Raw genomic sequence first — 57,671 nt, 5'->3', positions numbered from 1 at the left:
CGGCCGCCGACTTCGACCGCAGTGCGCGCGTCAATACTTCGGCGTCTTCTTCCCTGCGGGTGTCGATTTCCGTTCTCGGGGTCGACAATATGGCACTGGCCCGTTCATCCTCGCCGATTGCCGACATAAGGCGTGCCATCTGGGCGTTGGAAAATGCTCCGATCATCAAAGTTCCGTCTGCTGTTTCATAAGTCGCATATCCGGCCAGCGACGGGTCATGGTTGCCATGAGGTCTGGGTGCAACGCCGGTCGCAAGCGTCGTGGAGGTATGAGAGTTCATCAACATCAGCGCGCAATCAGCCATCGCAACGTCAATCCGCCGTCCGAGACCGGTTTGCGCCCGCCCGTACAGAGCGGCGGAAATCGCCAGTGCCGCCTGCGCCCCGGTGCCGTAATCAATGACCGCCGGGCCTATGCGCACCGGATCGCTGTCAACTTCACCATTTGCGGCCATGACACCGGTGAATGCCTGAATGACGACATCATATGCCGGGTGATCCGCCTTTGGACCGGTAGCGCCAAATCCACTGATCAAGCAGTAGATCAAATCCGGTTTCAGCGCGGCCAGCCTGTCATAGTCCAGACCAAGCTCATCCACCGCGTGGGCGGTATAGTTCAGCACCACCACATCTGCCGTTTTGACCAGATGCTCAAACAGGCTTTGACCCTCGTCCGATTTGAGGTCCAGTGCCAGTGTTCGCTTGTTCCCGCCCTGTGCCTGAAACGACAATCCCATGCCCATTGCGTTCAGGGCGGTATCTGCACCTTCTTCGCGTGTCATGTCCGGGCGGCCCACCGGTTCGATCTTGATGACCTCGGCACCCAGTACTCCCAACTGATATGCGCAGAAAGGTCCGGCAAAGACATGTGTCAGGTCCAGAACCCGCAATCCCTCGAATGGCCGCATAAGAAAACCTCCCACTGGCAGGTTACCAGCGGGAGGTTTCCAAAATCGTCTATTCTCGTCAGTCAGAGGTCGTTTTGGCCTCAGATCGCGGTTTTGCGGCCTTCGTCGATATAGATTTCCCGCAACCGCTTGGAAACCGGGCCAGGCGCACCATCTCCCAACTGCACACCGTCAATCTCGACAACGGGCATCACGAAAGCGCTTGCTGAGGTGGTGAATGCCTCATCCGCCTCTTTGGCCTCGTCAATTGTAAACAAACGCTCTTCAATTTCCATCTGCGCTTCGGCGGCCAGCCGCAGCACCGCCTTGCGAGTGATGCCATGCAGAATGTCGTTCGACAACGGGCGGGTAACGATTTTGCCGTTCTTGACGAAGTAGGCGTTGTTCGATGTTCCCTCGGTCACATAGCCATCTTCAACCAGCCACGCATCATCGCATCCGGCCTTCTTGGCCATCATCTTGCCCATCGAAGGATACAGCAACTGGACCGTTTTGATATCGCGGCGGCCCCAGCGGATGTCTTCGATGGAAATGATCTTGGCACCCTTACGGGCAGCAGCGCTGTCAGCCAGCCCCGGCTTGTTTTGCGTAAACAGCACAAGGCTCGGTTTGGTGTCTGCCGAAGGGAACACGAAGTCCCGATCACCGTCCGAGCCACGAGTCACCTGCAGATAGACAAGCCCTTCTTCGATGCCGTTCACCTCGACCAGTTTGCGGTGAATTTCCAGCAACTCTTCGTTGCTGCATGGCTCGGCCATGTCCAGCTCATCCAGCGAACGCTTCAGGCGCACGGCGTGACCTTCGAAATCGATCAGCTTGCCATCCAGAACGCTGGTCACTTCATAGACGGCATCGGCAAACAGAAAGCCTCGGTCGAAGATCGAGATACTGGCCTCGGTCTCGGGCAGGTATTCGCCATTCACGTAAACGGTTCGGGTCATGTATGTCTCCTCAGCCCCAGAGTGCCGCCATGGGCGGGTGCACACCGGCGTCGTCAAAAATCAGCGGGGTGTCGCGGTCTTCGGCCAACAGAAGTGGGCCGTCAAGGTCGGTTACTGTCGCGCCCTGTGCCACCAGAGTTGCAGGGGCCATCGCCAGCGAACTGCCGACCATACAGCCAACCATGATACCGTACCCCTCGGCCAGCGCCGCCTCACGCAGCTTCAGCGCTTCGGTCAGCCCACCGGTTTTATCCAGTTTGATGTTTACCACATCATATTTGCCTTTGAGAGCGGGCAGGCTGGACCGATCATGGCAGGATTCATCGGCACAGACCGGCACTGGGCGCTCCATCCCGATCAGGGCTTCGTCATCGCCGGCGGGCAGGGGTTGTTCGACCAACGCCACGCCCAGCCGCACCAGATGTGGCGCTAGATCGGCATAGACGTCCGCAGACCATCCTTCGTTCGCATCAATGATGATCCGGGCATCGGGAGCACCGGCGCGCACTGCCTCAAGTCGGGGCATGTCATCCGGAGTACCCAGCTTGATTTTGAGCAAAGGCCGGTGCGCATTTTTCGCAGCCTGTTCTCTCATTGCTTCGGGTGTATCCAGCGACAGGGTGTAGGCGGTAATTTCCGGCCCCGGAGCGGCCAGCCCCGCCAGATCCCATGCCCGCTTGCCTGCGCGTTTCGCCTCAAGATCCCAAAGAGCGCAATCCACGGCATTGCGCGCGGCCCCTGCAGGCAACAGATCCATCAACCCTTCACGGGTGAACGCCTCGGGCAATCCGGCAATCTCTGCTTCGACGGATGCCAGCGTTTCGTCGTACCGCGCATAAGGCACACATTCGCCCCAACCCTGATACGCGCCATCGGACACCCGAACCGTCAATACCTTGGCTTCGGTCCGCGACCCGCGCGAAATGGTGAATACCTGCGCCAGTCGAAATACATCGCGGGTGACTTCTATCTGCACACGCGCCATCCTTTTTCTCGTTCAAAATACGGCCGCCGGAGGCAGAAAACCTAGCCACCGGCGCGCCGCTTAGATCACATTGCGGCCAGCGCATCCACCAGCTTGTCCGAACCGAAACGGAACGGATCGGTCGCGGGCAGGTTCATCTCGGCCTCGAGATTCTCAAGATACGCTTTCGCGTCGGCTTCACCCATATGCTGGGTGTTCACCGAGATGCCGACGACCTGACATTTCGGGTTCGCCACCTTCGCTAGCGTCAGTGCCATGTCCCGCAATTCCTGCAGGGTAGGCTGCTGATAGGTTGGCAGACCGCGCATATGCTCGCGTGTCGGCTCATGGCTCAGGATCAGGGCATCCGGCTGGCCACCATGGATCAGCGCCATCGTCACGCCGGAATACGAGACGTGGAACAAGGAACCCTGACCTTCGATCAGGTCCCAGTGGTCGTCGTCATTGTCCGGTGTCAGCCACTCAACCGATCCGGCCATGAAATCGGCGATAACCGCATCCAGTGGCACTCCGTCTCCGGTGATCAGGATGCCGGTCTGGCCAGTGGCACGGAAGGTCGATTTCATTCCACGCGCACGCATTTCCTTGTCCATTGCAAGGGCGGTGTACATTTTACCGACCGAGCAATCGGTTCCAACGGCCAGACAACGCTTGCCCTTGCGCTTGATGCCATTCGCAATCGGGTAATCTACGTCGGGAACCCGTACGTCATGCAGCTTGCGCCCGGTCGCCTCGGCTACGGCCACCAGATCGGGTTCGTCACGCAGCAGGTTATGCAGGCCCGACGCCAGATCGAAGCCCTCCTCCAGTGCCATCACAAGCACTTTTTTCCATTCCTGACTGATCACGCCACCCCGGTTGGCAACGCCAATGACCAGAGTTTTTGCTCCGGCCTCGCGGGCTTCGATCAGGTCCATGTCCTTCAGGCCCAGATCGGCCTTGCATCCGTCCATGCGGAACTGACCAACCGCATTTTCAGGGCGCCAATCCTTGATGCCCTGGGCCACTTTCGCCGCCAGCTGGTCGGGCGCATCGCCCAAAAACAACAGATACGGTGTCTCGATCATTGCAATGCACTCCTTTGATTCCGGCGTAAACTATTGAACCGGCGTGGCGAGCGTTTCGCGTTTTGCCCGGCTGCCGGGGTATCTGACAGGAGATTTTTGCGCAAACTTGGAGAACAGCGCAAAAATCTTTCAAGTTTTCAAACTGATTAAACTTTAGTCACTCAAAACCACTGCTTCGGCAACAGATGCTGCGATGGCAATGCTGCACTTGCACAAAGGTGCTTGCGCATGCATGCGCAATTTAATACCCCATGAGGCAACGAAATCGCAATTTCATTACCCGAAAGAGGTCCAGATGAGCTTTCGCATTCAACCCGCCGCCCCTGCGCGTCCTAACCGCTGTCAGTTGTTCGGGCCTGGTTCGAACACCAAACTGTTCCCAAAGATGGCGGCGTCTGCTGCGGACGTGATCAATCTGGATCTGGAGGACTCGGTCGCCCCGTCCGACAAGGACATCGCACGCGCCAATGTGATTGAGGCGCTTAACACGGTCGACTGGGGCAACAAGTACATGTCTGTGCGGATCAACGGGCTGGACACGCCGTATTGGTACCGTGATGTTGTTGACCTGCTGGAGCAGGCGGGCGACCGGCTGGACCAGATCATGATCCCCAAGGTCGGCTGTGCGGCCGATGTTTACGCGGTCGACGCTCTGGTCACGGCCATCGAACGCGCCAAGGGCCGCAGCAAGCCAATCAGCTTTGAAGTGATCATCGAATCCTCTGCCGGTATTGCGCATGTCGAAGAAATCGCGGCATCCTCGCCCCGCCTGCAGGCGATGAGCCTTGGTGCGGCGGATTTTGCGGCATCGATGGGGATGCAGACCACCGGCATTGGCGGAACGCAGGAAAACTATTACATGTTGCGTGAAGGTCAGAAACACTGGTCTGACCCATGGCATTGGGCGCAGGCCGCAATTGTTGCCGCCTGCCGCACACATGGCGTGTTGCCTGTGGATGGACCTTTTGGTGATTTCTCGGATGACGAAGGCTATATTGCGCAGGCCAAACGGTCGGCTACGCTGGGCATGGTGGGAAAATGGGCCATTCATCCCAAACAGATCGCCCTTGCCAATCAGGTTTTCACCCCATCCGATGAAGCTGTTGCAGAGGCGCGGGAAATCCTTGCCGCGATGGAGCAGGCTAAGGCAAACGGCGAAGGTGCGACCGTTTACAAAGGGCGTCTGGTTGATATCGCCTCAATCAAGCAGGCTGAGGTCATCGTTGCACAGTCCGAGCTTATTGCCGCCAACGGCTGAAGCCCGGCCAAAGGTGTTATATTGAGGGCGCCCAGGGGGCGCCCTTTTTTTGAGGAAGAATGGCTGATCCGACGATAGTCCCCACAGCGCGAAGCGTATAAGTGACCCTGCCTGGATTCAGAAAGATTCAGCCAAGCAGATTAACTGCGATTGTCCCAATCTGCGTTTGAGCCGCGCACGTCAACATGCACAAAACTGTTGTATATACCAATGCCGCCTGAAAACCCTCCGGCATCTCTGACAGCTCTGGCCGCGCTCGCCCATGTGGCAGAATTGCCCGCGCCGCAGATCCAATCTGCCGCCTGGAACCTTGAATGGAAGCTGCTGGGTACGCCTCCAACGCACGCGTTGTAGGGTCCACTGCGGAAGCAGTTTGTGATCTGAACCGAAGTGCCCAATTCCTTCCGGATCAGGTTCATGGCCTTCACAAGCGGCTTCACATTGTTCCACAGGCTTTTCGGCGCCAAACCGTTCTTGCCCTCACAACTTCCGCCGGGGCGGTTGGACGGGCCAAGAACCATGAATTCGTCTGCGGTAAAAAACTCGCTGGGCAGGGTGTCGAAAAATGCACGGAACTCCACCATCTCAGGCGTGTCACTGCGGGAATAGTCCCCCCTTAACGCCTCCTGAAGCAAGTCACCTTCCACAAAATCGTATTCGTTTCCTTCAAACAGATCGTTCATTGTCAAATCTCCTTTGCTAAATTCAAAATTGAGTCCGAGACTTTTGGAATTCCGTTCTCAAGCTCTCGCGCCAATGACCTGACCGTTTCGCCAACTGTTGCATCCAACTGATTGGTGCGTTGCTTGCCGACCTCGGACAACAACTGGGCGACGGTGTAGAGGTCGCTCACGACTTCTCTGCGTCGCCGGATGGACCCGCCATCCAGAAACAACTGCCCAAAGACATCCAGCAACTCGCCTTGGAGTGAAGCATTGTATACGTCCGTCGAGACAAGCTCGAAGAGGCGGGTTTCCGCAATCAGCCGGCGACGTTGGAACTGCGTCTGTTGCGCGTCGGTTTCCTTTATGTCCTGCGCCACGCGATTCACCACCGGCATGAGCTCATCAATGGAGTGACCCAGTTTGCCGTCGGATGCACAAGACAGAAGAAAGTCTGCAAGCGCCCGTCGGATCAGGGGGTATGCTGTGTTGAACTCGGGAAGCTGGAATCCGCAGGTTACGGCAGTGTCATAGGCCCCGCGCGCCCGTTCCAGATAATCAATGGTGGTTGCCTTTGTAGGGGAACCGACAAACGCACAGGCCGTCAGCCGCAGGTATCCGTCACCGATCCGTGTCTGTCGCAGGGCTGCACTGCGTTCTCCTGCGATTTTTTCCTGTTGAACCAGATAGTCGATCGCCGCCCGTATCGTCTCTTCTTCCTTTTTGCGCGCCTTTTCAATTTCCCTTTTCGATGAGCCTTGTTGTTTCTCGATGCGGGTTTGCGTATCCACGCGCACCCGCAAGGACATCAGGTTTTCCAAGGCATTCAGCGACAGGGTCGGGGGCGAACGGCGTACTGCTCTCTCGTAATATTCAATGGCACTTTTGTAATCGCCCAATTCCGCGCAAACATCAGCGATGGCCTCGAACAGCTCGGGATTGCGGCTCCATTCGCTGTGCCCGTTGACGACCCGCAGTGTCTCCATGAACTGTTTGGCAACCTGCGTTGTCTGTTGAGCCGTTGGCGCGAACCGCGCGTCCAGTTTTAACGACCGCAGCGTCAATGTTGCCTGTCGGGGCGAAACAAACTCGGGCTTGACCCAGTCCGGTCGATGCGCGCCCACACCCCTTTGCAATCTGAACTCAGGATCGCCATAGGTTTGATAGGCACTCCAGGTGTTTCCGTCTTGATCTTTCTCATAGACCTTGGCCCGCGCCAGGCGTACTGCCTCGGCAAAACTGTATCCGTTCAGGAAGGCGTCGTAGAAAGTTGTCGCAAACAGCTGCGCCATGCCATCGTTCACAGCCCAACCGGCGGCAATCACGGCCTTACTGCCAGCTTCGATGAACTTCATCGCAATCCCCGAAGCGAGATCGGGACGGTTGGCCAGCGCTGCCTGAGGAGTGTGCGGATCTCTCTCTTCGTCCGAGTTTTCTGCCATGTCCGGCGCGATGCCGATGGCGCCGCCGTAGCAACAGTTGAGGAACACGAACTCTGGCACATAGCGCAGCTTTTCGATGAAGGCGGGTTCCAGCACCCGTTTCTTGCCTGTTATGAGCCCGGTCTGTTTGTTGTCGCCCCACTCGAACACACCATGCCCGGCGAAATGCAGGATTTGGTTCTCCTCTAACGTAAGCGCGCGCTCTACATCGACGTTCTCGCGGATTTGCACGTCCATATCTTGCGTCCAGCCGCTGGCGCCAAGTTTGTCGGCAACAAGCCGGGCTTCGGCCTGTGCGCCTTTCAGTTCACTGAAAAAGCTGACCGGATCACCGATCACCAAGACCCGGCGCGATGCGGCGATGTTTGACCCCAGACCGCTGCGCCGGCGAATCAACTGGCGGGTTACCTGCGCTTCAACCGCAACCGGTTTGCCACCTTCAGCCCAGTTGTCCTGCAACATCTCCCACGGGTAGGCTGCCGCGGCTTCGTCGACCTGCAATGTCATGTTGCGTTTGTCTGAGGTTTTGGCGCGCAACTCTTTGGGGATGACCCATTCATACAGCAGTTTGCCTGTGTCCGGTCCGGTATGGCTGTTTGCAGTGGCCTCGTGGATAAGACTGTCGATACGGCTGCGTTTGACGCGCGTAGTCACTTTCTGGGCCAACGCGCCGCGATCAAACACCACGAAATCCAGACTCTCGGTGTCATTTTCAGGCACTGTTATCTGCATGCGCCGGTTACCGCTTGTATCTGGACCAAAGCGGAACCGCTGCCGTCCTGCCAGGCCGTTGCGAATGTTGCAGTCGATCTTGAAGTCCTGATTCCAGCGCCCTTCACGTTCCATCCGAGACAGGGCCGAGCCGACCTCGATGGCCCGGTCCTCGTAGAGTTCGAGGATGGTCAGATGCGTGATCCTGTGATCGCATGGCAAGCGATTATTCGCGTTCTGTAGCGCCACAAGGATCGATTCCACGCTGTCGGCGATTGAAAGCTGACTGTCGTTGGAACTGATTGGCAAAGTCGTCAGTGTCTTTGCCCCATCTTTCTCAACGGGGCCCGTGCGCAACGCATAAAGAACAAAGGCGTTGGCCAGCGTCACCGACAGGCGCCGCCGCGACAATTCGCTGACCCGGCCCAACCCGGCGACCAGGGCGCCGTCGATCCCCGTGGCGAACTCTCCAACGGGCTGTTTGCGCAGGAAAAGTTCGGCTGTGCCTTCTTGCCCCGGATAAATCCCAAGCGCGCGACGTTGTGTCAATTGTCCGTCCAACTGTTCATCAATGTCGCGCTCGACCCCTTCCATCGGTTCGTGTTCATAGCGCCCAACGGTCACCACACTACTGTGCAGTCGTAGATCTCCATGCGTGACGGACACTTTGCAGGGGGTCCGCTTCTCGGCATCGATTTCCTGATCATCCGCACCCGTGGCCCCGATGATCGCCGCTTCAGCGTCCTCGTTGGACGGGTAGAGCAGTTCGGGTTCCATCACTTCGAACAGCGGAGCACCGCTGCGCTCAACCGGCGGTGTCTGTGGTAAGCCGTTTGTGCGCCCGGTTTGCAATAGATCGAGGATTGGCCCGAACAGATCCCTGTCGCGCGCCAGGTCGCCGTGACTGGTTTCATACGCATACCATGTGGAAACATCTGGCAGCAGGCCGGTGCGCCACAGCACGCGCCCGTCACCGTGTCGCGATCCTGTCATCTTCAATGTCGTGCTGTCCAACGCGGCCGGCGTCATATCGGCATTGCCCGCGATATAGCTCATGGCGGGCGCATCATTGGGTATCAATTTCAGTTCATCATAGGTCTTGGCCGCATTTTTCAGTCGTTTGCTTTCGGGTAACGGCCAGCTCGGGCCCTTTGCGTTGCGCAACTGCTGCCATGTCGACCTTTTGAAATAGGCTCCGTCCCCGTCTGTAGGAAGCAGTTCCAGAATGCCCTGCAATGGGACCATTTTCTCCACCAGTTCGGGCACATCATGCTTCCAGTCGATGCGATCGATCGTGTGGATCATCTTGTCGAGCCCCATCAGGGCCCAGACAATCGACATCGATCCACGATTGGGCGTGCCCAGCATAACAAGCGTGGACCCGCCGCCCGCATCGCTGCGCAGTTTTTCCCACAATTCGCGATGGCGGTTGATCATCAGACGCACCACAAGCCCGCCCATCGAGTGGGCCACAAATCGGATCGGACGCGTTTCCCCGTTGGGGATCTTGCTGAGCTCCATTTCCACGCGCGCGGCAAGCCGGTCCGCCTCTTCCTGCAGCGGCTTGCGCCAATCGAAGTCAAAGACGGCAACCTCGTGGCTGCGGCTCAGATGCTTTACGAGCCCACCATAAAAACGTTTGAGAACGCCAGCAGGTTCAACATCTTCAATAGCTTCGCCGTCCTTGCTTGTGATTTTTCTAAGCTCGCCGGTCAGAATACGAGGGAGATTGAACCAGATCGGCGTGTCTTGCCCCTTGACCCGCAGATGGCTGCCCATGATCCCCGGCAGCACAAACACAAGCGGCTTGTCCGCCCCTGATCCTCGGGTGCCCGAGATTAACTCCATCGCCTCAGGCTCTGGCGCGCGCGACTCAAGGTTGGGGTTCTCAACGCCGGTCAACGCATCGACTATCACTTTCGACGACATTTTGTTGGAGAAGTAGCTGAAGTGATTCACGTCGCTGCCTTGCGCGGGAAACACCTTTAAGTCGGGTTTGCGCGGCACACCTTTGAGCATCGCACGCGTATGGACCACCACGTCGTGATCCTCGCGATAGAACAGATCCGTCGCAAATACGGCGAGCGACTTGAGAATGCCGGATGGCTCGATATCACCGCTGACTACAGTCAAGGGACTTTCGATGGTGCGATTGGCCCGATTGAGGATCGCTACCAGCGCGGACTCGGGGCTCATTGCCGCCAACCCCGGCAACACCGAGACATCCTCGCGCGTTGCGATAAACTCGCGGGCAAATTCGCGGAACGCGTCGGCCAGTACGTTCTGCCCACCCGGTACGATCTTCATGAGGTTGAACAGCAACGAGAAGGTCGTGTCGATACGGTCCGAATTCAGCAACGTGCCCTGCATTGGTGCCGCAACGCGCACGAATTGCTGCACTTGCGGAGCCTTGAATGCCATCAGTTGCTTGAACTTTTCCAGATCGTCACGTGGCAGCCCGGCGTCTGCGTATCGGTCCAGATCATCCTTGTCCAACGTGTCCGGCAGCAAGCACAGCAGTTCACCGACCAACCCACCCCGGGAATGGGAAAGCATGTGTAACTTGGCGTTGCGCGGTATCGCTTCCAAAAGCGCGATGGCATTCTGCACGGGGCTGCGTGTCAGCGTGTGATGCTCGAACCCGTAGATCAGGCAACGCTTTTCTTCATTGTAGTCTTTTGGGTCTTCGAATCTTTTGCAAAGCCTTTCCCATTGCGTGCGCGATGTTGTGCCTGGGGATAGGGTTCCATCGGATTTGCCATGAGCGATTGGCCCAAAAGAACCCAAGGTGCTGGAAGCCGTACCGTGGATCAGCACAAGAATTTCAGCGCCATCACGCGTGGCCAACGAGGCGTCCATCTCTCCGAAACCCCCGTCGCGCAGCAAAGGCAGCAACACGTCTTCGTCGCGATAGGCGGGTTTGCGCGGCCAACCGTCCAGTTCTCGCGGTTTTTGCTCAAGCTTCCGCGCGGTGGCATAAGCGGCCTTTTCACCCAGGCCACTGCCAGAAAAGAATCGGTAAGTGCGCACCGCAAACGCACCTAGCCCGCGCGAGTTGCCACCTTGGTCCAGAGATTGCGGCAGGACTAGCTGTGTCCCCCCGGATCCGCTGCGGTCAGAGCTCACTTCACCAATATCATCCGCGCGCCGAAACAGGATCAATCCGTTTTCAAGCTCGGCTTCGATGATGTGCTGATCGGGGAGGTCGAACTCTTTGACATCGACACCCGAACCGCGGCCGTGTTGCATTGTCACTTCGCCGATCTGAGTCAGCTTCTTGCGCGGGGTCTTTTCCTTGGCTATGCGATTGATCTTGACAATGGTCATTGAAAGTCCCTTCCAGCATTGTTGTCTGCAATCTGAATCTGCCGCGGGCACAGATACACGGTTGCGCTGCGATGATTTGCGTCACTTTCCTGATCCGGCAGACCTGTATCCGCCAGCCATCCTGCTTCACCCAAAGGCAGGGTCATAATTGGTATCCCGCCTACTTTATCAGACAACTCCTCTTTCAGGGCCTCGGCACGGCGCTTTGACAGGTTTAGGTTTGAAACGGCATTGCCTTGCGTGTCGGCCAGCCCCAGGATGTATATCCGCCAGGGTTCATCTGCAGTTGCGCCTTGCGTGTTGGTCCCGGGATTTAGGCGCGCGACAAGCGAAGCAAGGTCGGTATTGCCAGTCACGTTGTGGCCGCTGAACCACTCACCTTTGTTGATATTCGCATCGTTGATATCGAAGCGCATCCCGCCCAACGGTTCACAATGCTCGAACACCCGGTGTATAATTCCTGTGTCGGGTGCCGTATTGATAAAGGCGAGGTCTATGTCGACCCATCGTGCGGATTCAGGAGGTCTCAATCCCTTGGGCGTGACGGGAATGACCACTCCTTCCCGCAACTTATCGAGCACGGCTTTGAGAAGCCCCAGTTCTTGCAGCGCTGACCCGATATCGGCATCCAATGCCAACTTGGAACTCATTGTCATCCGCCGCATAACGCGAGACAACTCGTCGAGTGCAGCAATCGCGGTTTTCGTTTCGGCCCGAGTCGAGATTGTCACGCTGCGGTTGTTTTGAATGTCCTGCAGGGTTTCCAGCACCGTAGAGAGTTCACCGTTGAGCTTGCTCAGATCGGCAAGCACCTCAGGTGTCACCTCGATCCGGTTGACTAGAGGATACTCCGGTATCAACGGCCGCAATTTCGCGACCAAATGGTCATGTGTCTTCTCCAACTCGGTGGAAAGACCATGATAGGTATTTGGTTCGTCTGGTTCATTGAGCTTTGCGGCTTCCATCGCGCTGAAGGGCGCTAGCAGCCCGATCACAGCCACCAAGGCCGCATTTGCTGCCGAGCCCTTGTCGAACCGTGACCGCGCCGCTGTGATTTCAGCTGTCACACGCGTTTTCATCTGCGCAATTGCGTTGCCGATGGCCGAGGCTTTTTCGTCGGTCAACGCTGGCGCCTCGCCCTCAGAAGACGTCATGAGCGACGGCAGCGCCCGACCCGCAGCCCATGTATTTTCGACACCGGCCACCGAATTCAGTTTACGTTGTAGCTGGCCGCGTTGCAGGACCAGATCATACAGCAGCATGTACCCGTGCCGCATCAAACCGATGGCGAGAAGCGGAAGCGCCCAGACACCTTTGTAGAGCGACGCCTGAAACCCTGCGACATCAGATTCTGGTTCAGGTTCGCGGGGTAGAATATTGATTACTTCCCGATCCGGTGCGACCGCTTCAGATGCTGGTTCAGGTTCTGCGGATAGGGTATGGGTCGCGTTTTCATCCGGTTCGACGAAACTGATCACGCTTGGAGCGGATATCCGTTCATGCAGCGAGGTCCATGTCGTTTCACGCCATTGGTATGTAGTCGCAATCAGCAAGCACATGATTGCCGGACCGGTCAGCAGAAACCATCGACGGGCAAAGGCCAACTCGACCACCGCATCCACGGATTTTGAAAGGGCTGACACCAATCGCGACAGCCACCCGTTCAGGTTCGCCGGTGGACGCGGTTCACGTGCCCGGGCCGACAAACCCCAACAGATCAGACAGCGCCAGACACCGATCAGCGAAAACGCCAACGTGGATAGCCATAGCTCGCGCACCGTATAGGCGTTGGTCGCCACCACAGTAGACAACACCATAAACCCCCAAAGGGCACCAAGCAGCAAACAAGTGTATTTGAACCACTGCGTCAGCATATCTAGCGCGTCATTCTCATTTACACCTTCCCGCTCTTCAATGGGGCCCGCGTTGGTTGCGTTCAGCACACGCAGATGCCGTTCCGCAGTAAACGAGAACCGCGCCGCCAGTGCATTCGCCTGAACCGTCGGGTTCCAACCAACCGCCCAGCTTGGTACCTTGTCCGGCTTGAGCGCCCCCGTTTCAAACTTCTCCAGAAGAGTTTCCGCCCGCGTCACCGCCCCGTGCGGATCGACCTGGAGCGGCCAGATACAGAAACTCGGGATGTGCAACCGCTCGCTCGGACCGCATTTTCTTGGGAAGCAGCGGGCACCGTCCGAACCGTTCAGCACGCGCGTCACCAATGTCACGACCAATAGGCTCATCAGTCGCGCACTATTATAATCCTCGCGGAGTTGGATCACCTTGTCGGGTTTGTCGCCGTCTACGATCGTTTTGCTATCGTTCAGCTTGACTACAACGGCCAACAACCCATCAGGACGAAGTGCAACTGAAATCTGCCGCGCGGAATTCTTGCCCAACCAGTCCGCAACCCTCTGCGTGCCCGGAAAGCCCGTGATATGTGGGGGGTAGCGATAACCGTTTTCCTCCAAACCGTGCAGCGCACCAAATACATCGCCCTCGAACTGTGACATGACTTGTTCAACATCGTCGCCACTACGAATGCTGAATGAGGCAACCTCTTTCAAGCTCGCGGAAGTCGTTGCCGGGATCTGCACCTGATCAAGAAATCGCAAGGCAAATGGCAGTTCCCGATCCTCCGGGCCACGAACCTGAGGATCGGGAGCCTTGTGCCGTGCCTGATTTCTGAACTGGGTGCTTTCTTGCATATAGTTCGACTCGAATGAAAACCGACCTCCGGCGTCGCGCTCACGCGCGCGATAGACCAGCGAGCCGTCTTCCTGAACCATCAGGGTCACCGTGTTGATCAGCTGGTCCTGCAGGTGTTGATCGCTTTTCTGATATTCTCGTCCCAGCTTGGCATGAGGCACGCTGTTGCCTTTGATAAGAATTTCCTTGATCCAGTGAGCAGCTGTGCGCTCGCGTACGACCTTTGCGATCAACTTCGGTCGAATTTTTTCGTCAAACTCTGTCAGCTTGTCAGCCAGCGCGGATTGGTAAGACGCTGCGACACGTTCAGCCCAGCCATTCTGCGCAGCGACCAGCAACTTGCGCGCATCATCCCGCTCCGCGTCCACCTGTGTGGCCGCCACCAGAACGTTGCGTTTCTCGAAGATCAGCGCGCGGAGTTCGGGCCGGCGCTGATCTTCGGCCTGATTTTCGATCTCAGTACATTTCCTGTCGAATTGGTGAAGCGCTGCATCGAGTGACTGATCGAGGAGTTCAAACAGATCATTTTCGGCCTGGGCTCGCACAGCGGCTACCCTTGGCTCCTGCAGCGCCTCCAAAGTTGCAGCGTCTGGTTCTAAAAACCATGTGCCCTTTTCTTCGGTGTTTTTGACGACCTGTGATTTCAGATTTTCCAGCCGACGCTCATGGATGGTGCGGTAGGGGTCGCCAAGGTCAATGATGTCACGCCATGTCACCGATAGCGCCTTGGCTTGGCTTTGCAGCGAGCGGATAGCCGTGCTCCCTGAAACATGGTGTTTATAGGCCGCTGCTATTGCCGTTTGGGCTTCATAAAATTGCCGTTCTATAAGCTTGCGGCGACGGGCTTGCCGAATATCGTTGGACACTGCGGCGGCGGCATTTGTAATTTGCGTAATAAAATCGAACATAACAACAATCTCGCTGGCAAAACCTGGATCAACAGCACACTTCAAAGGTGTGGATCTTGAGAAACCGCAGAAACGGTAAACTGGAACCTCGTATCCTTTCTGGTCCAGGACATCTTGATCCCACCGACAAATTCAGCGCCAGAAAGGGCGATGCCTATCGGAGCAGATGTTCTGAACCCTGTGTCAAACCGCGTCAGGCAATTAACTCTGCCAAATCCATCGAGCGTGACAGACATCTGGAAACGACGTCGCCAGCCTCGGCACATTCAATTTTATCTACTTGTGCGTTCTCAGATAGGTGGCGCAGGATTGACGAGTCCTAACCACTTGCAACAAAAATGTTTATTCTAGCGATGAAAGCTACATTCAAAGCCATGAAATTGCAAACCATCCATCGCAACACAACCGCGGGTAGCTGAAAAAATCAGTTTAGAATTAGAGTACCTGAATGTTGATGAAGTGATGCCGCGCGAATTGGTCGTCTAAATGTCAGATCTTTCAGGTCCTTCAAAGCGAGCTGGAAAAACTCTCCAAACCAAAGAAAGGAATACTCGGCGACGTTATAATCTCCTTTGTTCCATATTTCTCAAAAATACTATGAATCTTATTTGTCCTTCGACACTACATATTTGTCAAAATTTCAGCATCCCCCAAATGGGCTATGCTTGCGGTTGAATGCAGGGTTAGAATTACAGAGCCTGTCTAAAATGAATAGGTGGATAGTCCCGTGACCAATTCTGAAGAGCAGCTGATTTTACGGATTTACGATACGGTTGCAGACAGCAATCGTTGGACCGACGTTCTTGACGAGGTTGTAGATCGCGTATCTGCGCAAGGTAGTATCATTTTTGAGTGGTCAGATACTGTCAACGGGCGCACTCTGACGGCACCGATGCACTCAGGGCTGTACTCGCAAGATGTTCTGTCTGTCTATTTGTCAAAATGTCAGGAACTGGAGGCTCGCGATCAGGCAATAATACGACAGCACACGAATGAAGATGACGCAATACAGCTAATTGATGATAGCGCTTTGGCACCCTCATTAAATGAACTCAAATCGCAGGAACACGTCAAAAAACTGATGAAGCTTGGCATTCTTCATCGTGCCGCAGGCGTTATGAACAAGGACAACCAGTGGATATCCCTTTTTTCTGTTCAGCTGAACATCGCGCGCGGTCCCCTGATAGGAGAGGAACGAGCCTTCCTGTCCAAAATCCTGCCGCACCTCGCAAAGGCAATTGATTTGGGAATTCCAACGCGCCAGTTGCAACAGCGATACGAGGCCATTCTGTCTGCAATCGACAAATTATCTATCGGAATTTGTGTGCTGGATGCGCGTGGTTGGGTTGTCGCGCGCAACGACGAATTTCAGCGTCAGCAGGAAAGCTATCGGCTGTTTCGTGTTCTGGCGGACGGGCGTCTGCACATTGCGGATCCCAAGGGACAGAACAGTCTAGAGGCTTTGATGGATAGTCCGCGTCAACATGGCAAGTTCGGCGCAAGACCCCGAAAGGAGTGTATACTCAATCACACGAACGATGTTCTGTGTGTTGAAGTCATTCCGTTGCATAGACTGGACGAGATGGGAACTTCTCCGTTTCGGGGGTTTTTGCTTTGCAGCACTGACACAAGTTTACCCGCCACTTTTAATGTCAATCATGTGCAACAAGCCTTTGGCTTGACGCAGGCAGAAACCTCGATCGTCAATTCAATTGGGCGCGGTTTGACCAACCCGGAAATCGCCGATCGCCGTGGGCGTGCCGTTTCGACGATCAATGCGCAGACGAAATCAATTCTCTCAAAAACCGGCTGCTCTAACCGAACGCAATTCGTTCGAATGATGATGCGCTATGGAGGCAGTTTTTTGACACCCGAAACTTGAGTTAACGGAGATTTTCATGATTTATTTTTATTATCTTGCGCTTGCTGCTGTAATTGGTGGTCATTTTGCATTTGCGTACGCACAGTGGTTTCGCTGGCAGGACGTGTGTGAAAGGGTGACTGACTTCAATGTGGAAGAGGTTAATAGAACACGTTTTTTAGGCCGGAGTATCGCGTCCTACAACGCCTCCATTGGTTTGGGACTCTTTTTTAGTTTTTGGCTGCCGGGCTCTTCTCAGTCTTGGACCCAAGCATTTGTTTTGGGTTTTATCGTTCTGACGGCCATGGTCGGCAGCGCGGGCACGCGCGGAAACTTCATCCTTTACGCCAGACTATCACCTGCAGCGGTTGCGTTGGTTTTCCTGATCCTTGGCACGTGGATTTGACCCCAAAGGGCGTCGTTTCTTGGTCCAAACACGCTAACGTGGAGACCGGATGACTCCTTGTCGGGTCACCAATTTCGGTGTTTGAGCATCCGGCTTGCCAGAGAAGGTTTCAAGGCGAACGCAAGACGGGTTGGAATTGCCCGTGCGTTTGCCATGGCTCCCGAACTTTCCAGTGAGTTTTTTCAGGTCATGCAACAACTGACATCAGAGGATGCGTGTACATTTGTGAGATGCATGTACATATGTGAGATGTGTGTGTAGGAAGCACTGTGTACCAAATTGAATGCAACAATTGCTCGGAGAGACGATATGAGTGAGCTTTCAAGCAGCGTTGACAAAATCTATGATGAAGTGCGCAGAATGGCGACGAATTTTGAATTCAAGCCGGACCAGCGTGTCAACGAAAGTTCGCTCTCCAAATCTCTGGGTGCCAGCCGAACACCACTTCGTGAAGCGCTGAACCGATTGGTCGCCGAAGGGTTTCTGAACTTCGAAAACGGCCGCGGTTTTTTTTGCCGATCGCTTAGCCCGGAGAAAATTCAGGCGCTTTATGAGGCCCGCGTGGCGATTGAAAGCGAGGCATTGCGCCTTGCGGTGCAGCGCGCGTCTGATGCGGAAATCGAGGCGCTTTCCGAACACGTAAAACGTGGTGACGACAACTACATGACAACAGACTCCATCGCCGAAATGGTAGATGTGGACGAAGAATTCCATTTGGGGCTGGTCCGCCTTTCCCGGAACGAGGAACTTGAACGTCAGATTTCCAACATCAATGCCCGTATTCGTTATGTACGTTTTATCGATATGGAAATACGGCGCGCGCGGACCCGGGCGGACCATGTCGCAATATTGGATGCGCTTGCGCAAAGAAATGAAGATGAGGCCGTTTTGGCCCTGCGCAATCATATCGGCCGCCGGATTGAAGAAACTACCGCCGCAGTGCGGCAAGCATTTTCACAGCTTTACGTACCCAACTAAGTACTCGGCTGTGACTACAAAACAAAGGAACTACAGATGACTGTCCTGAAGGGTGGAAAAGGCATATACGGCGCCTCAGTCGGAATTCTGATGCTTGACGCAACATTTCCGCGAATTCCCGGAGATATAGGCAATGCGCTGAGCTGGGATTTTCCGGTTCAGTACCGTCTGGTACGAGGGGCCTCACCTGACAGGGTCGTGCGCGACGGCGCGCGTGGTTTGACCGAAGCTTTTATCGCATCGGCGCGTGAACTGGTCGAAAGCGGCGTTGACGGGATCACCACAAATTGCGGTTTCTTGTCCCTGATACAGGAAGAAGTCGCAGCAGCCGTCGGCGTGCCCGTCGCGACATCGTCCCTGATGCAAGTGCCAATGGTCCAGGTCCTGCTGCCGCCGGAACGGCGAGTCGGAGTGATCACGATTTCCAAGTCGACCCTGACAGAGGCGCACCTGAACGCTGCCAATGTTCCGCTCGACACGCCAATTGTGGGAACCGACAATGGCCGGGAATTCACCCGTGGAATTCTTGACAGCCATTTGGAAATAGATTTCGCAAAGTGTCGGCTCGACATGTTGGATGCAGCGGAAGAGTTGGTGACGAAGAACGAGAATATCGGCGCTATCGTGCTCGAATGCACCAATATGGTTCCCTATGCTGCAGACGTCAGAAAGCTCACCGGGTTGCCGGTCTATTCGATACATTCGTTCGTTTCCTGGTTTCAGGCGGGTTTGATGCCGAAACGTTTCCCTCTGGAGCTGGATGATCCACGCCTCTCTTGAGGATTTAATACATCCGTGTTTCGCAATGACGGATCTGGGGGTGACGCTGTTGCTGCAGCGATCACCCGGTCAGAAGTTCTTCTAAGAAACCCCACTTAAGCAGGCGCGGGTTCACAGATCATCCAGGCAGTATTTCCGAACGCGCAGAAGCATTCACCACGACTGTTCTGCGCAGCATGAGCGCCAAGGAAAAACCGTCCTGGGAATATTTACCGCCTCCACACCACAAGCTGCGCCTGCCAGCGATCGGTTAGTTTGTGCGGACGGTGCATTCATGCATTGACTGAATGGATATCTGTACATTAATAAGTCCACAAACCTGTATACAGATTTCTCTCACACAAAGGAATCCAAGATGAAACCGGCTGAGACCCAAAAAATGAATGGCGCTCAGGTCATTCTGAAAATGCTTGAACTGCACGGTGTAACCCACGTCTTTGGACTGCCCGGTGAGACGACAATCGGCTGGTACAAGGAATGGGGCAAGCAGTCGCCGATCAAGTACGTGCTGACCCGCGACGAAAGAACCGCGTCTTTCGCGGCCGAGGCTTATGCAAAAATTACCGGCCGACCCGCCGTTCTCGAAGCCCCAAGCCCGGGTGTCACGCATTGTTCTCCGGGTATCACCGAGGCATATTTGAGCTCTGTCCCGGTCATATTTTTCAGCTCGGACATCCCGATCAATCAGGACAAGAAACACGGTTTGACCGGGGTCGATCAAACCGCTCTCTATGACAGCATATGTAAAGAGTCCTTCTTGGTGACCAACCCCAAGGAAATCCCGTTTCTCCTCCGCCGGGCGTTTCGCGTCGCTACATCCGGTCGGCCCGCGCCCGTCCACATCCGCGTGCCGATCAATGTTTTCCACGATGAGGCGGAAATTGACGACCTCTATGCAGAACCCGACTACAGCACGTATCCGGCGCATCGCCCTGTCGCTGATCATGGCAAGATAAAGGAAACGATTGACCTATTGCTCAAGGCGGAGCGCCCTGTGATCGTTTCCGGGCAGGGTGGACTGATCTCAAAGGCTTCGGAGATACTTCTGGAGCTTGCCGAGCTTCTGCAAATCCCGGTCGGCACGACCACGGCAGGAAAAGGTACGATTCCAGAAACCCATCCGCTTGCATTGCGCGTGATCGGTGCAAGAGGGGGAATGGAATACTCAAATGACTACGTCAAAAATGCGGACCTGGTGTTCTTTGTCGGGACCAATACGGATTCGAGTTCGACCGATCACTGGCGCCTGTACGGAGATCCCTACAGCAAGACATTCATCCACCTGGACATCGCCGAAGCACATGTCGGCAACAACTTTCCGGTCAAAGTAGGACTGGTCGGGGATGCACGGGCCAGCCTTGAATACATGGTTGAGCTGATTAAAAAGAACCATCCTGACCTTACGAGACCAGAGGTAGACCTGAACCCGGTCAAGCGCACTGCTCTGGATGCGGTTTTCAATTCCAACATCCCAATGCCCGAGGGTGTCATTTCTCCGGTCAAGCTGTCCCAGGCATTGGACAAGATCTTGCCGTCGAATGCAGTTGTTACGTCCGAACCCGGGGTCAGCGCGATCTACCCGTCTGCATTGCTGTCTGTCCGGGAGGCAGGAAGGCGTTACATCACGAACTATTCCATGGGTGCATTGGGGTATTCGATACCTGCCGGTCTGGGCGCGATTTACGCATCAGATGGCCCTGTCATTTCTTTTACCGGCGACGGGTCATTTGGCTTCGTGATTGGCGATTTGGAAACTCTTCGCAGAAGCGGCAAGAACATCACCGTGATCCTGACCAGAAACGATACATTCGGATGGATTCGTGGTGAGGCAATCCTGTTGGATGATGTCGACGAGCCATGGACAACTGATTTTGGCGGGGTCGACTATCGGAAGCTGGCGGAATCCTTTGGGTTCAAAGCCACGCGCATCACATCGGAAGACGAGATCGAAGAAACATTGCGAGACGCGATCGCCAATCCCGGGGCGAATTTCATTGAGATCATGGTGCCGTCACAAGACAAGATCGTGCCATTCGTGCCGAACTGGGTAGAGGTCGCAAAAAAGAAAAACCTGCCGTACTTTTACTGAACTGAATCAATTTTCGAATTGATCTGATACCGCCCCCAATTTTTCAAATTGAATTGGGGGCGGTGGCATTTTTCTTCTTCGACCGGAAACAGCTTTCCTGTCGCATCGGATGCGCACCTTGATTGATTTCGTGGCAAACCATTTCGCCGAAATCAGCCTCGACCAAAGAGTGGTGACGCTGTGCTTTCGGCGACATTGGTCTATTCTCGTTCTTCAGGATGCTGAACAAGATTGGCGTGGGACTTCAATGTCTCAAAAGCGCAATCCATGCGGTGTTTGCCAAAGGTCCGGGAATACTTGTTCCATCCTGCTACTCCTTTTGCCCGGCTATCAGGGCGCGGCTGGCTAGAACTGCAACCCCGGCGACCAACCCGAAAGTTACGAACAACCACACCGCGGAATTGGCTATGGTCGTAAGGTTCCCGGCATCGTTGAATCCGGTGAAGTTGCCAACCAGACCAGCTGCGGCGGTCCCAAACGCAACTGCAAACATCTGAACTGTAGATAGGGCAGATGCGGCCATGTCCCGTTCGTTTTCATCCGTGAATTGAAGGATGAATGTGTTGAGGTGAGGCCAACCGGAGCCGATGCCAACGCCCAAAACAATCAAGGCGACTGCCAACAATACCGTCATTGCCGGTCCTGCGATACCGAACATCGGTGTGACCGTGCCAAGCGCCACACAGGCAACCATCATCAGGATTGGTCCGGCGAGGACCGCCTGGTGCATTTTTCGGCCGGTAAAGCGTGCAGAGTAAACTTCGGACGCTGCCCATCCAATGGAAACCAAAGCCGCCACATAGCCTGCCATCAGTGGGCTTAACCCATGCAGCCGTTGCAGATAAAACGGCATGAAGAACTCGGCATTGATACAGAATATCAAAAGCGCCATGACCGAAATAGCCAGAAAAAGCGGTGTTCCAGGGATGGTGGCACCGCGAGGGAACAGTCGCACGGTCTGAACCTGTTCGCGGCGCATCAGAGTTAGCAAAAGCAAGACAGACAAAAGCACAGCCGCGACCGCCCATGTGATAGTTGGTGCGATACTGCCGAGGGAAACCGCCAAGACTGACCCTGCAAGTAATCCCAATTGCCCGAATGCAATCCGCTCGGTCGGCTTATGATCCTGTTGACTACGAGGAAGTAGCTTTAGGGTCAGAGCGACAAACAAGGCCGTGATCGGAAGCATGATCCCAAAACCCATGCGCCACATGCCAAGCTCGGCGAAGATGCCTCCGATAGCTGGACCAAACAGCATTGTGATCCCCCACGTTCCGGACAAGAGAGCCATCGCCCGCGACCACAGGCGTTCCGGATAGACGACGATGATCATCGAATAGCAGAGCGTGAACAGCATCCCGCCGCCAGCACCCTGAATGACCCGACCGACCAGCAAAATCGGCATGGTCCACGCCAATGCGGCAAGCAGGCTGCCTGTCGCGAAGACAAGCCCGGACAGCCCAAATCCAAGGCGCACACCTGTGCGCCTTAACAGCTTCCCAGTGACGGCTGCACTGAGGATCGCTGCAAGCGTCGCAAGCGTCGCGTTCCAGGCGTAAAGGCTGTGCCCACCAATCTCTGCCACGATGGAAGGCAGCATCGTGGCAGAAAGGGTAATGTTCACCGCATGAAGTGCTATTCCAGCCGCAAGGACGGCGGACGCTGCTGAGAACTCTCCCCTTAGAATTTCCTGCCACCCGGCCTCTGTTTTGTGGTCTACGGCTGTCGTCATTGTTCGCTCCGCGCTCAAAATTGGTGTTCAGTCTTTTTGTATGTAAGCGTGATCCGGGTTTTGCTCGGCCCATTCTTCGGCGTCGAAACCCTCAACTGCAAACGTAAAATTTGGGGGGATCACATCCGTTCTGAGGTGCTTGACGGCCTGATACTCTTCCGAGTGCCAAAAGCCTTGCAGCGCCTCCATCGAGGGGAACCTGAACAACGTGAACCGGGCGTCTTTTTTCCATTCACCCTCGAAATGATCCATAAATTGCTCGGTCTCACCTGCAACGATCAACTCTCCTCCCCACTTTTCCATAATGGGGTGCGTGGCCTGACCGTAGGGGTCAAGCGCCCCGTGGCCCTCAGGCATAAACGAACTGGCCACAAGGTAGGCTGGCTTCTGTTTCGACATTTCAATCTCCGTGTTTTCTGCCCGATGATTCGAGCCCGCTCTTGTGTTGTTACTTCCTCAACTTAAGTTGAGGTCAATAAGTTGAACGCGAGGGTTGCAAGATGAAGCGAAGAGGTGGCCTGACGGTTGGAGACGTGGCTGAACGAAGCGGCATCGCTGTGTCTGCGGTGCACTTCTACGAGCGAAAAGGGCTGATAGCGTCGGTACGTAACGACGCCAACCACCGTCGTTATTCTCCGACTGTTTTGCGAAAGATCGCCATTATCCAGGTGGCACAACGGGCGGGCATACCGCTTCGGGAAATTGCCGAAGCAATGGATTTTCTGCCGCCCGAAGAAAAGGTGACAGTCAAACACTGGGAAAAACTCTCAGTCAGATGGACCGAAGAACTGGACGACCGTATCGCACGTTTGCAGCGGTTGAGAGACGGAATGGCAGGCTGTATCGGATGCGGTTGCTTGTCGATGGATACCTGTAAGCTGGTCAACCCTGACGACAAAATCGGTGCTAACGGTCCCGGGCCGCGATACCTTGAGGAAGATGCGCCAGAGGTAGAAGGTTTTGTTGGCGCATAGCGGACTTGGTTTGGTTAAAGCGGTGTCGGCTTTATTGTCGTTGCTGACCATTCTCCAAACGCTGATATTGCATACGCGGTGAACATGATTGGATTGGCCTGTTTGACTGAGAGTCTGCATTTATTGTTCAGCTGCATTAGTATTCAAACTAGATCACTCAGATGGGACGGATCAGGTTAGCCTGAAAACTGTGCTTCGGTATGACGGCTGGCGTAGCTGCTCAGGTTCACAGGTCAAGGCCTGCCCGGGGTCGAACTATAGGGTTTTCAAACTAACACAGGCTTCGACGCTGCATCAGGCCCGACGGCGGTACAAAGCCCAGTACGTACTCTCGTCAAACCTATGTCGCAGGGTTGACGAACCATCAATTTGCGACGGCAAAGAGGGTCCATTCTCCGCTGGTTCCTCGGAGCTCTCGCCGCCCCAGTTCACAGAAGTCGTGATCTGATCCCAGTGTCAGGTCCTTGACCGTCTGAGATGTCAGAATTTCATCGGGTCCAGCCTCGCCCATAAGTCGCGCCGCCACGTGCACGGCGACGCCGGCCAAATCCTCTCCCCTGATTTCACATTCGCCGGTATGAACTCCCGTTCGGCTTTTAAATCCCAAATTCGACACGTCGTTGCGTAGAATTTTTGCGCAATCCAAAGCACTTGTGGGCCCACGGAAGGATAGAAGGTAGCCATCTCCCGTATGCTTAATTGTGTTTCCCCCAAACGCAGCGACGCGACGATGTACGATCTGGTCAAGTTGATCCAGTACACTATGCCAGCGTTCATCACCCATCATTGTAAGGCGTTCGGTCGAAGCAACGAGATCAAGAAAAACCAAAGTGAGCAGAGTTCGCTCCGCAGATGCAGAGGCTGCTTCGCCGGTCACGAATGCCCTGATTTCAGAAACCACCTGATCTTGGTCTCCGTACCAGGCGATGTGGTCTTCACCTGGCAAAATACGTAACTTTGCACCCTTGATATTGTCAGCTAGATATCTCGCGTGGCCCACGTCGCACCATCGGTCTCCCTCGCGATGCATGACCAAGGTAGGGGTCTGAATCGCCTTGAGAACATGCCGGTAGTCGATGTTGTAATTCATCTGCGACAATTTCATCAAAGCGCGGGGACTAGCGGCATACCGAAAATAGGTATCGAGCCACCGTTGAGCCGCTGGATCATCCGAAATGCTGGGTGCGCCTTCCAGCCCGATGAAGTCGCCGTCTGCGTAACCGCTAAAGTGCTTTATCGCGTCTTCCAATTCATCGGGCTTTAGCCCAAGCGGATAGTCCGGCGCCCATTTGTATCGAGGGCGGCTTCCGTTTAGGATGAGATGGCTCACCCGCTCGGGGTAGGTGGCTGCGAAAACACTGGAGATCGCACCACCTTCTGACATTCCAAAGATCGCAACCCGTTCGGTACCTACAGCGTCCAACACCGCGTTGATGTCCAGCGATCGTTCCTCAAGAGTGGGATATCCGACATCCCGATCAGACATGCCCACACCGCGTTTGTCGAAGAAAATTACCCGCGCAAACCGACTGATTTTCGTCAGAAATCGCGCATAGTCCGGACTCTCCCAAGCGTATTCGATATGGGTTGCCCAACCTTGTGCCCAAAGCAGATCAATCGGTCCGTCCCCGAAAACCTGATAGGCGATGTGAATATCGCCCGCCTTGGCATATTGTGTCCTAGGCCGTTCCATAACCCAAGATTGCCCTCGGCACCCAATGCGTCAATAGGCTAGGTTTTTGTAAACTCACTGCTCGCGAAACTAGTGGTTTTGTCCAGTTTCCATTTATCGGCGAGGCAACCAGATTTCCCAAACCGGGCCAATACTAGGTGATATCTGAGTCAAAGTTGGCTGGCGCGTCCAACGCAATTCTTGAGGTATTGAATGTCAGACGGGTTTGATCTTTGCGTTAAGACTGACCTGAAGGTTCCATCTAGCGTATGCTGACACCGCATTAAGGCTGCCATCTAGCGGAGGTAAAAAATGCAGGTTGACGTAAAACTGCGAAACATCCCCGGCACAGAGGCCGCAGTTGGTTGGGCCGGAGGCCACACAATTGTTGCCGATAGGCCTGAGGGGAAAGCTGGTGGGCAAGGGCTTGGTTTCAACGGCGCCCAGCTTCTTGCCTTGTCACTGGGTGGGTGTTTCTGCAACGATCTGCGCTATGTGGCTGAAGATCTTGGCGTCAACCTTGCAGAAGTGACGGTTGACGTTTCACTTGATCTGAATGGTGATCCTCTTGTGGCTACAGATGCGAGAATGATTGTTCATTGTACGACGGATGACGGATCTGACCCGGCAAGCATCATTAAGCGCGCCAAAGAAAGCTGCATGGTAAGCAACACGTTGACGCGCGGCATGAATATCGCAATCTCAATGGCAGGTTAGTTGTTGTGATTTGCATCCATCCAGCCCGGCTCAATTGAAACGTAGATCAAGTCAACGTGGCCGAAACAGACGTCCCAAAACCTTTAAGATACGAGCTTTTTCTGAACGGCAAAGGGGCTTAGTCCAAGCCATGTCTGCATCGTCGAAGAAATTTCGCTTGAACCCGTAAACTCGAACTTGTCGCGCTCGGCAGACATATCCGTCAATCCCATCCAGATTGCCGTCATGGTTCTGAGGTCTGTCGAAATATAGAGATCGATTTCAAAGCCGGGATCGGCCCAGCAAAGGTCAACTTCACCTGCGGGCTCGATCACCAACCACCAGTCCCGTTTTGTTGATGGCAAGTCGTGGTACAGAAACTGGACTACGGTGCGCCGTTTTGGAAGCGGCTCGGGGTTCAGGTTCCTGCGCATGTCCCACATCAGAAGTGACGGATCGAGATTCTTCAAGGAAAGCGACGACTCGACCCATTTCTGACCCCACATTCCCATGGCGACAACAACCTCGCGCAGATCGCGTCCGGCATCAGTCAGATGATATTCGAATACACCCCGTTCCGAGGGCACCGGCATTCTTTCGACAATTCCCGCTGCTTCTAGGTCTTTCAGCCGTTGCGAAAGCAATGTCGGAGACATTTTGGGCACGCCTCGGCGCAGGTCGTTGAACCGGGTGGAGCCCGCAATGAGTTCACGCATCAATACCATCGTCCACCTTGTGCAGAGCACTTCAGCGGCCATAGCGAGCGGGCAGAACTGCTTGTAACCGGCCTGTGTCATGACGTCTCCCTTGGCTCTTTCATCACACCCTAACGGTACCACTACATGCATCTAGTCCAGAAACTGTATCACCCGCTCCAGTTCCAGGACTAGCTGAGCGCCTGTCGCTTCGGGCAACGTCGAAGCGCTTGGCGTTACCACACCGGTTCGCCACAGAAGAGGAGACAAGATATGAGCGTTTATCTGATTGCAGATATCAAAGTCACGGATGAAAGCTGGATCCCGGAGTATGCCGCGAACGTACACAAGCTGGTCGAGAAACACGGCGGACGCTACCTGTCGCGCAGCGGGAACATCGAAACACTCGAAGGTGAGGCAAAAGACAGTACTCTGATCGCCATTCTTGAATTTCCATCCCGCACCGCACTGGACGGGTTTGCGACCGATCCTGCTTACGCGCCTTACGGTCAGGCCCGGCAGTCAGGAAGCATCTCGAATTTCCGCGTAATCGACGACACGGACATCGCTGGCGCAATCCCTTATCTGAGAGCTGGCTAAAGCAATCCCTTAAATAGGGCTATCTCCGGCCGATCTGTTTTCTACGTTCTCAAGTTCCAGGTTTGAACACGCCCTTGGGGAAATTGGGTTACGACCACCGCAATCATCTTGCCTATTGAGGTGGTCAGGCGATTTTGTGTGAGACTAATAATTTCCAGCAGACTTCAATGCTGAAAAGGCTTGGCGAAACATGGTCGCTCAGCTCGCAGCGCTACTGAGCAAATTGCAGATCTGTGTAACCAATTGCGAAGCAAGCTGTTTTTGGGCTAGCTTGTCTGCAAGGTGAGAGAGATGCTTGCACAGTCTAAACCATCGAAAAAGAAAGATCCGGGGCTCGAGAAGGTCGACCTGGAGACAGTATTAAAGGATCTTTCTACAACTCGTAACGGCCTCAGTTCGGCAGAGGCTTCGGATCGGCTGAGCCAATATGGGCGAAACGAGCTGGCTGAAAAACACGTCAGCGATCTGCAGCGATTGCTCGGATATCTTTGGGGGCCGATTCCCTGGATGATCGAGGCCGCAGCTGTCCTTTCGGCGATGATCGGACATTGGTCTGACTTCATCATCATCATTGTTTTGCTGGCCTATAACGCCGCGTCAGGATTCTGGCAGGAGCGCAAGGCGGCGGATGCGTTGGCGGCGCTGAAGGCGGGGATGGCGCCTAAAGCCATGGCCCTGCGAGACGGAAAGTTCTCACAAATTGATGCAGCGACGGTCGTTCCGGGAGACGTAGTGCGCGTTAAACTTGGCGACGTCATTCCGGCCGACGTTCGGTTCATTGACGGCGACTATGTCAGCATCGACCAAGCAGCGCTGACGGGCGAATCTCTTCCGGTATCCAAGGCGGTGGGCGACGTAGGGTATTCCGGTAGTATCGCGAAGAAGGGCGAAATGAGCGCTGTGGTGATCGCTACGGGTGCCGACACCTTTTTCGGGAGAACTGCGAGCCTTGTGGCGGGCGCGGGTAAAGGCGCCTCGCATTCACAGATCGCCGTCACGCATATCGGTGATTTCCTGATTATCCTGTCAATCGCGTTGGCCTTCCTTCTGGTTGGTACCGAACTTTACCGCGACATTATCGTTGATCATTCTTGGAAATGGTCTTCGGCCGCGGACATCCTTAGAACAGTTCTGGCGCTGCTCGTCGCTTCGATTCCTGTGGCAATGCCGACGGTTATGACAGTAACGAACGCATTGGGCGCGATGAACCTTTCCAAGAAGAAGGCAATCGTTTCGCGATTGGAGGCTATCGAGGAACTTGCCGGTGTTGACGTATTGTGCTCGGACAAGACCGGAACCTTGACGAAGAACCAGCTTAGCTTAGGCGACCCCGTGCTGTTCGGTGCGAATGATCCAAAAGAGCTTGTTCTGGCGGGCGCGCTGGCTTCGCAGTTTGACGGCGACGATCCAATTGATGCGGCCGTGATCGCAGGGCTGTCGGATCCCAGCGCTCTGTCCAAATACAAGCAGGTCAAATTTGTTCCATTCGATCCCGTTTCCAAACGAACCCAGGCGGTCATAACGGACCCGGACGGCAATTCTGCAAGCTATACCAAAGGGGCGCCGCAGGTCATTTTGGACCTGTGCGAGCTAGAGCCGGAAACGCTCAAAAAAGCGCAAAATGACGTTGAAGGCCTTGCGTCAAAAGGGATGCGCGCCCTAGGCGTCGCGCGATCAGATGACAATGGGAAAGCCTGGGCGTTTCTAGGAATTCTGTCGCTTTACGATCCGCCGCGTGATGACTCGAAAGAGACGATTCAGCGAGCCAAGGAACATGGGCTATCCGTAAAAATGGTGACGGGGGATGATGTGGCCATCGGCGACCAGATCGCCGCCCAACTAGGCATGGGCGCGCACCTTCAGGCGGCCTCAGACCTGTTCACATCCAACATGGACATGAGTCAACTGCCAGAGCAAGTTGCGCAAAATGTTGAACGGGCGGATGGGTTTGCCCGGGTCTTTCCCGAACATAAGTACGCCATCGTCAAGGCGTTGCAGGATCGTGGCCATGTCGTGGCAATGACCGGAGATGGTGTGAATGATGCTCCGGCGCTGAAGCAGGCCGATTGTGGGGTTGCGGTCAGCGGGGCAACAGACGCCGCACGTGCCGCTGCTGCCTTGGTTTTAACGGCGCCTGGACTGTCAACCATCATTGATGCCATCGAAGAAGCAAGGCGTATATTCGAGAGAATCCTGAACTATATCGTCTACCGGGTCGCCATGACGCTGGACATTATGTTCGTGGTGGTAATGGCGACGATACTATTCGGTTTTTCTCCGTTGACGCCCATCATGATTATCATGCTGGCGCTGCTTGATGATGTGCCGATCATGACAATCGCCTACGACAACACCTACCTGCCGAAGAAACCCGTCCGATGGGACATGCGGCGCATTCTGCTTGGCGCCAGTCTGATGGGGCTGCTTTCAATCGTTCAGACCTTTGGCCTATTGCTGATTGGGATGCACTGGATCAACAGCACGTCTCTGCAGTCATGGATTTCGCTGACGCAAGAACAAATACAGACGGTCTTGTTTCTGCAACTTGCGGCGGGTGGGCATCTTTTGTTGTTCGTTGTCCGATCAAGGGGAGCTTTCTTTGCCCGACCCTGGCCCGCGCGCCCGCTGCTGATCGCGGTTATCGGTACCCAAGCAATCGCCGTCGCGCTGTGCGGTTTCGGTTGGTTTGTCGAACAAATCCCGTGGACCGTGATCGGTCTGGTCTGGGTGTATATGCTGATCTGGTTAGTTATTCTTGACCTGACAAAGCTGGGTATGATGCGCCGGTTGCAGGACTCTCATAATGCGGCGCACCGTACAGCGTGAAACGCATAGGAAGGCTGATTCATGCATTACTTCAACAAATTTCGAGTAAAGCCGGGCAGCAAGATCAATCTCGACGACATTGATGCCGACTTTAAGGACAAGCACGAAGACCATCAGCACGCTTTGCCCGAGATCGAGGCTTACGCACAAAAGATCAGCGAGCTTCAATATCTTCTATATGCCGAGAAGAAGCGCTCGCTTTTGATCTGTCTGCAGGGGCGCGACGCCGCTGGAAAAGACGGGACCATAAATCACGTTCTCGCAGCAATGAACCCGCAGGGCTGTAACGTCAGCGGCTTCAAGGTTCCCACCAAAGAAGAAGCCGCTCATGATTTTCTGTGGCGCTATCACAAAGCCACACCCGCCAAGGGTCAGGTCGGGATCTTCAACCGCTCGCATTACGAGGATGTTCTTGTCGTCCGGGTACATGATCTGGTGCCCAAAGACGTCTGGGAAAAACGATACGACCATATCAACGCATTCGAGGCGCTGCTGCGCGATAACGAAACGCATGTTCTGAAGTTTTACTTACACATTAGTCCCGAGGAAGAATTGCGCCGGTTTGGTGAACGGCTGGAGGATCCCGCACGGCATTGGAAGATCAGCGAAGGCGACTATGCCGAACGCCCGCTTTGGGACGATTACACCAAGGCCTTTGAGGCGGCTCTTTCAAAGTGCAGCACTGACGCTGCGCCCTGGTTTGTCATTCCGGCCAATCACAAGTGGTTCCGCAATCTGGCTGTATCCCGGATTGTCAGCGAATATCTGGAATCTTTGAATATGGAGTTTCCGAAACCGACTGTTGATCTCGAAGAAATTCGTGAGAAATTTCATGCCGCCGAAAAACGCGCGCGGGAACACGAGAAATAGTTTCCACCACCGAGCAGCGACCCCTCTAATTCGAAGGTGCAGCGTTTGAATGCCTGAAAAAACATCCCGCATTCGCGGATTATCCCTTCCGGTCCTGCAAGGAATCCTGCCGATTGATCCAACGAAGCTTCCGATGGAAGTTCTTGCCGGCGTGACGTTTGCATGTCTCGCAATACCCGAGGTTATGGGGTACACAAAAATTGCCGGAACCCCGGTCATTACCGGGCTCTATACGATCCTGATTCCGATGACATTGTTCGCGGTATTCGGATCCTCGCGCCATCTTGTTGTCGGTGCGGATTCGGCGACCGCTGCCATCACCGCATCGGCCTTGGCCGGAATGGCTGTGAGCGGCACTTCCGAATACATGGCGCTGGCGTCGCTATTGGCGTTGATGGCCGGCATTCTGCTGATTGCGGCCCGGATCATAGGTCTTGGATTTCTGGCAGATTTTCTGTCACGGACTGTGCTCGTCGGATTTCTGACTGGTGTCGGAGTACAGGTCTCGCTGGGCGAATTGCCTGGATTGTTTGGTATTGAAACCAGCGGCCATGGCGTCGTCGAAAAACTCTCAAGCGCTTATCAAAACGTGGGTCAGGTTAATTGGGCAACGTTTTTGATTGCGGCCGCAGTCTTGTTCATTGTCATCGGAACCAAGCGCCTGTCTCCCAAAATCCCGGGGCCTTTGATTGCTGTAATCGGGATCATTGGGCTCAGTTGGAACTTTGATTTCGGAGGGTATGGTATTGCCTTGCTTGGCCCCGTACCCGGTGGTTTGCCATCGCTTTCAATCCCGGATGTCGACTGGACCTGGATGACATTCAAGCAGCTGCTGCCGACAGCGATTGCGATACTGGTTGTCATCCTTGCACAGAGTGCTGCCACTTCCCGCGCCTATGCGATGCGCTACGGGGACAAATTCAACGAGAATACCGATCTTGTCGGGCTGGGCATCGCTAATATCGGCGCCGCCTTCAGCGCAACATTCGTCGTCAACGGTAGCCCGACCAAGACCGAGATGGTTGCCGGTTCCGGAGGCCAAAGCCAAATAGCGCAACTAACCACAGCGCTGGTCGTGCTTTTGGTGCTGCTGTTCTTGACACAGCCGCTCGCGTTCTTACCCAACGCGGTGCTTTCCGCCATCGTATTCCTGATTGGCCTAAAGCTGATCGACCACCGTGGATTGCGGGATATCTTCGTCCAGGCGCCAACCGAATTCTGGATCGCGATGGGCACCGCTGCGGTTGTTGTCGTCGTCGGAGTTGAACAAGGCATCATCTTTGCAATGGTCATTTCGCTGATCGATCACACGCGAAAGGGTTATCGACCCAAGAACTCCGTGATCACCAAAGCGTCAGATGGCGAATGGCTAACGCAATCCTTAGACAAGCCTGGCCAATTTGAACCGGGACTGACTATCTACCGCTTCTCGCACGGAATGTATTATGCAAACGCACAGCGATTTTCGAACGAGGTCACAGATGTCATCGCTGCAATCAAGGACCAGACGCGCTGGTTATGCATCGATGCATCCGCAATCGACGACATCGACTACACGGCCGGGTACGTTTTGAAATCAACTGTTCAAAAGCTCCGTGCACGCGGTACCAAGGTCGTGTTTCTGTTCGCCGAGCCATCGTTAAAGAAGGAACTCAAGCGCTATGGAATAACCGATCTAGTCTCCAAGTCGTCCTTCTTCGCAACCGGTCATGAGATGATCAGCGCTTACGAAGCTGAAGTGGCGAAGAGATAAGAAGGCATCTCGGTCCATGTGCGCTCGCATGGTCGTGTCAGCCAAGTACGCGGAATTTGCATCTATAGCCAACGACTGGTTTGGCATGACGCACCGCAGCACCCGAAGGAGCAGCTAAGTTCGGCAATGGGTCGTCCTGTTCTGAGTCAGGCAGGACTGAAGACAAGATGCTGCGCTTGCTCCAACGACAGCAGTGAGCCCAAAGCGAACCAGGACGGCACCCAATCCGTTTGGTTGACCTGGCCGTCATTGAGGCTTCAAATGCAATGGTGCAGTCGTAGATTGATTGAAAGGTAGTATCCATGTTGCCCGTACCGACACTTGATAACCCTGACGGTGTGGACGCCAAAACCGTTGAATTGCTTGAGAAAATGTCGCAGTTCAACATTTTATGGATGCTGGGAAGAACGGGCTGGCTCAGCGAAATTTCAGCGATCTTGTCCGAGATGTTCGATGATGCACAATTTCCGGCGGTTGACAGAGAAGTCATGGCTTTGCGCATCGCGGCACTTTGCAGCGTCGACTACGTCCTCAAACAACATATCGCATTCGCTAAAAACGCGGGGCTAACCCAGCGCGAAATCGACGCAATTGTTGGAAACGATCTGAGCGCGCTCGATGGATGGACTGCAACTTTGTGCGAAATTTGTGACGAGATCACTAAATCGGTTGTGATAAGTAGAAGCTCATTGGAGAAATTGATTGACCAATATGGGCGAAACGATGCCACCAAAGCAATATGGGTCATGGGGTGGTTCAACATGCTCGTTCGGTTTGCAGGCTCCGTGCGTGTTCCTTTGGAGCCCGACAACCGGGCTTCTGAATTGTCCTCGCCAGTATAGCGACAGAGTTCAGTTTAAACCCTATTCTTGGTTCCTAACTCATTAATTTTGCCACCATTCAACGCTGATCGGATGCAGGCAAATTAGATTGAGGACATTACGGTAAACGGCAGCTTTGTCCCTCGGTCAGTGAATTTGTTCGCCCGCTGATTTTGCGTGTGCAGCGCATGGTAGGTTTGACGGGCGGGGCCGCAGCATAGAGGCTATGCGATGAACGTCCGGAACGGGCCGTCCTTGTCTGAGCTAGACGGATCTGCCGACAAGATGTTGCGCTGGCTCTGAGGTCTGCAAAGAGCCCAAAGCGACTGATGCTGCATGGTGCCCAGATGACCGCAACGCGCACTCAAGTGGACTTTGCAAAGCTCGGCGGTCGGCCCATTGCAGGCATTCATTGACCTACCGCAATAGATCCAAATTCGGAAACTCCTTCTCAGCAGTATCGTTTTGTTAAGCCAAAGCTTTTTGTTCCGTTAGTTTCTCGCTTCATCTATCCCTACTACATCAGGGTTTGCTTTCACCCCTTCCAACATCTTTACCACCTCGGTTTTCCACCCCGCCTTGATCTTCAAAGCCAATTGGGACGGTGGTCGGTGGTCAGGCTCAAGGAGCGCGTATTCGTATCTGAGCGGTTTTTTGAAGGGTAGAAACGCGACCTTTCCGTTGGACAGGTTTAGTTCTCGTTCAGTCGCTACGGTCAATGGATCTACGATCGAACAGCATTGACCTGAGCTCACAAAGGGAATCAACGGCAGAAAGTACTGACAGGTCACTGTTGGATTGTAGTTAGCAGAAACATCCTGAAACTCTTGCCGGATTTTTCTTTGGAATGGATGCGTGGCGTGCAATCCCCCCATTGGAGCCCCGTCAAGATCGGAAATGGATACGATCTTGCGGGAAGCAAGCGGGCTGTCACGGTCAACGGCGCAAAAACAATCTGCCCGGATCAGTTCGGCAGAATACTGAGGCTCTTTGCCGGTCGAATGCTCGAAGTCCGCAAATCCGAAATCTATATTCTGCGTCCCCGCAAGTTCCATAATCTGGGGCGAGCTTCGCGTTGACAATGTGATGCGTATCTCGGGGTTTTCACCGACCGATTGGCTGATGAAACGCGGGAACAAAAAAGCGGACGGGCCCGGCATCGTAGCGATATTGAGGCTGCCGGAATGCCCTTTGATCAGCCCCTCCATTGTGCTGGAAATCGACGCAAGGCGGTCCAGAATACCAGCGGTTTCGGCTAAAAGGTAATGCGCTTCCGGAACAGGTACTAATCGCCGTCCTTTCCGCTCGAACAGTGTCAGGCCAAGATCCTTTTCAAGGTTCTTCAAGGCTAGGCTGATCGCGGGCTGAGTGCGGTTCAGTTTTTTGGCGGTTTGAGAGATAGAGCCGGTCTCCATCACTTCGCGAAAGACGGTGAGTTGTGTCAGGTTCATAGACATTACATAAGCTAAACTTTAGTTTTGTGAAATATAACAAATTTGTATTTATGAAAATTGCCACTACGCTTGCAGGATCGAAATTCGGCCAAACCGAATCTTACGATTCAACAAGGGAGATGATGATGAAATTTGTGAAATGCTTGACCGGACTGGCACTGGCAGGCGCGCTTGCCGCTCCTGCTCTGGCGCAGGACCCAACCTTTTTCCGCATTGGGACCGGTGGTGCAGGCGGAACCTACTTCCCCATCGGCGGCACTATCGCAAACGGTATCTCCGCCCCTCCGGGCTCGCGTCCGTGCGAAGAAGGCGGCCAATGTGGTGTTCCGGGTCTGATCGCGATTGCACAATCTACCACCGCGTCCGTCTTCAACAACGCCGCTGTTCAGAACGGAGAGCTTGAGGCCGGTCTGGCCGCGGCTGACGTCACGCGCTCGATGTATCTGGGCGAGGGCAAATTTGAGGGCAAGCCTCACCCCAAACTACGTATCGTGGCCAACCTCTTCCCTGAGGATCTGCATCTGGTTCTGCCAGCTGGCCAGACGATCAGTGATCTGGGCGATCTGGAAGGCAAACGTGTTGGTATCGCGCAGGCCGGTTCGGGCACGCAGGTTGCGGTTTTGCAGATGTTGGATGCCTGGGGCGTCAACCGTGACAATATGGACGAAGCCGAGCTGAACAACAGCCAGAGCGCTGAGCGTCTGGCCGACGGTCAGCTGGATGCCTATTTCTATGCCGCAGGTTGGCCGGTGGCCGCGATGGTTCAGCTGTCTTCGACCAAGGGCATGAATCTGCATTCCTTCAGCGACGAAGATCTGGCGAAGATCAACGAGATCATCCCGGCCTACATCCCTTCGGCCATTCCGGGTGGTGTTTATGAAGGCATCGACGCTGAAACCAAGACACCTGCGGTCAGCGCGATGTTGGTTGTCTCTTCGGATCTATCCGACGATCTGGTCTATCAGCTGACCAAGGCGCTGTGGAACGATAACACTCGCAAGCTGCTGGATAATGGCCACGCCAAAGGCAAGCAGATCACGCCCGACACGGCGCTGGACGGCGTCGAAGCGTTGGGGGTTCCGCTGCATCCAGGGGCCGAGAAGTTCTACAAAGAAGCTGGTCTTCTCTAATCCACCACTCAGTGAACTGAGCTGCAGAAGCGATGCCCTGAAAAGGGGCATCGCACTCTCAAAGAGCACCAAAAATACAGGGAGGCCATCATGTCCGAGACCCAGCAACTTGATGACCACGAACTGACGGCCGAAGAACTGGCCGCGATCGAGGAACAGTTCGACGAAGGCGCCGCTGTACGACAGGTTACGCCCACAATGGGCAAGGCACTGCGCGTCGTCGCCCTGATCTTTGCGTTCTACGAATTTTTCACAGCCGGGTTCGGCCTGCCAGCTGATCACTGGCATATGGGCATCTATCTGGCCCTGCTGTTCATACTGGTTTACGCCACCATTCCGATTGTCGGAGCCAAGAGCCTCTATGCCCTCAAGGTCAGCCGGTTCCGGATCGGCAATGTTCCTCTCTACGATCTGGTCTTCATGGGGCTGGGAATTCTCGCCGCACTGTACGTCGGGCTTGCGTGGCGCGGGATCCCGTTTCTCGGGATCGAGGAACAGACTTTCCGGATGGGCAATCCCAACGGCTATGACGTCTTTCTAGGCGTGGTCATCATCCTGCTGGTGCTGGACATCGCTCGTCGCACGCTGGGATGGGTGCTGCCTCTGATCATCTGTGTCTTCATCTCCTATGCGTTGCTGGGCCCCTATTTCCCGGGCCTGCTTCAACACCCCGGCGTGAACTTCAAAACCTTCGTGTCGTCGATGTATTTCCCGCAGGAAGGTATCTATGGCGTCACGCTTTGGGTCGTCTCGACTATTGTGTTCCACTTTGTCCTGTTCGGCGTGATCGCTCAACGCACCGGGTTGGGGCAACTCTTCATCGACAACGCAACTATATTGGCGGGGCGCTATACTGGCGGTCCGGCAAAAGTGTCGGTGGTGTCCTCAGCCTTCTTCGGCACGATTTCGGGCTCTTCCGTGGCCAACACCGTTTCGACCGGCGCGCTGACAATTCCCAACATGAAGCGCCTTGGATACCCTGGGCATTTTGCGGGCGGGGTCGAGGCCGCGTCCTCGGCTGGTGGCCAGATCACCCCGCCGATCATGGGAGCCGCCGCCTTCATCATGGCCGAGTTCCTTGAGGTTCCCTATACCACCATTGTCATCGCTGCGATCTTCCCGGCGATCCTGCACTATGTCGGTGTCTTTGCCGTGGTGCACCTGATGGCACGCAAGCTGAACCTGAAAGGCCTGGCCAAGGAGCAGTTGCCGCAACTTAAGGCCGTCTGGGCTGAAGGTTGGGCTAATATCGTGCCCCTGATCGGTCTGCTTGTGGTCCTGTTTACCGGCTACACGCCGTTCATGTCAGCCTTCTGTGGCATCTCGCTTGCTGTTATCGCGGGCATGTCACGCCTGAAACAACCTCCGACACTGATCTACGCAGCGGCGTTTTTGGCCTTTGTGTTATGGAAATTCTCGGATGGTGGATTCGATCTGAACATGACCGTGATCCTGTGCGGATTGTCCGTGATCGCAACGCTGAACCCGCAAAAGCGTATCGAAGTGCCCGAGATGCTGGCTGCAGTGGAACTGGGTGTGAAATACTCGCTGGCCGTTGGTGCTGCTGCTGCGGCCGTGGGCATCGTGGTCGGCGTGATCAACACGACTGGTATCGGGTTCCGCATCGGGTTCATGGTAACACAAGGCGCGGGAAATCTGGCGGCAGATCTCTATAACATGATCTCGTTTGGCAGCTTCCAGCTGTTTGCGATGGAAGACCTACAGTTGTTCATCTCGCTGGTCTTCATTGCCATCGTTTGCATCCTGATGGGCGCAGGCATCCCGACCACAGCGCTTTACATCATGTTGGTCTCTGTGGCGCAGCCCGCGCTGGCGCAGTTGGGCGTTCCTCCAATCGCAAGCCACCTGTTCGTGTTGTACTACGGTGTGGTGTCCGAGATCACACCTCCGGTCTGCACCTCGGCCTATGCGGCGGCGGCGATTGCGAACTCCAATCCGTTCCGAACTGGTTTGTCCGCCTTTACCCTTGGGTTGGGCAAAGTGATCGCACCGATGGCCTTTGTCTATGCTCCGGTTCTGCTGTTTGTGTCCTCAACCGGGTTCAATCTGTGGGAATTCACCTATACTGCAACCAGCTGTATCGCCGGTGTAATAGCCCTGTCCGCAGCTGTGGTCGGATACTGGCTGAAGCCGCTGAGCATCGCGTCGCGTGTTCTGATGGCCATTGCGGGGGTGATCTTTGTCGCGCCCAGCTTGACGGCTGACCTGATCGCTCTGGCCGTGGCGTCGCCGGTCATCGTCACCCAGCTGATCGCGCGCAATCGCAGCCAATCTCCGGCCTGATGCGATGACAGAGCAAGTCACCATCATAGGCGCAGGGATCGTCGGCATCTGTTGCGCACTATCGCTTCAGGAACGAGGCATACCGGTCCGCCTTTTGGACCGGGGCGACCCGGGGCAGGAAACCTCATTCGGCAATGCTGGCGTGGTGTCGCCCTGGTCGATCATTCCGCAAGCAGTACCAGGCATTTGGAAGAAACTCCCCCAAATGCTGCTGGACCCAAAAAGTGCGCTGTCGGTCAGGGCGTCATTCTGGCCTAAGATGATCCCGTGGGGGATGCGCTTTCTGGGCAAGTCCAGCGAAAAGTCTGTGCGCGAAGTTTCGGATGCGATGGAGATTTTGTGTCGTCCGTCCATTGATCTGTACCGTCGGCATCTCCAAGGCACTGGGCACGAACAGCTTATCGCGGACAGCTATTACATCCACGCGTTCCGCAACCCTGACCAGGCTGATATGGACGAGCTTGGTTATCAAATCCGCCGGGAAAAAGGTGGTGAGTTGGAGCGTGTCGACGGCGCTGAACTGCGGCGCATGGAACCTGCGTTGTCAGAGGAGTTCAAGGCGGCGATTGTAATTAAAGGCCAGGCGCGTGCAATTTCTCCGGGGCGTTTGGGTGCTGTTCTGGCCGACAAAGCGCGTGCGCAAGGGGCTGAATTCGTGCGAGCAGAAGTCAGCAACCTGACCCGTGCCGAGGACGGCGCCTGGCAAATTTTCACGTCGCAAGACACGTTGAATGCACACCATGTCGTCCTAGCGGCCGGAGTGTGGTCTGCCGACCTGCTGAAACCCCTTGGGCTACCCGTGCCCCTTGTAGCTGAGCGGGGCTACCATGTTGAGTTCCCAAACCCTTCAGCCGTGCTGAACAATTCGGTCATGGATGTGGATGCAAAGGTCGTCGCAAGTTCGATGCAAGACGGCCTAAGGGTTGCTGGCACGGCCGAATTCGGAAGCGTCGATGCCCCAGCCGATCCCCGAAAAGAACAGATACTGACTGATCAAGCCAAGTCTTTGGTGCCGGACCTCAATACAGGCGAAGCGCAGTTTTGGATGGGCCGGCGTCCTTCCTTTCCCGACAGCTTGCCCGCGATTGGACAGCTCAATGGCAAAGAAGGGCTCTACACCGCGTTTGGGCATTCTCACTACGGCCTGATGATGGCACCGAAAACAGGGGAACTTGTGGCGGACCTCGTGTCTGGTCGCAGCCCAAATATAAACCTGGACCCATTCTCGCTGGCCCGCTTCTAAATCTCTAATTCGAAAGGACTTAAGCGCCATGCCAATTTATGAAGGTGGCCAGAACATCTGCGGGGCCTCAATCGGGGTTTTGTGCCTTGAAAGTTATTTCCCAAAACCGCCGGGTCATATCAAGAACCCGTCCAGCCTTCCGTTTCCTGTACTCTATGAAATGATCGACGGCATCACAGTCCCAACCCTGCTAAACAACCCAACGCCCGAGTTGCTAGCTCCTTTTATTGAGGGCGCAAAACGACTTGAGGCAGAGGGAGTTCGAGCCATCACCGGAAGCTGCGGTTTTCTGGCTTTGTTTCAAAAAGAACTCGCCGCAGCCGTTTCCGTGCCTGTGTTTGCATCCAGCCTGATCCAGGTCCCTTTGGCATTTCACATGACCGGGGCAAACGCGCCGGTGGGTGTATTGACAGCCGATGCGTCTGCGCTGACACCGAGGCATTTCGAAGGTGTCGGAGCGGCTGGTATTCCCGTTGCGGTTCAGGGATTGGAGGACACCAGCGAATTCGCTGAAGTGATCTTGCGGAATACGCGGACCCGCATGGACACAGATTTGATCGAGGCTGAAGTTCTTGAGGCCGCACGGCGACTTAGACATCGATCACCGGGGATGCGGTCGTTGGTATTGGAGTGTACCGACTTGCCGCCATATGCCGCGCGGCTTCAGCAAGAACTGCAACTTCCGGTCTTCGATTTGACGACACTGGCGCAGATGGCGCATGCCGTTGCAACGCGCGAAACCTATGCCGGTATCATGCCTTGGACATAAGGTCTCAGCGGTATTGCACAGGATATGGGGAAACTGAGTGGAATGACCCGCGCGGCCTTTGAGAAAATGCCGCGCACCGAAGGTATCTTCCTTGATCCTGTCTACTCCGCAAAACCTTCGTGGGGTTGTTGAGTTTGGTAAGTGCGAGAGAAATCCAACTGGGCAGAAAGTTTCTATGTCGCACACAGGCGAGTTGCCTGCACTCTTTTGGTGCCAAAACGAGTTGAAACACACCCCATCAAAAAACCGGACCAAACAGCCCCAAAAGCCTAACCACTTGAGCATTTGGGTAGGCGAAAATCCCTCTAAGGTTCCTCAACTGGAAGGAAATAAGACATGACTATCACTCGGATCGAAACCGGCCAGCGCATGAGCCGGATCGTCAAACATAACGGTGTTGCCTATCTATGCGGCCAGACCTCGGACGCGCCTACGGTAAGTGACCAAACACGCGACATTCTAGCCAAGGTTGAAGATCTGTTGGCCAAAGCAGGCAGTGACAAGACCCGTATTTTGAAGTGCGAAATCTGGCTGGCCGACATGGCAGATTTTGCCGAAATGAATGCCGTTTGGGACGCTTGGGTGCCAGAAGGCCACGCTCCAGCCCGTGCGTGTGGAGAGTCCAAGCTTGCTCGCAGCGTATTGAAAGTAGAAATGATTGTGACGGCAGCCTGTGACTGAATCGCGATCTGGGGGAATGAATTGGATAAGTGAAGTGCGATTAGGGGTATCGGAGGTCGTTCCAGATTAAATCGACTTGTTACGCATCGCCACGCCTCGTTCTCTGATTTTCTCCGCGTTGAGAGGTTAGAAACTGCAAAACAAAGTGTTGCGGCGTTCGAAATGAGAAGGCGGCGGGGTGGGGCGACCTATAGCGGTTAATCTAGAATACCAGATGGTCAGATTAATTGCTCTTTCTCAAAATTTTTTGCGCAGTTGTCGGTGCCAAGACGGCCTATATCAAGCCAGGAACCTTGGGAGAACGGAAAAAAGGACAACGGCAGTCCAATGCTGCATCGCTTCCAAGCCGTTTCAACTGGGTCATTGGGTGGGCGAGTGTCCACTTTCTTCATTGAAGCGTCGTATCTGATGGGATCAAGTCGCAGGCTTTGCCCTATTTAATTATACGATGTATAAATATTATTAAACGGAGGATGCCATGCCGACCGGACACATCATGATGGCCATGAGCCTCGACGGTTTCGTTGCCAGAAAAGACCATTCGCTCGATTGGTTGAACAAGCAGCCTGCAGAAAATGAAGACCACGGGTTCTTCGAGTTTATGGACAGTGTTGATGCCCTTGTTATGGGAACAGGATCGTTGCGAACTGTTCTGGGATTTGGTGAATGGCCATATGAGAAACCCGTTGTGGTACTCAGCCGATCCATGACGAAACAGGATTTGCCTCAACATTTGCGTGACAAAGTAGAGTTCTCGATCGCAAGTCCAGAAGAGTTATGGGAGATCTTTCACCAGCGCGGTTACGAGCGCGTTTATGTCGATGGCGGCGCGATCATTCGGTCGTTCCTTCAAGCCGGATTTGTTCAAGACATGAAGATTACCTTGGTGCCCATTCTACTGGGTGATGGCATTCGCATCTTTGGCGAAACAGACGGCGATGTTGATCTTGAACTGATCTCTGCCAAACCCTTTCCATCAGGTATGGTCGATCTGATGTACAAAGTGCAAAGTGCATGACCAATACACCTACCGTCGGACGGCCTAAAAAATCAAAAGAACGTCTGTCTAAACAGCTTATCCTGCAAACTGCGTTACCCATTGTTCAGAAGCAGGGCGCGGGCGCGCTTTCGTTTCGAGCTCTTGCGGATAAGCTCAAGGTCACGCCGATGGCCGTAACTTACCATTCTGGCAGCAAGCGAAAGCTGCTGGCCGACTTGGTTGAACTGGCCTTTGCGAACACGCTTCAAGGCACAGTTGAAGAAGGAGCAAGCGCGAAAGCGCGTAGCATACTAAGTGCCTACTATCTTCGGGCCTTGTCGAATGCCAACCTACTGCGCGCAGTTCTGGAAGATGTCACTCTCATCAGCAAAGACCTCTTGGAAATCACTGATAGGCTGCGGGCCTGTGCGCAGGAGCTCGATGGTGGTGACAAGAATGATGTGCTTTTGCATCTTCTCATCGACTACACACATGGATTTGTGCTCTCCGCATCCAGCGCCGAAGACAACCCATTAACAATCGACGACTTTTTGCGAGGTGTCGATTGGGTGCTGGCGCATGCGGAAAGTGGTACGCACGACTGCTCAAAATAAGGCACTCGGAACTTAAGAGATATTGACCTGTCTCGCTTGAGGGCCTATGTGCGCCAAACGTATGAGGCGGTGCGCCTCACACAACGGAGATTTTATGAAAGAGACCCGGGCCTAACGCCCGTTCCTGGCGACCCAAATTCAGGAACACCAACATTGATGGACACACTCACGCGCGATGCTGAGTGTCCTGTTGTTGTACTTTCGTAAAATCGAGACATCACAATGAATATCTCAAAGCACGAGCAACGTGTTTTGCACGAACTCGCCCTTGGCGGGTCGATACACTTCGAACGCCTGGATAACGGAAAAGTCCATGACGTCACTTGCTATACGCGTGACGGCTATGTGCTGTCCGACTGCACTCTCAGCGTTTTCCAACGCTTGCTGAAAAAGCGCTTCATTCACTCGAAGAATGGTCATCCCTACCGCGCCTCCGCGTTGGGGATCAAATCCGTGCGCGCCCAAATGAATCAAAGATAGGAAAGAACCGTGAAACAAGCAGATATTGACGCCATTATTGAAGTCCACCGGCTGGCATTCGGAAAAGATGAAGGCGACGACATCGCTCGGCTTGCCGAAAACTTCCTCGGCCTCGCGGACACGATTTCTATCAGCGCCAGACGCGAGGGGAAGATCGTAGGCAACGTGCTTTTCACTCCGTTTAACTTCGTAGACCACCCAGACGTAAATTGTTACCTGCTGGCACCTTGCGGAGTGCTGCCTGAGTATCAGGGCTGCGGCGTTGGGAAAGAGATCATGGAGGCGAGCATTGAACATCTGAGTTCCGTTGGGACGGATGCAGTGTTCGTGCTGGGCGTCCCGACGTTTTACCCCAGATATGGGTTTGTCCCAACGGACAAGCAAACGCCATTCCCGGAGCTGATGACCGCACCAGAGGCGTGGATGGCGCTTGAGCTGACAAAAGGATCAGTAGAGAAACTGAGTGGCAAGACCGTGGCTATCCCACTGTTCATGCAACCGCATTGGTGGGACACCTCGCAACACGGGTGAAGTTCATTCCTGGTCATGACTAAATACCAGAACCCGCCGTTCAATATCTCGAATTGAGTGGCGGGTTTGCTGCGCAAAGTGCAAACTCGACCAGCCCTAAATTCTGCGTCTGTAGCGAGGGGCTGATTTGCTAGATCGCACCACAGCACCGTTTCCCGTTTTGGGTAAGGAATCCAGAGCCATCAGACTTCATGTACCGCGGCAGTTCCTGGAGACGAGGAAACCAGCCTAATAAGCTGACAACCACCCGCTAAAACCGTCAAGATTGGCAAAAGTTGCGTTCTTGCCCTACAAAAGTCGTGTTTCAAGCCGGTCAAGTTACGTATCACACCGGACGATAAACTTTTCTGGAAAAGATGGCTGGGGTGGTAGGATTCGAACCTACGATACACGGTACCAAAAACCGCTGCCTTACCACTTGGCTACACCCCAACGGTGAGCGGCTATCTACGACTCTTGTTCGGGGGGATCAAGGCCCACTTCTCAAAAAAATGAGCCGCTCAGAAATATTTTTTCTTCATCCCGACGTTTCCAGAAGAATAGCGCCCAGACGGCTTCCAGCCTCGACGGCCTCATGGGCAGCAGCGCACTCCCGTAGCTTGTACACCGATTGTATCGGGCAGTTCAGGGCGCCGGATTTCAGCGCGGTGTTCAATCGCTCTGCGGCAGCGACCCGTTGGTCGGCGGGCAGGAGGTAAACCAACACCATCTCCAGCGTTACCGCTTTAAACATCAAGGGATAGAATGGAAGCACCGGCGCCATTTCCAGTGCCGATCCGTAGGCGTTTATGCGGCCATTTTCGGAGATCACGGCCGAATTGATCTCGGCGTTTTTGCCGAATTCCACGTCGACGATTCGAGAGACCGTCTTGCCACCGTTTGCGTCGAGAATCTGGTGCTCCAGATCCGGAGAGGTGTAGTCCAGAACCGCATCGGCCCCGGCTGAGGCAACTCGGTCCAGATTGTGCCGGGAGGCAGTGGAAATGACCCTTGCACCGCCCCATTTCGCCAGCTGCACCGCCAGATAACCAACTGTTCCCGATCCACCGTGGATCAAAACAGTCTGCCCCTCGACTTCACCTCCGGAAAATACAGTGTGGCTGGCCGTCAGGCCCGGAATTCCCAGTACGGCACCTGTTTGCAGGGAAACCTGATCGGGCAGGCTGACGGCCTGTTCCGATGGCAGGGTGATCTTTTCGGCAGCCGTCCCAAACCCCCGTTTCCATTGGCCATTCCATATCCAAACCCTCTCGCCAATTCGTGATCGGGAAACATCGGGTCCAACCTCAGAGATGACACCGGCCCCATCGCTATGAGGGATAATGATCGGGAAAGGTGGCTTTGTAACGCCGGGACGGGCGCCGGATCGGGCCTTAACATCGGACGGATTCACGCCGGAATAAGCGAGGTCGACGACGACCTCTCCATGACCCGGTGGAACAAGTTCAAGCTCTTCTAACTGCAGGACGTCGCCGGCAGTACCGAATTCACGATAGGTTACAGCCTTCATTTTCACCCCCGGAGTGTCGTTACGTTCACACTAGCGGTGCAAGCGGCGAATGCTAGGGTCAGAATGGTGAGAGGGAGAGACCGACATGAAAACGCTGCGTACACCCGATCAGCGCTTTGAAGGTTTGGCCGATTATGATTTCGCGCCGAACTATGTGGAAGTAAACGATACCGAAGGCGGAACGCTGCGGGTTCACTACGTTGACGAAGGACCAGCGCAGGCCGCGCCGGTTCTCATGATGCATGGTGAACCCAGCTGGTCCTATTTGTACCGACACATGATACCCAAATTCACGGCTGCTGGTCACCGTGCCGTAGCCCCTGATTTGGTCGGCTTTGGACGATCGGACAAACCCGCCCAACGCAGCGACTATACGTATGAGCGTCATGTTTTCTGGATGGGAGAGGTGCTCCGCAAGCTCGATCTGAAACAGATCACGCTGGTCTGTCAGGACTGGGGCGGGCTGATTGGATTGCGATTGTGGGCTGAGATGCCCGAGCGTTTTGCGCGTATCGTCGTTGCCAACACCGCACTGCCTACGGGTGACCAGCCATTGGGTGATGCGTTTGCCTCATGGCGCAGTTTCAGTCAGGAGGTTCCGGAGTTTCCCGCCGGTCGGATTGTCTTTGGCGGTACGGTGTCGAAATTGACGGATGATGAGGTCGCCGCATACGACGCGCCTTACCCCGACGAGAGTTTCAAGTCAGGTGCACGGCAGTTTCCGATGCTTGTGCCGGATCGTCCGGACGATCCCGCGTCTGAGCCAAACCGGCAGGTTTGGCAGGTTATCCGCACGCTCGACACGCCTGTCCTGACAGCGTTTGGTGCGGATGACCGTATCATGGCGGGTGTCGACAAGGTGTTTCAAAAACTGTGCCCCGGGGCCGCCGGTCAGCCGCATGTTTTGCTGCCGGACGCTGGACATTTTCTGCAGGAAGATGTCGGCGCTGAATTGGCCGAGGTCACCAACCGGTTCATAGCGCAAACGCCCCGATGAGCTGCGTCAGTGCTATTCGCGAAGCTCTTCGGGCTCGACCCCCCAGAGTTCCTGCTTGAGAGCCCATCCGCGATAGCCGCCCGCTGAAATATGGCACCAGTCCAGCGTGCAGGTTCCCAGCCGGGCCACCACGCCGTTCTCGAAATGTGCATTGATTTGCGACTTGGGGTCGGGTCCGGCGTAGACAGGCAACATCTCGTCCTCGACGAGAACGGTTCGGACACCAGACAGCAACGCATAGTGCACCCAACCACCAGCCCCGTCGCGATCCTGCACCTTGCGCCAGTTGCCATATTCCGCCGTGATCTGCAGCGGCATGTCGCGGCGTTTGAAAACCCAATCGATTCGATGCGTCAAAGACGGGCCTCGCCGGACATTCCCTTCGGCAGCTTTCATCGAGACAAAGCGGGGTAACGGAAGGTTGGTGACAGGACCACGTTTATCTTCTGCGTTTGCGGCAACCGCGCAAAACGCAAAAAGAAACGAGAAAATCAACGCCAAACACTGGCGTTCCACCGAAAATGCGCGACTCACTGCCTGCCTGCTCTTGTGCCTGTTGATCCGGTTTCAAAAAAGGTTGCGCCAATAACGCCCGGGGTTCTTGTGCCCCGCCTGATCCTGCGCCACGATGCCATGACGCGCGCCTGTTTGCAAAGCAGTGGGAGGGCTGAAGTGCCAAGAGAACGTCTGAGTGTTGTCGTTACGCGACGGTTGCCGGAAGCGGTGGAAACCCGATTAAGCGAACTCTTCGATGTGCGTTTGCGCGACGATGACACGCCAATGACCCGGGACGAGCTGGTCGAGGCGGTCAACGACGCCGACGTGCTGGTTCCAACCGTCACGGATACGATCGATGCGGGGCTATTGGGGCAAGCCGGTGAAAACCTGAGGTTGATCGCCAGTTACGGGGCAGGGGTCGACCACATCGACGTTGCCACCGCGCGCCAACGCGGAATTCTTGTTTCAAACACGCCGGGTGTTTTGACCGACGATACGGCGGATATGACCATGGCGCTGATTCTGGCGGTTACACGGCGCATCCCCGAAGGTCTGGGGATCATGCAAAAAGGCGATTGGGAAGGCTGGGCTCCGACGGCATTGCTGGGTGGACGCATCGGCGGGCGGCGTCTTGGCATACTGGGAATGGGCCGGATCGGTCAGGCCGTGGCGCGTAGGGCAAGTGCGTTCGGGATGCAGGTGCACTATCACAACCGCCGCAGGCTGCGTCCGGAAATCGAGGAAGAATTTGAAGCGACCTATTGGGACAGCCTGGATCAGATGGTTGCCCGTATGGACGTGATTTCCGTCAACTGCCCGTCGACGCCATCGACCTTTCATTTAATGAACGCACGCCGCCTGAAGCTGATGAAGCCATCGGCGGTGATCGTTAATACATCGCGTGGCGAAGTGATCGACGAAAACGCGCTAACCCGCATGATCCGATCGGGCGAGATCGCGGGGGCGGGGCTGGACGTTTATGAACACGGCACCAGCGTGAACCCCCGGTTGCGGCAAATGCCGAATGTCGTGCTGTTGCCGCACATGGGCTCGGCCACGCTGGAGGGGCGGATCGAGATGGGCGAGAAGGTCATCATCAATATCAAGACCTTCGAAGACGGCCATCGCCCGCCCGATCAGGTGGTGCCGTCCATGTTGTAAAGCGTCCTATCCGGGCGCAGAGGTTTCCCATGAAATGTGGAGTTTCGCCTTCGATACGGAACGCCCGACCGGCGATAGGAGGAAATAATGCGGTTAAGGTATTTTTCAGGACTACTTCTTTCGGCAGCGTTTTCCATTTCGCCCTCTCTGGCGCAGGAAGCAGCTGATGCAGTTTCCCCGGAAGCTGCCACTGAAGGACAGGTGCAAGCCCTGACAGAGGAGGTAGTGGCCGCGCTGGAGGCCAAGGCGGCCGGTACCCCAGTCAAAGCCGAAAACTGGATGGTTTCGGCGGCCAATCCACTCGCCGTTGCGGCCGGGGCAGAAATTTTACGTGCCGGTGGCACTGCAGCGGATGCCATGGTTGCCGTTCAGGTCGTTCTTGGGCTGGTTGAACCGCAATCCTCGGGATTGGGGGGCGGGGCCTTTCTGGTCTGGTATGACGCCGCCTCGGGCGCCTTGACCACGCTGGACGCACGTGAAACCGCGCCGCGCGAAGCGACGCCAACCCTGTTTCAGGATGAAAACGGAGAGCCGCTGAAGTTCTTTGATGCCGTTGTCGGAGGGCTTTCCGTCGGCACGCCGGGCACACCAGCGCTTTTGGAAGAAGCACATCGCCGCTGGGGCCGCACGCCTTGGCCCGCGCTGTTCCAGGAAGGCACCCGGTTGGCGGAAGAGGGATTTCTTGTCTCACCCAGACTGGCGGGTTTGGTTGCAGCGGATGCTGAACGGTTGTCTCGGTTTCCGGTAACCGCAGAGTACTTTCTGCCCAATGGCGTGCCGCTGGCCGAAGGTGATCGTCTGAAAAACCCCGACTATGGCCAAACGCTACGGACATTGGCCGCTGAAGGTGCTGCCGGTTTTTATGGAGGTGAGATCGCTTCGGCCATTGTTACGACCGTGCGCACAGCCCCGGGAAACCCGGGCGTTCTGTCGGGAACGGATCTGGCGCTTTATCAGGTGATCGAGCGTGAGCCGGTTTGTGCGACCTACCGGGTGTACGATGTCTGCGGCATGGGGCCGCCCTCTTCTGGGGCGCTGACGGTCGGCCAGATTCTCGGAATGCTGAACGGCTATGAACTGGCTGGACTTGGATCGGATAACCATGAGGCATGGCGTTTGATCGGGGATGCGTCTCGCCTCGCATTTGCGGATCGCGGCCGGTACATGGCCGACAGCGATTTCGTACCGATGCCAACCAAGGGGCTGGTTGATCCGGGCTATCTGGCTCAGCGCGGCGCGTTGCTGGAAAGTGACGCTGCCCTGCAAGAGGTCGGGCCCGGCAACCCCGAGTTCGACCATGGCATGCTCTGGGCGGATGACGAGTCGCTGGAGTTGCCATCGACGTCCCATATTTCCATCGTGGACGGGTATGGCAACGTTCTGTCGATGACGACGACCATCGAAAACGCTTTTGGTTCCCGGCTGATGACCAATGGATTCTTGCTCAACAATGAACTGACCGATTTTTCATTCCGGACGCATGTGGATGGCGTTCCCATCGCCAACAGGCTGGAACCCGGCAAGCGACCAAGATCGTCGATGAGCCCGACGATCGTGATGAAAGATGGAAGCCCCGTTTTGGCGATTGGCTCTCCGGGCGGCAGTCGGATCATTGGGTATGTCGCGAAATCGATCATCGCATGGGCAGACTGGGGTATGGACGTACAGCAGGCCGTGTCCCTGCCGCATCTGGTTAACAGGTTTGGCACCTATGACGTCGAGGCGGGAACATCCGCCGAAGCCCTGGCCGAGGCGCTGACCGAACTGGAGTTCGAAGTCAACGCACGGGATCTGACATCGGGCCTGCACGCGATCGAAATCACAGATGGGCTTTATGGTGGGGCCGACCCTCGGAGAGAGGGTATCGCGCTGGGCGAATGATGATCCGCTTTTGTGGGTATTGCCCAATGGCGGGTAGCCTCTTACTCACTCATGTAAGGGACTGAGTGGTGATCGAAGGGGAAGAGAAAAATGGGGCAGGCAACGGAACTACCGCGCAACGAGACCGGGATTGAAACCGTCGTCGGTGTTCTCAAACAGCAGTTTGGAGACCGCCTGCAGACAGGGGCAGCCATTCGCGAACAGCACGGCCACACAACCACGTGGATCAACAATCAGAGCCCGGATGCGGTTGTCTTTCCACATTCCACCGAAGAAGTGTCAGAAATTGTAAGAACCTGCGCGGCGCACAAAGTACCGGTTATACCGTTTGGAACGGGCACGTCCCTGGAAGGGCACGTGAACGCGCCCGCCGGGGGTATTTCCATCGACCTGAGCCAGATGAACAGGGTTCTGGCGGTGAACGTCGGCGATCTTGACTGCGTGGTGCAGCCGGGCGTGACCCGCGAGGATCTGAATACCTATCTGCGCGATCAGGGATTGTTTTTTCCAATCGACCCCGGTGCCAACGCCTCGCTGGGCGGGATGGCGGCGACACGCGCCTCCGGCACCAACGCCGTGCGGTATGGAACCATGAAGGACAACATCCTGAGCCTTGAGGCCGTGATGCCGGACGGGCAGATTATCCGCACCGGGCAACGGGCCAGAAAATCCTCGGCTGGATATGATCTGACCCGCCTGTTGATTGGCGCCGAAGGAACGCTGGGGGTCATCACGGAGCTCACCCTGCGCCTTCAGGGCATTCCCGAAGCCATCAGTTCGGCCCGCTGCTCTTTCCCTTCGGTCGATGCAGCTTGTCAGGCGGTGATGATGACGATCCAATACGGCATCCCGGTTGCCCGCATCGAGTTGCTGGACGAGACCTCGGTCAGTGCGGCAAATGCCTATTCCAATCTGGACCTTCCCGAAACACCGTTGCTTTTGCTGGAATTTCACGGATCGGATGCGGGTGTCTCCGAACAGGCCGAGACCTTTGGCAATATTGCCGAAGAGTTCGGTGGAACAGATTTCGCGGCCACCTCGACAATTGAGGAACGCAACAAACTTTGGCAGGCGCGTCATGACATGTACTGGGCCAGCCTGCTGCTCAGGCCTGGTGCAAAGGGTATTTCGACCGACGTCTGCGTTCCGATCTCACGTCTGGCCGAGTGCGTGACGACCGCGCAGGGCAAAGCGGCCGAACTTGGCTTGCTTGCCCCCGTGGTGGGCCATGTCGGAGATGGAAATTTCCATACCTTGCTACTGATCGATATGGATAACGCGGATGAGATCGCAAAGGCAGAAGAATTCGTGGGTTGGTTGAACGACCTCGCGATCTCGATGGAGGGAACCTGCACCGGAGAGCATGGCATAGGTCAGGGGAAAAAACCGTATCTTGCCAAAGAGTTGGGCGCAGCAACGCGGTTCATGGCTGCGATCAAGGTCGCTCTGGACCCGGACGGCATCATGAATCCGGGGAAAATTCTGGGCGAATGAACCCTGATTGTTGTGATTTCGTAAACATGTCCATGGATCGTCATAACCTCGCCTGAATCCGGTGCCAAACGAAAGCAAGTCGAAATCCGTTTCGGAGAAAAAGATGGGCGTATTGCGTGTCCTGGGATTTGCTTTGGTATGCAGCCTTGTTCTTGTGGTGTTGGACTATTTTCAGCAGGGCAAAAGGTCGGACGGGCGGTTGTCGTTCGAAGAGTATGTGCGCACCATCGAAGAACGGGCAGGCGTATTCCGCGCGGGGAAAGCCGCACAGCAAGACGAGCGTAGTCGTCAAGCGCGATGGGACGCGGGTGGACAATCATATCTGCCCACTGCGCCCGAAGGATGGCAGAGGCGTAGCCTGCTGAGCGGTGATAACAGCGGGTTGACTGAAACCAATCCGGCCGCCGCAGTGCAAGCCGATACTGAACAAGTTGCCGCGACCGGAAACAGAGATTCCGCTGATGAAGAACGCGCAGTCGCGCAGGACAAACGTGGCTGGGTTTACCAGCGCGGCGATGAAGTGATCTGGGTCGAGGTTATGTTGAAGGAGGCGGGCGACGCCAACTCTCTGACCGGTCTGATGGCTCAGCGAGTTGCCGGAAGCAACTTTTACACGGGTCAGCAGCAAGGGTACGCCGTTCTGGGCGGCGTGGGGTTTGTGTATGCCACATACGGAGATTCCAGTGAGCTGGGTCCGAATGACCTTCGCAAGTTCATAGGCCGAATTGGATTTGACGAAGAGGTGAACATTATCGTCGTTGCACGCGCCACGGATGACGCGATTGGCCAAATTCTTGGCACAATAGACTACGACGGTCTGAACGGTTTGTTGTCCGAGCCGATCATGTCTGTCGGTAGCGGTGCTCCGGTACAGCAGGGCGATCAGGTGTCGCTGGCGCAGGACATGAATGATCTGCGCGGTCGCTTTCTGAAACTGCAGGGTGAAGTCGCCGGAGAAAGGCTTGCGAATTCGGATGACATTTCGTTTCTGCTGAGCACTCTTGCGCAGGACAACGGATTCCCCACAGATCTGTTTGATTTCACCGATGGCCGGGTTCCTGAAATTGGCGATGCGCTTCAGGCCGCGTATCGCAGAGAACTCTCCAAACTCGTAGGTGGTGATGCCCAGCAGGCTGACGCCCGATCAGGTATCAGCAACCTGTTTGCATCTCTGATGTCATTTATCGGCAAATCCGAACAGACCGGAACGTCCGAGGAAAATGCCACGGTCCTGGTCCACAAGGGTGGTTTTGTTGGCGGATCAGCCACCTGCGTTGTTCGGGATAGTCTAAAAACCTGCTCAGGTTTCGGAGACTGACCGGGTCGAACCGAAACGCGTCGTTTTTTTAACCCCACTGGTCGGATGGTTGTCACGCAAAGTTGCGTATTTGCGCCATATGGTGGCAACTTAATTCAAGGGGAGACGCCCGGATATGAAAACCCAAGTCAAAGCACTGGTTGTTGGCGGCGGTGCCGTCGGGACTTCGATCGCCTATCACCTTGCCAAAGCGGGCTGGGACGATGTGATGCTGATCGAGCGGGACGAGCTGACGTCGGGCTCGACCTGGCACGCGGCGGGTCTGCTGCCGCTGTTCAACATGTCCTATGCGACAACCCACATCCACAAATACTCCGTCGACTTCTACAAGCAGCTCGAGGAAGAAACCGGCCTGAACGCAGGCTTTGCAGTGGTCGGCAACCTGCGCATGGCGCAGACGCAAGAGCGTATGGACGAATACATGCTCTATGCGTCCACCGCCGAGACCTGCGATGTCGCCTACGAATGGCTGACACCCGAGCAGATCAAAGAGCGTTGGCCGCTGATCGAGACCTCGGACCTGAAGGGCGCGATCTACCACACCGAAGACGGTTATATTAACCCGGCCGACGTTACTCAAGCGATGGCCAAGGGTGCTCGCCAGCGCGGTGTCGACATCGTTCGCAAAATGCAAGCCGATGCGTTCCACTGGAACGGCACTCACTGGGAAGTCACCTGCACCAAGATGGTTGAAAAGGGCGGCAACCTCGTTCCTTCAGATGAGCAGGTGGTAATCACTGCTGAACATGTCGTGACAGCATCGGGCAACCACGCGCAGCGAACCGCCAAGATGTTGGGCATCAAGATGCCCGCGATCCCGGTCGAGCATACCTTCATCGTCATGGACAAAGACCCCGAGCTGGTCAAATGGCGTGAAGCGGGCAACCCCGAACATCCGGTTGTGCGCGACGCAGACAATGAATCCTACGCCCGCGAGGAACGTGGCGGCTGGATTCTGGGCATCTATGAACACGGCGCGCCGGCGCAGTTCGAACATGGCGTGCCGGACAGCTTCCGCGCAGACCTGTTCCCGCTGGATCTGGACCGGATCGCAGATCAGTACATGGCGATGGCCGAACGCGTGCCGTCCTGCGCTGAATCCGGTCTGAAAGACGATTTCAACGGCCCGATCTGCTACACCCCTGATGGCAACCCGCTGGTTGGTCCGGCTCCGGGGCTGCGTAACATGTGGCTGGCCGAAGGGTTCTCGTTCGGTATCACCGCTGCAGGCGGCACCGGCTATTATCTGGCGCAGATGATGGTTGACGGCGAAGCCGAGATCGACATGGCCTCGCTGGACCCCAAGCGGTACAGCAGCAACTGGATGACCACCGAGTTTGCGGCCCGCAAGAACGAAGAGTGCTATGAGCACGTCTACATCCTGCACCACCCGGACGAAGAGCGTGAAGCCTGCCGCCCGCTGCGCACGGCACCGGCCTATGATCGCCAGAAAGCACGTGGCGCGCAGTTCGGCTGGGTCAACGGCTGGGAACGCCCGAACTATTTCGGTCCGCTGGACGCATCGGAAAACTTCGACAAAGAGGCTCGCTCGTTCCGCCGTGGCGGTTGGTGGCAACATGCTGTTGATGAGGCCAAAGCGATCCGCGAAGGTGTTGGCCTGATCGACGCCACCGCCTTCACCAAGCACGTCGTCAAAGGCCCCGGTGCGACTCAATTCCTGGATTGGTTCACCTGCAACAAGCTGCCCAAGGTCGGTCGCATTAACCTGACTTACGCGCTGACAACGCACGGTACCACCCGCACCGAATACACCATCGTCCGCAATGGCGAGAACAACTACTACATCGTCTCCGCCGGTGCCTGGACCGAGTACGACGCCGACTTCCTGCGCAAGGCGGCCGAGGACAAGATGGATGAGTTCGGCTATATCGAGATCCAGGATGTTACCACCCAGTGGGGCGTGTTCGCCATCGCCGGACCCAAGTCGCGTGACGTTCTGAAAGAGGTCATCAAGGACGCCGACCCGGAAACCGCACTGTCCAACAAGCGCTTCCCGTGGCTGTCGGCCCGTCAGATCGAACTGGGCATGTGCCCGGTCAACGCAATCCGCGTGGCCTATACCGGCGAGCTGGGTTGGGAACTGCACCACCCGATCGAGATGCAGAACTACCTGTTCGACCTGCTTGAGAAGGCCGGTGAAAAGCATGGCATGAAGCTGGTCGGCGCCCGCGCTCAGAACTGGCTGCGTCAGGAGAAATCCTATCGCGCCTTCGGCAACGAACTGGGCCGTGACGCAAACCCGCTGGAGGCCGACCTGCCGCGCTTTGTCGATCTGAACAAAGAGTTCCACGGCAAGGACAAGATGGTCGAAACCGGCGTGCGTGTGAAATGTTGTACCCTGCTGATCGACGGTCCGTCGGATGCGGACCCATGGGGCCGAGAGGCGCTGTACACACCAGAAGGCGAGCGCGTGGGTCGTCTGACCTCGGGCGGCTACTCGGTGGCCTTCGAGAAATCCATCGGCATGGGTTATGTGAAGCCCGAGCTGGCGGTCGAAGGCACCAAGCTGCAGGTCAAGATGCAGGACAAGCTGTGGGATGCGGTCGTCACCTGCGACAGCCCCTACGACCCAAAAAACGAAGTCATCCGCAAAGACGGTTGATCGAACAAAGGCCCCGGTCAAATCCGGGGCCTTTTTTTAGGCGGTCAGCTGACCAGTTCGTCGTAACACTCCAGTGCCTTGGCGGCATACATCATGGACGGGCCACCGCCCATCTGGACGGACATTGACAGGACATCCGAGATTTCCTCGCGCGTTGCCCCGGCTTTCACCAGCGCCTCGGTGTGCAAAGAGATGCAGGGTTCACACCGCACGGCGATTGACATGCCCAGTGCTATGAATTCTTTGACTTTGTAATCCAGCGTTCCGCCTTCTTTGACGGCTTTCCCCAAAGTGCCAAAAGCACGCGCGGTATCAGGTATTGCGCTATTCAGATTGCGCAGGCCAGAGCGCGTATCAGATAGCTTTTCTTGCCATGTCATTCGGATATCCCTCATACATTCCATAATGAGAATGCATACGGATTTCCACCGGGCACGTATTGATCTTGATCAGATCGCCCGCTTTTCAGCGACAAAGGCCAGATTATTCGCTGGCATTCCGACGATCTGGATCAGGTCCAATCCGACCGACTTTAACAGTTCCAGAATATCGGCATCGTCTTTGTATCCGATTCAGGGTCCTGGGCGCTCAGAGTTGCGTGAAAAGCGGCATCCCCTTCACTGGTAAATTCGCCACTTCGCTTGAATGGGCCGTAAAGCACGAAACGCCCACCGGGTAGGAGTGCCTTACTGGTTTCGGAAACCAGAGTTTCAGTCTCGGTCCAACTGATAAGGTGCAGCAGGTTAATCAGGACTATTAGATGCTGGCCGCTGAAATTCGCGTGCCACCCCGGCATGGTCGCATCCAGTTCGGTTGCCGGGGCCACATTTTCCAGACCAAGCGCATACTCGTCTATGCTGGCGCGCCGGTCAGAGGCTATTTCTGTCGGCTGCCATTCCACACCGGGAAGCCTCTGGGCAAAGGCAGAGACGTGCTGCCCGGTTCCGCTGGCCAATTCCAGTGCGCGTCCCTTCTTCGGAGCCACGGATTCAAGCAGATCGCAAATTGCGGCTGAATTCCGGGTCGCCGCAGGTGCAACCATCCTGGCCCCATCGGTGGGGGTCGCGACGCTGGCATTTGATGGGAGTTTTCGGCCCTTCATGTTCGCAACCTGTCCGGGCGCAGCGTGGATATCGTTGCGGCATCCAGCTCGGGCACGGTCCCCACAACAAGATCGGTTACGAGGCGTGACGCCGCCGGGGCTGTCTGAATGCCGTACCCTCCTTGTCCGGCGGACCAGATAAAGGTCGGGTCCGACGGTTCAGGGCCCAGAACCAACGTCCGATCCGGCGCAAAGCTGCGCAACCCTGCCCAGTTGGCTTCGACCCGGGTCACCGGCTCGGTCACCATCTCTTCGTAGCGGGCCAGACCCTCGGCCAGCACCATGTCATCGGCATAGGCGTCATGCGGTTCAGCTGGGTCGGTATCGGCAGGAGAAACCAGCAACTTTCCGGCATCCGGCTTGGCGTACCAGCGCTCTCCGACACCCAGCATCATCGGCCAATCGCGGACGTCATGTCCGCCGGGTGCCGGAATGCGGGCCATGGATCGGCGCAGGGGGATCAGGCCAATGGGTGTAATTCCGGCCAGCTGCGCGATCACGTCGGCCCAGGCACCAGCCGCATTGACTAGATGGGCTGCTTCAAAGATCTCACCTGCCTCGACGATCCAATTGCGGTCCTTGCGGATTTCAACGACCCGCCTTTTTGTCAGAATCGCACCGCCATTGGCGCGGATGATCCGGGCAAAATCCTGCAACATCCGATCCGTATCGATATCGAATGCGCCTTCCTTGATAGCGGCGTAACCGACGACCTTTCGGTTCAGAATAGGCACCCGGTCAATCGCATCATCCGGGCTTGTCTCATTCATGCCCAGTTCCGCAAGGTCTGTCACAAACTGGTCGTGCTGATCCAGTCCACCGACCAGAAGCAACCCCCGAGGGCTGAGGTAACCACCGTTATTGGAGTGCAGAAAATCGGCGCTTGCACGGTTCAGTTGAACCACCGATTCCGATCCATAGTCCTGCTCGAACAAGGCCGCCGAACGGCCCGACGCGTGATAGCCCAACGCGTCTTCAGCTTCGAGAACCGTAACAGACCCGTGTTCCGACAGTCGTGCACCCGCGCTGAGGCCCGCGATGCCGCCGCCGATCACAAGAAAATCTATCATGACTGCTCTTCCAGCCTGTCCGTTGCCGGTGCAGGTGGTTGGCTCAGGGCCGTCACGCGGGCGTAAAGAGCAGGGGACATGGTATGAGACATCGCCGCTAGGGATGGGGCAAGTTGTTCCGCATTCCGCGCCGAAATGATCGGCGTTGCGCCAAATGGGCTTGCC

At 55.6% G+C, this 57,671-nt stretch carries 45 protein-coding genes, 1 tRNA gene and 1 pseudogene (2 of these 47 running past the window's edge); 28 read left to right on the top strand and 19 right to left on the bottom strand.

The genetic code is table 11. The annotated features are described in order from the left end of the window. From ACR0NW_RS05405 to dgcN, 4 genes are all read right to left on the bottom strand, one after another. Positions 1-907, bottom strand: the 5' portion of a protein-coding gene (locus ACR0NW_RS05405; protein ID WP_480448492.1) for a CaiB/BaiF CoA transferase family protein. Its footprint begins 284 nt before the window's first position; only the first 907 of its 1,191 coding nucleotides appear in the window; its start codon is at positions 905-907; the stop codon falls past the left edge of the window. An 80-nt stretch (positions 908-987) separates the two neighbouring features. After that, positions 988-1,848 (bottom strand): D-amino-acid transaminase, encoded by an 861-nt coding sequence (locus ACR0NW_RS05400; protein ID WP_480448493.1) that lies wholly within the window; start codon positions 1,846-1,848, stop codon positions 988-990. A gap of 10 nt (positions 1,849-1,858) precedes the next feature. Then, positions 1,859-2,824 (bottom strand): N-acetyl-D-Glu racemase DgcA, encoded by a 966-nt coding sequence (gene dgcA / locus ACR0NW_RS05395; RefSeq protein WP_170651147.1) that lies wholly within the window; start codon positions 2,822-2,824, stop codon positions 1,859-1,861. Positions 2,825-2,898: 74 nt separating this feature from the next. Beyond that, complete coding sequence (gene dgcN, locus ACR0NW_RS05390) at positions 2,899-3,900, bottom strand: N-acetyltransferase DgcN (protein WP_480448494.1); 1,002 nt, start codon at positions 3,898-3,900, stop codon at positions 2,899-2,901. Between the two features lie 295 nt (positions 3,901-4,195). On the opposite strand from dgcN, the gene ACR0NW_RS05385 reads away from it, so the two are divergent. Continuing rightward, the gene (locus tag ACR0NW_RS05385) at positions 4,196-5,158 is read left to right on the top strand and encodes an L-malyl-CoA/beta-methylmalyl-CoA lyase (protein WP_170651145.1); all 963 of its coding nucleotides are present in this window, start codon (positions 4,196-4,198) and stop codon (positions 5,156-5,158) included. 140 nt (positions 5,159-5,298) lie between these two features. On the opposite strand, the gene ACR0NW_RS05380 is transcribed toward ACR0NW_RS05385, so the two are convergent. Genes ACR0NW_RS05380 through ACR0NW_RS05370 form a run of 3 tightly spaced genes read right to left on the bottom strand, consistent with a single transcriptional unit; the run spans position 5,299 to position 14,914 of the window. Then, positions 5,299-5,841 carry a D-Ala-D-Ala carboxypeptidase family metallohydrolase gene (locus ACR0NW_RS05380; RefSeq protein ID WP_480448495.1) on the bottom strand — a complete coding sequence of 181 codons (543 nt, stop codon included), beginning with the start codon at positions 5,839-5,841 and terminating at the stop codon, positions 5,299-5,301. Positions 5,842-5,843: 2 nt separating this feature from the next. Beyond that, complete coding sequence (locus ACR0NW_RS05375; RefSeq protein WP_480448496.1) at positions 5,844-11,300, bottom strand: CHAT domain-containing protein; 5,457 nt, start codon at positions 11,298-11,300, stop codon at positions 5,844-5,846. Beyond that, the gene (locus ACR0NW_RS05370; protein WP_480448497.1) at positions 11,297-14,914 is read right to left on the bottom strand and encodes an OmpA family protein; all 3,618 of its coding nucleotides are present in this window, start codon (positions 14,912-14,914) and stop codon (positions 11,297-11,299) included. Before ACR0NW_RS05370 ends, ACR0NW_RS05375 begins: the two co-directional genes overlap by 4 nt. A 727-nt stretch (positions 14,915-15,641) precedes the next feature. Between ACR0NW_RS05370 and ACR0NW_RS05365 the strand changes: the two genes are divergently transcribed. The 5 genes from ACR0NW_RS05365 (at position 15,642) to ACR0NW_RS05345 (ending at position 21,028) form a co-directional block, all read left to right on the top strand. Further along, entirely contained in the window at positions 15,642-16,796 is a 1,155-nt protein-coding gene (locus tag ACR0NW_RS05365; RefSeq protein WP_480448498.1) for a helix-turn-helix transcriptional regulator, read from the top strand. 16 nt (positions 16,797-16,812) lie between these two features. Continuing rightward, positions 16,813-17,181, top strand: coding sequence for a DUF1304 family protein (locus tag ACR0NW_RS05360; RefSeq protein ID WP_480448499.1), 369 nt, complete (start codon positions 16,813-16,815; stop codon positions 17,179-17,181). Positions 17,182-17,490: 309 nt separating this feature from the next. Continuing rightward, positions 17,491-18,159, top strand: a complete 669-nt coding sequence (locus tag ACR0NW_RS05355) for a GntR family transcriptional regulator (RefSeq protein ID WP_480448500.1) — start codon at positions 17,491-17,493, stop codon at positions 18,157-18,159. Between the two features lie 36 nt (positions 18,160-18,195). Then, positions 18,196-18,939 carry an aspartate/glutamate racemase family protein gene (locus tag ACR0NW_RS05350; protein WP_480448501.1) on the top strand — a complete coding sequence of 248 codons (744 nt, stop codon included), beginning with the start codon at positions 18,196-18,198 and terminating at the stop codon, positions 18,937-18,939. Between the two features lie 355 nt (positions 18,940-19,294). Beyond that, complete coding sequence (locus tag ACR0NW_RS05345; protein WP_480448502.1) at positions 19,295-21,028, top strand: thiamine pyrophosphate-binding protein; 1,734 nt, start codon at positions 19,295-19,297, stop codon at positions 21,026-21,028. A gap of 310 nt (positions 21,029-21,338) precedes the next feature. On the opposite strand, the gene ACR0NW_RS05340 is transcribed toward ACR0NW_RS05345, so the two are convergent. Further along, complete coding sequence (locus tag ACR0NW_RS05340) at positions 21,339-22,760, bottom strand: MFS transporter (RefSeq protein ID WP_480448503.1); 1,422 nt, start codon at positions 22,758-22,760, stop codon at positions 21,339-21,341. Between the two features lie 27 nt (positions 22,761-22,787). Next, positions 22,788-23,159, bottom strand: coding sequence for a DUF1330 domain-containing protein (locus ACR0NW_RS05335; protein WP_480448504.1), 372 nt, complete (start codon positions 23,157-23,159; stop codon positions 22,788-22,790). Positions 23,160-23,260: 101 nt separating this feature from the next. Between ACR0NW_RS05335 and soxR the strand changes: the two genes are divergently transcribed. After that, the gene (soxR, locus tag ACR0NW_RS05330) at positions 23,261-23,734 is read left to right on the top strand and encodes a redox-sensitive transcriptional activator SoxR (RefSeq protein ID WP_480448505.1); all 474 of its coding nucleotides are present in this window, start codon (positions 23,261-23,263) and stop codon (positions 23,732-23,734) included. A 364-nt stretch (positions 23,735-24,098) separates the two neighbouring features. Here soxR and ACR0NW_RS05325 read toward each other — a convergent pair whose 3' ends face one another. Beyond that, positions 24,099-25,427, bottom strand: a complete 1,329-nt coding sequence (locus tag ACR0NW_RS05325) for an adenylate/guanylate cyclase domain-containing protein (RefSeq protein ID WP_480448507.1) — start codon at positions 25,425-25,427, stop codon at positions 24,099-24,101. Positions 25,428-25,718: 291 nt separating this feature from the next. Between ACR0NW_RS05325 and ACR0NW_RS05320 the strand changes: the two genes are divergently transcribed. After that, positions 25,719-26,123 carry an OsmC family protein gene (locus tag ACR0NW_RS05320; RefSeq protein WP_480448509.1) on the top strand — a complete coding sequence of 135 codons (405 nt, stop codon included), beginning with the start codon at positions 25,719-25,721 and terminating at the stop codon, positions 26,121-26,123. Between the two features lie 83 nt (positions 26,124-26,206). Here the strand turns inward: ACR0NW_RS05320 and ACR0NW_RS05315 are convergent, their stop codons facing one another. Further along, positions 26,207-26,899, bottom strand: a complete 693-nt coding sequence (locus ACR0NW_RS05315; RefSeq protein ID WP_480448510.1) for a winged helix-turn-helix transcriptional regulator — start codon at positions 26,897-26,899, stop codon at positions 26,207-26,209. Between the two features lie 171 nt (positions 26,900-27,070). Here ACR0NW_RS05315 and ACR0NW_RS05310 point away from each other — a divergent pair, with 171 nt between their 5' ends. The 5 genes from ACR0NW_RS05310 to ACR0NW_RS05290 all read left to right on the top strand — a co-directional run bounded on the left by ACR0NW_RS05310 (position 27,071) and on the right by ACR0NW_RS05290 (position 33,688). Further along, positions 27,071-27,397: a DUF1330 domain-containing protein gene (locus ACR0NW_RS05310; RefSeq protein WP_480448512.1), complete on the top strand. Its 327-nt coding sequence runs from the start codon at positions 27,071-27,073 to the stop codon at positions 27,395-27,397. Between the two features lie 291 nt (positions 27,398-27,688). Further along, positions 27,689-30,223, top strand: a complete 2,535-nt coding sequence (locus tag ACR0NW_RS05305; protein ID WP_480448514.1) for a plasma-membrane proton-efflux P-type ATPase — start codon at positions 27,689-27,691, stop codon at positions 30,221-30,223. A gap of 21 nt (positions 30,224-30,244) precedes the next feature. Then, complete coding sequence (locus ACR0NW_RS05300; protein ID WP_480448516.1) at positions 30,245-31,093, top strand: polyphosphate kinase 2 family protein; 849 nt, start codon at positions 30,245-30,247, stop codon at positions 31,091-31,093. 49 nt (positions 31,094-31,142) lie between these two features. Next, positions 31,143-32,846 carry a SulP family inorganic anion transporter gene (locus ACR0NW_RS05295; RefSeq protein ID WP_480448518.1) on the top strand — a complete coding sequence of 568 codons (1,704 nt, stop codon included), beginning with the start codon at positions 31,143-31,145 and terminating at the stop codon, positions 32,844-32,846. 302 nt (positions 32,847-33,148) lie between these two features. Further along, positions 33,149-33,688, top strand: coding sequence for a carboxymuconolactone decarboxylase family protein (locus tag ACR0NW_RS05290; protein WP_480448519.1), 540 nt, complete (start codon positions 33,149-33,151; stop codon positions 33,686-33,688). A gap of 470 nt (positions 33,689-34,158) precedes the next feature. Here ACR0NW_RS05290 and ACR0NW_RS05285 read toward each other — a convergent pair whose 3' ends face one another. Continuing rightward, positions 34,159-35,118, bottom strand: coding sequence for a LysR family transcriptional regulator (locus tag ACR0NW_RS05285; RefSeq protein ID WP_480448520.1), 960 nt, complete (start codon positions 35,116-35,118; stop codon positions 34,159-34,161). A 128-nt stretch (positions 35,119-35,246) separates the two neighbouring features. Here ACR0NW_RS05285 and ACR0NW_RS05280 point away from each other — a divergent pair, with 128 nt between their 5' ends. From ACR0NW_RS05280 to ACR0NW_RS05240, 9 genes are all read left to right on the top strand, one after another. Beyond that, a complete protein-coding gene (locus tag ACR0NW_RS05280; protein WP_170651118.1) occupies positions 35,247-36,251 on the top strand; it encodes a TAXI family TRAP transporter solute-binding subunit in 1,005 nt (334 codons plus the stop codon). A gap of 90 nt (positions 36,252-36,341) precedes the next feature. Next, positions 36,342-38,555 (top strand): TRAP transporter permease, encoded by a 2,214-nt coding sequence (locus ACR0NW_RS05275; protein ID WP_480448521.1) that lies wholly within the window; start codon positions 36,342-36,344, stop codon positions 38,553-38,555. Positions 38,556-38,559: 4 nt separating this feature from the next. Continuing rightward, a complete protein-coding gene (locus tag ACR0NW_RS05270) occupies positions 38,560-39,798 on the top strand; it encodes an NAD(P)/FAD-dependent oxidoreductase (protein WP_480448523.1) in 1,239 nt (412 codons plus the stop codon). Positions 39,799-39,826: 28 nt separating this feature from the next. Beyond that, complete coding sequence (locus ACR0NW_RS05265; protein ID WP_480448524.1) at positions 39,827-40,567, top strand: aspartate/glutamate racemase family protein; 741 nt, start codon at positions 39,827-39,829, stop codon at positions 40,565-40,567. A gap of 336 nt (positions 40,568-40,903) precedes the next feature. Continuing rightward, positions 40,904-41,248 (top strand): RidA family protein, encoded by a 345-nt coding sequence (locus tag ACR0NW_RS05260; RefSeq protein WP_170651114.1) that lies wholly within the window; start codon positions 40,904-40,906, stop codon positions 41,246-41,248. 478 nt (positions 41,249-41,726) lie between these two features. Continuing rightward, positions 41,727-42,266, top strand: coding sequence for a dihydrofolate reductase family protein (locus ACR0NW_RS05255; RefSeq protein WP_480448525.1), 540 nt, complete (start codon positions 41,727-41,729; stop codon positions 42,264-42,266). Next, a complete protein-coding gene (locus ACR0NW_RS05250; RefSeq protein ID WP_480448526.1) occupies positions 42,263-42,841 on the top strand; it encodes a TetR/AcrR family transcriptional regulator in 579 nt (192 codons plus the stop codon). Before ACR0NW_RS05255 ends, ACR0NW_RS05250 begins: the two co-directional genes overlap by 4 nt. 222 nt (positions 42,842-43,063) lie before the next feature. Continuing rightward, a complete protein-coding gene (locus tag ACR0NW_RS05245; RefSeq protein ID WP_170651111.1) occupies positions 43,064-43,321 on the top strand; it encodes a YjhX family toxin in 258 nt (85 codons plus the stop codon). A 9-nt stretch (positions 43,322-43,330) separates the two neighbouring features. Beyond that, the gene (locus tag ACR0NW_RS05240) at positions 43,331-43,852 is read left to right on the top strand and encodes a GNAT family N-acetyltransferase (protein WP_480448527.1); all 522 of its coding nucleotides are present in this window, start codon (positions 43,331-43,333) and stop codon (positions 43,850-43,852) included. A gap of 357 nt (positions 43,853-44,209) precedes the next feature. On the opposite strand, the gene ACR0NW_RS05235 is transcribed toward ACR0NW_RS05240, so the two are convergent. Together ACR0NW_RS05235 and ACR0NW_RS05230 are read right to left on the bottom strand one after the other, a co-directional pair. Continuing rightward, positions 44,210-44,284: transfer RNA gene (locus ACR0NW_RS05235), tRNA-Gln, on the bottom strand. Positions 44,285-44,369: 85 nt separating this feature from the next. Beyond that, positions 44,370-45,362, bottom strand: coding sequence for an NADPH:quinone reductase (locus tag ACR0NW_RS05230; RefSeq protein ID WP_480448529.1), 993 nt, complete (start codon positions 45,360-45,362; stop codon positions 44,370-44,372). Between the two features lie 85 nt (positions 45,363-45,447). Between ACR0NW_RS05230 and ACR0NW_RS05225 the strand changes: the two genes are divergently transcribed. Continuing rightward, positions 45,448-46,359 carry a haloalkane dehalogenase gene (locus ACR0NW_RS05225; protein ID WP_480448530.1) on the top strand — a complete coding sequence of 304 codons (912 nt, stop codon included), beginning with the start codon at positions 45,448-45,450 and terminating at the stop codon, positions 46,357-46,359. Positions 46,360-46,371: 12 nt separating this feature from the next. Here the strand turns inward: ACR0NW_RS05225 and ACR0NW_RS05220 are convergent, their stop codons facing one another. Next, positions 46,372-46,860 carry an SH3 domain-containing protein gene (locus ACR0NW_RS05220; RefSeq protein ID WP_480449583.1) on the bottom strand — a complete coding sequence of 163 codons (489 nt, stop codon included), beginning with the start codon at positions 46,858-46,860 and terminating at the stop codon, positions 46,372-46,374. Positions 46,861-47,031: 171 nt separating this feature from the next. Between ACR0NW_RS05220 and ACR0NW_RS05215 the strand changes: the two genes are divergently transcribed. From ACR0NW_RS05215 to ACR0NW_RS05195, 5 genes are all read left to right on the top strand, one after another. Then, the gene (locus ACR0NW_RS05215; protein WP_170651095.1) at positions 47,032-48,018 is read left to right on the top strand and encodes a 2-hydroxyacid dehydrogenase; all 987 of its coding nucleotides are present in this window, start codon (positions 47,032-47,034) and stop codon (positions 48,016-48,018) included. Positions 48,019-48,105: 87 nt separating this feature from the next. After that, complete coding sequence (gene ggt / locus ACR0NW_RS05210) at positions 48,106-49,899, top strand: gamma-glutamyltransferase (RefSeq protein WP_480448532.1); 1,794 nt, start codon at positions 48,106-48,108, stop codon at positions 49,897-49,899. 90 nt (positions 49,900-49,989) lie between these two features. Then, a complete protein-coding gene (locus ACR0NW_RS05205; RefSeq protein ID WP_480448533.1) occupies positions 49,990-51,393 on the top strand; it encodes an FAD-binding oxidoreductase in 1,404 nt (467 codons plus the stop codon). A 103-nt stretch (positions 51,394-51,496) separates the two neighbouring features. Beyond that, positions 51,497-52,711: a hypothetical protein gene (locus ACR0NW_RS05200; protein WP_480448534.1), complete on the top strand. Its 1,215-nt coding sequence runs from the start codon at positions 51,497-51,499 to the stop codon at positions 52,709-52,711. Positions 52,712-52,826: 115 nt separating this feature from the next. Further along, complete coding sequence (locus tag ACR0NW_RS05195) at positions 52,827-55,334, top strand: GcvT family protein (RefSeq protein WP_480448535.1); 2,508 nt, start codon at positions 52,827-52,829, stop codon at positions 55,332-55,334. Positions 55,335-55,378: 44 nt separating this feature from the next. On the opposite strand, the gene ACR0NW_RS05190 is transcribed toward ACR0NW_RS05195, so the two are convergent. From ACR0NW_RS05190 to ACR0NW_RS05175, 4 genes and pseudogenes are all read right to left on the bottom strand, one after another. Continuing rightward, complete coding sequence (locus tag ACR0NW_RS05190) at positions 55,379-55,714, bottom strand: carboxymuconolactone decarboxylase family protein (protein ID WP_480448536.1); 336 nt, start codon at positions 55,712-55,714, stop codon at positions 55,379-55,381. A 69-nt stretch (positions 55,715-55,783) separates the two neighbouring features. Next, a pseudogene (locus tag ACR0NW_RS05185) lies at positions 55,784-56,436 on the bottom strand (DUF938 domain-containing protein). Then, a complete protein-coding gene (locus ACR0NW_RS05180; RefSeq protein ID WP_480448537.1) occupies positions 56,433-57,506 on the bottom strand; it encodes an NAD(P)/FAD-dependent oxidoreductase in 1,074 nt (357 codons plus the stop codon). Before ACR0NW_RS05180 ends, ACR0NW_RS05185 begins: the two are co-directional and overlap by 4 nt. After that, positions 57,503-57,671, bottom strand: the final stretch of a protein-coding gene (locus tag ACR0NW_RS05175) for an aldo/keto reductase (protein WP_480448539.1). The gene runs 770 nt beyond the window's last position; only the last 169 of its 939 coding nucleotides appear in the window; the start codon falls outside the window, past its right edge; the stop codon is at positions 57,503-57,505. The genes ACR0NW_RS05180 and ACR0NW_RS05175 overlap by 4 nt, the downstream gene beginning before the upstream one ends.

This window comes from Ruegeria sp. CF5 (assembly GCF_056537325.1).
The sequence above is the reverse complement of the archived record's forward strand: the minus strand, read 5'-3'. Positions and strand labels throughout refer to the sequence as shown.

Excerpts from the sequence above, each read along its gene's own strand:
- ACR0NW_RS05400 (WP_480448493.1), bottom strand. The coding sequence starts at position 1,848 with ATGACCCGAACCGTTTACGTGAATGGCGAATACCTGCCCGAGACCGAG.
- dgcN (WP_480448494.1), bottom strand. The coding sequence starts at position 3,900 with ATGATCGAGACACCGTATCTGTTGTTTTTGGGCGATGCGCCCGACCAG.
- ACR0NW_RS05385 (WP_170651145.1), top strand. The coding sequence starts at position 4,196 with ATGAGCTTTCGCATTCAACCCGCCGCCCCTGCGCGTCCTAACCGCTGT.
- ACR0NW_RS05380 (WP_480448495.1), bottom strand. The coding sequence starts at position 5,841 with ATGAACGATCTGTTTGAAGGAAACGAATACGATTTTGTGGAAGGTGAC.
- ACR0NW_RS05375 (WP_480448496.1), bottom strand. The coding sequence starts at position 11,300 with ATGACCATTGTCAAGATCAATCGCATAGCCAAGGAAAAGACCCCGCGC.
- ACR0NW_RS05370 (WP_480448497.1), bottom strand. The coding sequence starts at position 14,914 with ATGTTCGATTTTATTACGCAAATTACAAATGCCGCCGCCGCAGTGTCC.
- ACR0NW_RS05360 (WP_480448499.1), top strand. The coding sequence starts at position 16,813 with ATGATTTATTTTTATTATCTTGCGCTTGCTGCTGTAATTGGTGGTCAT.
- ACR0NW_RS05355 (WP_480448500.1), top strand. The coding sequence starts at position 17,491 with ATGAGTGAGCTTTCAAGCAGCGTTGACAAAATCTATGATGAAGTGCGC.
- ACR0NW_RS05350 (WP_480448501.1), top strand. The coding sequence starts at position 18,196 with ATGACTGTCCTGAAGGGTGGAAAAGGCATATACGGCGCCTCAGTCGGA.
- ACR0NW_RS05345 (WP_480448502.1), top strand. The coding sequence starts at position 19,295 with ATGAAACCGGCTGAGACCCAAAAAATGAATGGCGCTCAGGTCATTCTG.
- ACR0NW_RS05340 (WP_480448503.1), bottom strand. The coding sequence starts at position 22,760 with ATGACGACAGCCGTAGACCACAAAACAGAGGCCGGGTGGCAGGAAATT.
- ACR0NW_RS05335 (WP_480448504.1), bottom strand. The coding sequence starts at position 23,159 with ATGTCGAAACAGAAGCCAGCCTACCTTGTGGCCAGTTCGTTTATGCCT.
- soxR (WP_480448505.1), top strand. The coding sequence starts at position 23,261 with ATGAAGCGAAGAGGTGGCCTGACGGTTGGAGACGTGGCTGAACGAAGC.
- ACR0NW_RS05325 (WP_480448507.1), bottom strand. The coding sequence starts at position 25,427 with ATGGAACGGCCTAGGACACAATATGCCAAGGCGGGCGATATTCACATC.
- ACR0NW_RS05320 (WP_480448509.1), top strand. The coding sequence starts at position 25,719 with ATGCAGGTTGACGTAAAACTGCGAAACATCCCCGGCACAGAGGCCGCA.
- ACR0NW_RS05315 (WP_480448510.1), bottom strand. The coding sequence starts at position 26,899 with ATGACACAGGCCGGTTACAAGCAGTTCTGCCCGCTCGCTATGGCCGCT.
- ACR0NW_RS05310 (WP_480448512.1), top strand. The coding sequence starts at position 27,071 with ATGAGCGTTTATCTGATTGCAGATATCAAAGTCACGGATGAAAGCTGG.
- ACR0NW_RS05305 (WP_480448514.1), top strand. The coding sequence starts at position 27,689 with ATGCTTGCACAGTCTAAACCATCGAAAAAGAAAGATCCGGGGCTCGAG.
- ACR0NW_RS05300 (WP_480448516.1), top strand. The coding sequence starts at position 30,245 with ATGCATTACTTCAACAAATTTCGAGTAAAGCCGGGCAGCAAGATCAAT.
- ACR0NW_RS05295 (WP_480448518.1), top strand. The coding sequence starts at position 31,143 with ATGCCTGAAAAAACATCCCGCATTCGCGGATTATCCCTTCCGGTCCTG.
- ACR0NW_RS05290 (WP_480448519.1), top strand. The coding sequence starts at position 33,149 with ATGTTGCCCGTACCGACACTTGATAACCCTGACGGTGTGGACGCCAAA.
- ACR0NW_RS05285 (WP_480448520.1), bottom strand. The coding sequence starts at position 35,118 with ATGAACCTGACACAACTCACCGTCTTTCGCGAAGTGATGGAGACCGGC.
- ACR0NW_RS05280 (WP_170651118.1), top strand. The coding sequence starts at position 35,247 with ATGAAATTTGTGAAATGCTTGACCGGACTGGCACTGGCAGGCGCGCTT.
- ACR0NW_RS05275 (WP_480448521.1), top strand. The coding sequence starts at position 36,342 with ATGTCCGAGACCCAGCAACTTGATGACCACGAACTGACGGCCGAAGAA.
- ACR0NW_RS05270 (WP_480448523.1), top strand. The coding sequence starts at position 38,560 with ATGACAGAGCAAGTCACCATCATAGGCGCAGGGATCGTCGGCATCTGT.
- ACR0NW_RS05265 (WP_480448524.1), top strand. The coding sequence starts at position 39,827 with ATGCCAATTTATGAAGGTGGCCAGAACATCTGCGGGGCCTCAATCGGG.
- ACR0NW_RS05260 (WP_170651114.1), top strand. The coding sequence starts at position 40,904 with ATGACTATCACTCGGATCGAAACCGGCCAGCGCATGAGCCGGATCGTC.
- ACR0NW_RS05255 (WP_480448525.1), top strand. The coding sequence starts at position 41,727 with ATGCCGACCGGACACATCATGATGGCCATGAGCCTCGACGGTTTCGTT.
- ACR0NW_RS05250 (WP_480448526.1), top strand. The coding sequence starts at position 42,263 with ATGACCAATACACCTACCGTCGGACGGCCTAAAAAATCAAAAGAACGT.
- ACR0NW_RS05245 (WP_170651111.1), top strand. The coding sequence starts at position 43,064 with ATGAATATCTCAAAGCACGAGCAACGTGTTTTGCACGAACTCGCCCTT.
- ACR0NW_RS05230 (WP_480448529.1), bottom strand. The coding sequence starts at position 45,362 with ATGAAGGCTGTAACCTATCGTGAATTCGGTACTGCCGGCGACGTCCTG.
- ACR0NW_RS05225 (WP_480448530.1), top strand. The coding sequence starts at position 45,448 with ATGAAAACGCTGCGTACACCCGATCAGCGCTTTGAAGGTTTGGCCGAT.
- ggt (WP_480448532.1), top strand. The coding sequence starts at position 48,106 with ATGCGGTTAAGGTATTTTTCAGGACTACTTCTTTCGGCAGCGTTTTCC.
- ACR0NW_RS05205 (WP_480448533.1), top strand. The coding sequence starts at position 49,990 with ATGGGGCAGGCAACGGAACTACCGCGCAACGAGACCGGGATTGAAACC.
- ACR0NW_RS05200 (WP_480448534.1), top strand. The coding sequence starts at position 51,497 with ATGGGCGTATTGCGTGTCCTGGGATTTGCTTTGGTATGCAGCCTTGTT.
- ACR0NW_RS05195 (WP_480448535.1), top strand. The coding sequence starts at position 52,827 with ATGAAAACCCAAGTCAAAGCACTGGTTGTTGGCGGCGGTGCCGTCGGG.
- ACR0NW_RS05190 (WP_480448536.1), bottom strand. The coding sequence starts at position 55,714 with ATGACATGGCAAGAAAAGCTATCTGATACGCGCTCTGGCCTGCGCAAT.
- ACR0NW_RS05180 (WP_480448537.1), bottom strand. The coding sequence starts at position 57,506 with ATGATAGATTTTCTTGTGATCGGCGGCGGCATCGCGGGCCTCAGCGCG.